The 53479-nt window shown below is 58.3% G+C and carries 48 protein-coding genes and 1 pseudogene (2 of these 49 cut by a window edge); 27 read left to right on the top strand and 22 right to left on the bottom strand.

Annotated features, from left to right (window positions below; all coding sequences use genetic code 11):
* Window positions 1-890 carry the 5' portion of a formimidoylglutamate deiminase gene (locus AT6N2_RS19325; protein WP_209090825.1) on the bottom strand. The gene continues 457 nt to the left of window position 1, outside the view, so 890 of the gene's 1347 nt are visible here — the first part of the coding sequence; the start codon lies at window positions 888-890; its stop codon lies beyond the left edge, outside the window.
* A gap of 114 nt (window positions 891-1004) precedes the next feature.
* Here AT6N2_RS19325 and hutI point away from each other — a divergent pair, with 114 nt between their 5' ends.
* The 6 genes from hutI to AT6N2_RS19295 all read left to right on the top strand — a co-directional run bounded on the left by hutI (window position 1005) and on the right by AT6N2_RS19295 (window position 8093).
* Window positions 1005-2264 carry an imidazolonepropionase gene (gene hutI / locus AT6N2_RS19320; protein WP_209090823.1) on the top strand — a complete coding sequence of 420 codons (1260 nt, stop codon included), beginning with the start codon at window positions 1005-1007 and terminating at the stop codon, window positions 2262-2264.
* A complete protein-coding gene (gene hutH / locus AT6N2_RS19315; RefSeq protein ID WP_209090822.1) occupies window positions 2261-3805 on the top strand; it encodes a histidine ammonia-lyase in 1545 nt (514 codons plus the stop codon). Before hutI ends, hutH begins: the two co-directional genes overlap by 4 nt.
* A 1-nt stretch (window position 3806) precedes the next feature.
* On the top strand, window positions 3807-4607 hold the full coding sequence (gene hutG / locus AT6N2_RS19310) for an N-formylglutamate deformylase (protein WP_209090821.1): 801 nt from the start codon (window positions 3807-3809) through the stop codon (window positions 4605-4607).
* 11 nt (window positions 4608-4618) lie between these two features.
* On the top strand, window positions 4619-6292 hold the full coding sequence (gene hutU / locus AT6N2_RS19305; RefSeq protein WP_209090820.1) for a urocanate hydratase: 1674 nt from the start codon (window positions 4619-4621) through the stop codon (window positions 6290-6292).
* A gap of 185 nt (window positions 6293-6477) precedes the next feature.
* On the top strand, window positions 6478-7482 hold the full coding sequence (locus tag AT6N2_RS19300; RefSeq protein ID WP_209090819.1) for an alpha/beta fold hydrolase: 1005 nt from the start codon (window positions 6478-6480) through the stop codon (window positions 7480-7482).
* A gap of 38 nt (window positions 7483-7520) precedes the next feature.
* Complete coding sequence (locus AT6N2_RS19295; RefSeq protein ID WP_209090818.1) at window positions 7521-8093, top strand: HutD/Ves family protein; 573 nt, start codon at window positions 7521-7523, stop codon at window positions 8091-8093.
* 28 nt (window positions 8094-8121) lie between these two features.
* On the opposite strand, the gene AT6N2_RS19290 is transcribed toward AT6N2_RS19295, so the two are convergent.
* The 4 genes from AT6N2_RS19290 to AT6N2_RS19275 all read right to left on the bottom strand — a co-directional run bounded on the left by AT6N2_RS19290 (window position 8122) and on the right by AT6N2_RS19275 (window position 12884).
* Window positions 8122-9600, bottom strand: a complete 1479-nt coding sequence (locus AT6N2_RS19290) for a M81 family metallopeptidase (RefSeq protein ID WP_209090817.1) — start codon at window positions 9598-9600, stop codon at window positions 8122-8124.
* A gap of 71 nt (window positions 9601-9671) precedes the next feature.
* Window positions 9672-10757 (bottom strand): D-TA family PLP-dependent enzyme, encoded by a 1086-nt coding sequence (locus AT6N2_RS19285; protein ID WP_209090816.1) that lies wholly within the window; start codon window positions 10755-10757, stop codon window positions 9672-9674.
* A gap of 31 nt (window positions 10758-10788) precedes the next feature.
* Window positions 10789-11178 (bottom strand): RidA family protein, encoded by a 390-nt coding sequence (locus tag AT6N2_RS19280; RefSeq protein ID WP_144579014.1) that lies wholly within the window; start codon window positions 11176-11178, stop codon window positions 10789-10791.
* A gap of 320 nt (window positions 11179-11498) precedes the next feature.
* Window positions 11499-12884 carry an FAD/NAD(P)-binding protein gene (locus AT6N2_RS19275; RefSeq protein WP_209090814.1) on the bottom strand — a complete coding sequence of 462 codons (1386 nt, stop codon included), beginning with the start codon at window positions 12882-12884 and terminating at the stop codon, window positions 11499-11501.
* A gap of 427 nt (window positions 12885-13311) precedes the next feature.
* Here AT6N2_RS19275 and repA point away from each other — a divergent pair, with 427 nt between their 5' ends.
* The 5 genes from repA (at window position 13312) to AT6N2_RS19250 (ending at window position 19245) form a co-directional block, all read left to right on the top strand.
* Window positions 13312-14526 (top strand): plasmid partitioning protein RepA, encoded by a 1215-nt coding sequence (gene repA, locus AT6N2_RS19270; protein ID WP_077224618.1) that lies wholly within the window; start codon window positions 13312-13314, stop codon window positions 14524-14526.
* Window positions 14523-15536, top strand: a complete 1014-nt coding sequence (repB, locus tag AT6N2_RS19265) for a plasmid partitioning protein RepB (protein ID WP_209090812.1) — start codon at window positions 14523-14525, stop codon at window positions 15534-15536. The genes repA and repB overlap by 4 nt, the downstream gene beginning before the upstream one ends.
* A 185-nt stretch (window positions 15537-15721) precedes the next feature.
* Window positions 15722-16999: a plasmid replication protein RepC gene (gene repC, locus AT6N2_RS19260; protein WP_209090810.1), complete on the top strand. Its 1278-nt coding sequence runs from the start codon at window positions 15722-15724 to the stop codon at window positions 16997-16999.
* Between the two features lie 429 nt (window positions 17000-17428).
* Window positions 17429-17641, top strand: coding sequence for a hypothetical protein (locus tag AT6N2_RS19255; protein ID WP_209090808.1), 213 nt, complete (start codon window positions 17429-17431; stop codon window positions 17639-17641).
* A gap of 401 nt (window positions 17642-18042) precedes the next feature.
* Complete coding sequence (locus AT6N2_RS19250) at window positions 18043-19245, top strand: low temperature requirement protein A (RefSeq protein ID WP_209090806.1); 1203 nt, start codon at window positions 18043-18045, stop codon at window positions 19243-19245.
* Between the two features lie 53 nt (window positions 19246-19298).
* On the opposite strand, the pseudogene AT6N2_RS19245 reads toward AT6N2_RS19250, so the two are convergent.
* Both AT6N2_RS19245 and AT6N2_RS19240 read right to left on the bottom strand, forming a co-directional pair.
* A pseudogene (locus AT6N2_RS19245) lies at window positions 19299-19685 on the bottom strand (ABC transporter permease); the annotation flags it as partial.
* 1 nt (window position 19686) lies between these two features.
* Window positions 19687-22836, bottom strand: a complete 3150-nt coding sequence (locus tag AT6N2_RS19240; protein WP_209091918.1) for a hybrid sensor histidine kinase/response regulator — start codon at window positions 22834-22836, stop codon at window positions 19687-19689.
* A gap of 156 nt (window positions 22837-22992) precedes the next feature.
* On the opposite strand from AT6N2_RS19240, the gene AT6N2_RS19235 reads away from it, so the two are divergent.
* Together AT6N2_RS19235 and AT6N2_RS19230 are read left to right on the top strand one after the other, a co-directional pair.
* The gene (locus AT6N2_RS19235; protein WP_209090805.1) at window positions 22993-24000 is read left to right on the top strand and encodes a sensor histidine kinase; all 1008 of its coding nucleotides are present in this window, start codon (window positions 22993-22995) and stop codon (window positions 23998-24000) included.
* Window positions 24001-24173: 173 nt separating this feature from the next.
* Window positions 24174-24470, top strand: a complete 297-nt coding sequence (locus AT6N2_RS19230; RefSeq protein WP_209090804.1) for a cupin domain-containing protein — start codon at window positions 24174-24176, stop codon at window positions 24468-24470.
* Window positions 24471-24667: 197 nt separating this feature from the next.
* Here the strand turns inward: AT6N2_RS19230 and AT6N2_RS19225 are convergent, their stop codons facing one another.
* Window positions 24668-25921 (bottom strand): arsenic transporter, encoded by a 1254-nt coding sequence (locus AT6N2_RS19225; RefSeq protein ID WP_209090803.1) that lies wholly within the window; start codon window positions 25919-25921, stop codon window positions 24668-24670.
* Window positions 25922-26339: 418 nt separating this feature from the next.
* Window positions 26340-27236, bottom strand: a complete 897-nt coding sequence (locus tag AT6N2_RS19220; protein ID WP_063947634.1) for a LysR family transcriptional regulator — start codon at window positions 27234-27236, stop codon at window positions 26340-26342.
* A 130-nt stretch (window positions 27237-27366) separates the two neighbouring features.
* Here AT6N2_RS19220 and AT6N2_RS19215 point away from each other — a divergent pair, with 130 nt between their 5' ends.
* Together AT6N2_RS19215 and AT6N2_RS19210 are read left to right on the top strand one after the other, a co-directional pair.
* The gene (locus tag AT6N2_RS19215; RefSeq protein ID WP_209090802.1) at window positions 27367-27696 is read left to right on the top strand and encodes a nuclear transport factor 2 family protein; all 330 of its coding nucleotides are present in this window, start codon (window positions 27367-27369) and stop codon (window positions 27694-27696) included.
* Complete coding sequence (locus AT6N2_RS19210; RefSeq protein ID WP_144579003.1) at window positions 27693-28472, top strand: SDR family oxidoreductase; 780 nt, start codon at window positions 27693-27695, stop codon at window positions 28470-28472. Before AT6N2_RS19215 ends, AT6N2_RS19210 begins: the two co-directional genes overlap by 4 nt.
* Window positions 28473-28492: 20 nt before the next feature.
* Here the strand turns inward: AT6N2_RS19210 and AT6N2_RS19205 are convergent, their stop codons facing one another.
* Window positions 28493-28960 (bottom strand): MarR family winged helix-turn-helix transcriptional regulator, encoded by a 468-nt coding sequence (locus tag AT6N2_RS19205; protein WP_144579002.1) that lies wholly within the window; start codon window positions 28958-28960, stop codon window positions 28493-28495.
* Between the two features lie 142 nt (window positions 28961-29102).
* On the opposite strand from AT6N2_RS19205, the gene AT6N2_RS19200 reads away from it, so the two are divergent.
* Window positions 29103-29897: an alpha/beta fold hydrolase gene (locus tag AT6N2_RS19200; protein WP_209090801.1), complete on the top strand. Its 795-nt coding sequence runs from the start codon at window positions 29103-29105 to the stop codon at window positions 29895-29897.
* 137 nt (window positions 29898-30034) lie between these two features.
* Here AT6N2_RS19200 and AT6N2_RS19195 read toward each other — a convergent pair whose 3' ends face one another.
* The 3 genes from AT6N2_RS19195 to AT6N2_RS19185 form a co-directional block, all read right to left on the bottom strand.
* Complete coding sequence (locus AT6N2_RS19195; protein ID WP_209090800.1) at window positions 30035-30790, bottom strand: amino acid ABC transporter ATP-binding protein; 756 nt, start codon at window positions 30788-30790, stop codon at window positions 30035-30037.
* The gene (locus AT6N2_RS19190) at window positions 30787-31467 is read right to left on the bottom strand and encodes an amino acid ABC transporter permease (protein ID WP_209090798.1); all 681 of its coding nucleotides are present in this window, start codon (window positions 31465-31467) and stop codon (window positions 30787-30789) included. The genes AT6N2_RS19195 and AT6N2_RS19190 overlap by 4 nt, the downstream gene beginning before the upstream one ends.
* A gap of 86 nt (window positions 31468-31553) precedes the next feature.
* Window positions 31554-32327: an amino acid ABC transporter substrate-binding protein gene (locus tag AT6N2_RS19185; protein WP_209090797.1), complete on the bottom strand. Its 774-nt coding sequence runs from the start codon at window positions 32325-32327 to the stop codon at window positions 31554-31556.
* Window positions 32328-32544: 217 nt separating this feature from the next.
* On the opposite strand from AT6N2_RS19185, the gene AT6N2_RS19180 reads away from it, so the two are divergent.
* Window positions 32545-34386 carry a PAS domain-containing sensor histidine kinase gene (locus AT6N2_RS19180; protein ID WP_209090796.1) on the top strand — a complete coding sequence of 614 codons (1842 nt, stop codon included), beginning with the start codon at window positions 32545-32547 and terminating at the stop codon, window positions 34384-34386.
* A 112-nt stretch (window positions 34387-34498) separates the two neighbouring features.
* Here the strand turns inward: AT6N2_RS19180 and AT6N2_RS19175 are convergent, their stop codons facing one another.
* From AT6N2_RS19175 to AT6N2_RS19155, 5 genes are all read right to left on the bottom strand, one after another.
* Window positions 34499-35284 (bottom strand): SDR family oxidoreductase, encoded by a 786-nt coding sequence (locus tag AT6N2_RS19175; protein WP_209090795.1) that lies wholly within the window; start codon window positions 35282-35284, stop codon window positions 34499-34501.
* A 24-nt stretch (window positions 35285-35308) separates the two neighbouring features.
* Window positions 35309-36268, bottom strand: a complete 960-nt coding sequence (locus AT6N2_RS19170; RefSeq protein ID WP_063947625.1) for a sugar-binding transcriptional regulator — start codon at window positions 36266-36268, stop codon at window positions 35309-35311.
* 20 nt (window positions 36269-36288) lie between these two features.
* The gene (locus AT6N2_RS19165) at window positions 36289-37758 is read right to left on the bottom strand and encodes an FGGY family carbohydrate kinase (protein ID WP_209090794.1); all 1470 of its coding nucleotides are present in this window, start codon (window positions 37756-37758) and stop codon (window positions 36289-36291) included.
* A 121-nt stretch (window positions 37759-37879) separates the two neighbouring features.
* Window positions 37880-38836, bottom strand: coding sequence for a transketolase family protein (locus tag AT6N2_RS19160; protein ID WP_209090793.1), 957 nt, complete (start codon window positions 38834-38836; stop codon window positions 37880-37882).
* Window positions 38836-39645: a transketolase gene (locus tag AT6N2_RS19155; protein WP_209090792.1), complete on the bottom strand. Its 810-nt coding sequence runs from the start codon at window positions 39643-39645 to the stop codon at window positions 38836-38838. Before AT6N2_RS19155 ends, AT6N2_RS19160 begins: the two co-directional genes overlap by 1 nt.
* 441 nt (window positions 39646-40086) lie before the next feature.
* Between AT6N2_RS19155 and AT6N2_RS19150 the strand changes: the two genes are divergently transcribed.
* From AT6N2_RS19150 to AT6N2_RS19135, 4 genes are all read left to right on the top strand, one after another.
* Complete coding sequence (locus tag AT6N2_RS19150) at window positions 40087-41067, top strand: ABC transporter permease (protein ID WP_065655910.1); 981 nt, start codon at window positions 40087-40089, stop codon at window positions 41065-41067.
* A gap of 132 nt (window positions 41068-41199) precedes the next feature.
* Window positions 41200-42129 (top strand): sugar ABC transporter substrate-binding protein, encoded by a 930-nt coding sequence (locus AT6N2_RS19145; protein WP_209090791.1) that lies wholly within the window; start codon window positions 41200-41202, stop codon window positions 42127-42129.
* 118 nt (window positions 42130-42247) lie between these two features.
* Window positions 42248-43726: a sugar ABC transporter ATP-binding protein gene (locus AT6N2_RS19140; RefSeq protein WP_209090789.1), complete on the top strand. Its 1479-nt coding sequence runs from the start codon at window positions 42248-42250 to the stop codon at window positions 43724-43726.
* A 14-nt stretch (window positions 43727-43740) separates the two neighbouring features.
* Complete coding sequence (locus AT6N2_RS19135) at window positions 43741-44529, top strand: SDR family oxidoreductase (protein ID WP_060726654.1); 789 nt, start codon at window positions 43741-43743, stop codon at window positions 44527-44529.
* A gap of 239 nt (window positions 44530-44768) precedes the next feature.
* On the opposite strand, the gene AT6N2_RS19130 is transcribed toward AT6N2_RS19135, so the two are convergent.
* The gene (locus AT6N2_RS19130; protein WP_063947617.1) at window positions 44769-45026 is read right to left on the bottom strand and encodes a hypothetical protein; all 258 of its coding nucleotides are present in this window, start codon (window positions 45024-45026) and stop codon (window positions 44769-44771) included.
* A 167-nt stretch (window positions 45027-45193) separates the two neighbouring features.
* On the opposite strand from AT6N2_RS19130, the gene AT6N2_RS19125 reads away from it, so the two are divergent.
* Entirely contained in the window at window positions 45194-45943 is a 750-nt protein-coding gene (locus AT6N2_RS19125) for a cytochrome c oxidase assembly protein (protein WP_063947616.1), read from the top strand.
* On the top strand, window positions 45940-46440 hold the full coding sequence (locus tag AT6N2_RS19120; protein WP_209090788.1) for a CopD family protein: 501 nt from the start codon (window positions 45940-45942) through the stop codon (window positions 46438-46440). The genes AT6N2_RS19125 and AT6N2_RS19120 overlap by 4 nt, the downstream gene beginning before the upstream one ends.
* Here AT6N2_RS19120 and AT6N2_RS19115 read toward each other — a convergent pair.
* On the bottom strand, window positions 46418-46915 hold the full coding sequence (locus AT6N2_RS19115) for a DUF2231 domain-containing protein (protein WP_063947614.1): 498 nt from the start codon (window positions 46913-46915) through the stop codon (window positions 46418-46420). The two genes, AT6N2_RS19120 and AT6N2_RS19115, sit on opposite strands and share 23 nt — an antisense overlap.
* On the opposite strand from AT6N2_RS19115, the gene coxB reads away from it, so the two are divergent.
* The 3 genes from coxB (at window position 46823) to AT6N2_RS19100 (ending at window position 50458) form a co-directional block, all read left to right on the top strand.
* Complete coding sequence (gene coxB / locus AT6N2_RS19110) at window positions 46823-47638, top strand: cytochrome c oxidase subunit II (protein ID WP_233282553.1); 816 nt, start codon at window positions 46823-46825, stop codon at window positions 47636-47638. The two genes, AT6N2_RS19115 and coxB, sit on opposite strands and share 93 nt — an antisense overlap.
* Window positions 47635-50133 (top strand): cytochrome c oxidase subunit I, encoded by a 2499-nt coding sequence (gene ctaD, locus AT6N2_RS19105; RefSeq protein WP_209090786.1) that lies wholly within the window; start codon window positions 47635-47637, stop codon window positions 50131-50133. Before coxB ends, ctaD begins: the two co-directional genes overlap by 4 nt.
* 109 nt (window positions 50134-50242) lie before the next feature.
* Window positions 50243-50458 (top strand): hypothetical protein, encoded by a 216-nt coding sequence (locus AT6N2_RS19100; RefSeq protein WP_209090783.1) that lies wholly within the window; start codon window positions 50243-50245, stop codon window positions 50456-50458.
* Between the two features lie 184 nt (window positions 50459-50642).
* On the opposite strand, the gene AT6N2_RS19095 is transcribed toward AT6N2_RS19100, so the two are convergent.
* Window positions 50643-51560, bottom strand: coding sequence for a GNAT family N-acetyltransferase (locus AT6N2_RS19095; RefSeq protein ID WP_209090781.1), 918 nt, complete (start codon window positions 51558-51560; stop codon window positions 50643-50645).
* Window positions 51561-52002: 442 nt separating this feature from the next.
* Here AT6N2_RS19095 and AT6N2_RS19090 point away from each other — a divergent pair, with 442 nt between their 5' ends.
* The gene (locus tag AT6N2_RS19090; protein ID WP_209090780.1) at window positions 52003-52665 is read left to right on the top strand and encodes a nucleotidyltransferase family protein; all 663 of its coding nucleotides are present in this window, start codon (window positions 52003-52005) and stop codon (window positions 52663-52665) included.
* A gap of 260 nt (window positions 52666-52925) precedes the next feature.
* Here AT6N2_RS19090 and AT6N2_RS19085 read toward each other — a convergent pair whose 3' ends face one another.
* Window positions 52926-53479, bottom strand: the end of a protein-coding gene (locus AT6N2_RS19085) for a xanthine dehydrogenase family protein molybdopterin-binding subunit (protein WP_209090778.1). It continues 1750 nt past the right edge of the window; only the last 554 of its 2304 coding nucleotides appear in the window; its start codon lies off the right edge, out of view — the gene reads right to left on this strand; its stop codon occupies window positions 52926-52928.

Genomic DNA, 53479 nt, shown 5'->3' with positions numbered 1-53479 from the left:
AGATTGGCCTCCGTGATCGGGCAGAGACCGGCAACTGCGCCGCTTTTCGCCATGGCGCGCGTCTCACTCTCCGTCATGTGCGTTGCATGGATCAGGCACCAGCGGCTATCGACGGGCGCGTTTTCAAGCAGCCATTCCACCGGCCTTGCACCGGAAAAGGCCAGGGAGTCTTCCACTTCCTTCGTCTGTTCCGCGACGTGAATATGGATCGGCCCCCCTTTTGCCAGAGGCTCTATGGCGGCCAGCTCGTCGGCGGTGACAGCGCGCAGGCTGTGGGGCGCTATGCCAAGGACGGCGCCCGGCAGCCTGCCTACCACAGCCTCTGCGCTCTGCATCAGCTTTGCGTAACTGTCGAGCGAATGAATGAAGCGTTTCTGTCCGTCTATCGGAGCCTGACCACCGAAACCGGAATGGGCATAAAAGACAGGCAGCAGGGTCAGACCGATACCCGTCTGCGACGCGGCCGCGCCGATGCGTTCGGCCATTTCGGCAATATTGCCGTAATGTGAACCGTCGCGGTCATTGTGCAGGTAGTGGAATTCACCAACCCTGCCAAATCCGGCCTCCAGCATTTCCATATAGAGCTGGGCAGCAACCGCCTCCACGTGGTCAGGCGTCATGGAGAGCGCGAACTTATACATCACGGTGCGCCAGCTCCAGAAACTGTCGTCACCCGGTCCACGGATTTCAGCAAGCCCGGCCATGGCGCGCTGAAACGCGTGGCTGTGGAGATTGGGCATGGCCGGGACGATGACGGCGTGCCGCTCGTCCAGGGGCTGCGCGGAAGCGCCCGTTTCGACGGAGGCAACAAGACCGTCCCGGCATATGATGCGAACGTCCTTCGCCCACCCTTCCGCCAGAAGCGCTGCGCCCGCGTAAATTGCCGTCATGCCACCCTCTCCTTTGGTTCTGTCCGGCAAGGCCATTTCAAACCCGAAATTGCAGCTTGCCAAGCCGATTATTATGTATATACATTTAACTCACAAAGGAAAGGCGAAAAGCAAATGCCAGGGAACAAATCTGCAAACGCAACGGCGACGGGAAACGCCACGGCTTTGTGGCGCAACGCCCGGCTGGCAACCTTCGATCCCGCCATGGAAGGCATCGGTGCCGTCGAAAACGCCGTCATTGCCGTGCGTAACGGCCGCATCGCCTTTGCCGGCCCTGAAAGCGATCTGCCCGCCGATCTGTCGAAAGCCGACGAGACCAACGATTGCGGTGGCCGCTGGATCACCCCTGCCCTCATCGACTGCCACACCCACCTCGTCTTCGGCGGCAATCGCGCCATGGAATTCGAGATGCGGTTGAATGGCGCGACCTATGAAGAGATCGCCAAGGCAGGTGGTGGCATCGTTTCCTCGGTGCGCGACACGCGCGCGCTCTCGGAGGCGGTTTTGGTGGCGCAGGCTCTGCCGCGTCTCGACACGCTTCTTTCCGAAGGTGTTTCCACCGTTGAAATCAAATCCGGTTACGGTCTGGACATCGAAACCGAGCTGAAAATGCTGCGCGTCGCCCGCAGGCTTGAGACATTGCGCCCGGTGCGCATTATCACCAGCTACCTCGCCGCACACGCGACACCTGCGGACTATAAGGGCCGCAACGCCGACTATATTACCGACGTGGTTCTGCCCGGGCTGGAAAAGGCCCATGCGGAAGGACTGGCAGATGCGGTTGACGGTTTTTGCGAAGGCATCGCCTTTTCCGTCGCTGATATCGACCGGGTTTTCGCGGCAGCAAAGCAGCGCGGACTTCCCGTCAAGCTGCACGCCGAGCAGCTTTCCAATCTCGGCGGCGCCGCGCTTGCGGCATCTTACAACGCGCTTTCGGCCGATCATCTGGAATATCTCGACGAGGCCGGTGCGAAGGCGCTGGCAAAAGCGGGAACCGTGGCCGTGCTTCTGCCCGGCGCCTTTTATGCGCTCAGGGAAAAGCAGCTGCCGCCTGTTCAGGCACTGCGCGATGCCGGAGCCGAAATCGCGCTTGCAACGGATTGCAATCCCGGCACATCGCCGCTCACCTCGTTACTGCTGACTATGAACATGGGAGCGACACTTTTCCGCATGACCGTGGAAGAGTGTCTGACGGCAACGACACGCAATGCGGCAAAGGCACTCGGCCTCGGTGCTCAAACCGGCACGCTGGAAGCCGGTAAATCCGCCGATTTCGCCATCTGGGATATCGAGCGCCCGGCCGAACTTGTCTACCGCATCGGTTTTAACCCGCTCCATGCCCGTATTTTCAAGGGACAGAAGGTTTCCTCATGACCATGAAGACCATCACGCTTCACCCAGGCGCCGTGACGCTTGCCGATCTCGCGACGATTTACTGGGAAAACGGCACCGCCAAGCTCGATCGCTCCTTCGATGCCGGCATAGAAAAAGCGGCAGCCCGCATTGCTGAAATTGCCGCTGGCAATGCCCCGGTCTACGGCATCAATACCGGTTTCGGAAAGCTGGCTTCCATCAAGATCGACGCCGCCGATGTGGCGACTCTGCAGCGCAATCTCATCCTGTCGCATTGCTGCGGCGTTGGCGCGCCGCTGCCTGAAAATGTCGTGCGGCTGATCATGGCGCTGAAGCTCGTTTCGCTCGGCCGCGGCGCGTCCGGCGTGCGGCTGGAACTGGTGCGCCTGATCGAAGGCATGCTTGAAAAGGGCGTCATCCCGGTCATTCCCGAGAAGGGATCGGTCGGCGCTTCCGGCGATCTCGCACCGCTCGCCCATATGGCTGCAGTCATGATGGGCGAAGGCGAGGCCTTTTACGAAGGCGCGCTTCTTGCCGCCGGCGATGCGTTGGCGAAAGCCGGGCTGACCCCGGTGGTCCTTGCGGCAAAAGAAGGGCTGGCGCTGATCAACGGCACGCAGACATCGACGGCGCTGGCGCTGGCCGGCCTTTTCCGCGCCCATCGCGCGGCGCAGGCGGCACTGATCACCGGCGCTCTTTCCACTGACGCCGCCATGGGTTCGTCTGCTCCTTTCCATCCGGATATTCACACGCTGCGGGGCCATAAGGGTCAGATTGACGCTGGTGCTGCGCTGCGCAACCTGCTGGAGGGTTCGGAAATCCGCGTCAGCCATATCGAGGGCGACGAGCGCGTCCAGGATCCCTATTGCATCCGCTGCCAGCCGCAGGTGGACGGCGCCTGCCTCGATCTTCTACGCCAGGTTGCCCGCACGCTGGAAATCGAAGCCAATGCGGTGACCGACAATCCGCTGGTGCTTTCGGATAATTCGGTGGTCTCGGGCGGTAACTTCCACGCCGAACCGGTGGCGTTTGCCGCCGACCAGACGGCGCTTGCCATTTGCGAGATCGGCGCGATCGCCCAGCGCCGCGTGGCGCTGCTGGTCGATCCGGCGCTTTCTTATGGCCTGCCGGCGTTCCTATCCAAAAAGCCTGGCCTGAATTCCGGTCTGATGATCGCCGAGGTAACCTCCGCCGCGTTGATGAGCGAGAACAAGCAGATGGCGCATCCGGCCTCGGTCGATTCGACGCCGACCTCGGCCAATCAGGAAGACCATGTCTCCATGGCCTGCCACGGCGCGCGGCGACTGCTGCCCATGACCGACAATCTCTTCGCCATTCTCGGCATCGAGGCGCTGTCGGCCGTTCAGGGCGTGGAACTGCGCGGACCGCTGAAAACCGGTCCCGAATTGCAGAAGGCGATGGCCGTGCTGCGGGCGGCGATCCCTTCGCTCGAAGAGGATCGCTACATGGCACCTGACCTGAAGAAGGCGTCGGAACTGATTGCTTCGGGCGCGCTGGTCTCGGCAATTTCGAACGGCATTCTGCCGCAGCTGGAGGTTTGAGATGCGCGCCTTCGAGGTCAGACAAGGCTCTTCGCCCATTATTCTCGGCCTGCCGCACACCGGCACCGATGTGCCGGCGGAAATTTGGGACCGCCTAAACGACAATGGCAAAACCCTCGCCGATACGGATTGGCATATCCATGAGCTTTATGCCGGGCTTCTCGAAAACGCGACAACCGTGCGGGCAGCGTTCCACCGCTACGTGATCGACGCCAATCGCGATCCGGCCGGCACCAGCCTTTATCCCGGCCAGAACACGACCGGTCTTGTCCCGGAAACGGATTTCGACGGAAAGCCCATCTGGAAAGAGGGAGCCGAACCCACAGAATCCGACCTCGCCTATCGCCTTGAAAACTTCCACGCGCCTTATCACGCAGCCCTTGCGGCGGAAATCGAACGGGTGAAATCGATCCATGGTATCGCCATTCTCTACGATTGCCATTCGATCCGGTCGCACATTCCGTTCCTGTTCGAAGGAAAGCTGCCGGACTTCAACATCGGCACGGACATGGGCAAGACCTGCGATCCGGCAATCGAGAAAATCGCCGTCGAAGTAACCGCTTCCGCCGAAGGTTATGACAGCATCCTGAACGGCCGTTTCAAAGGCGGCTGGACGACTCGCCATTACGGCAAGCCGCAAACCGGCGTACACGCCATTCAGATGGAGCTGGCGCAGTCCACCCATCTTCAAAGCGAGACGCCGCCTTTTGCCTACGATGCTGCCAAAGCTGAACAACTTCGCACCTATCTCAAAACCATTCTGACGCGCATGGAAAGATTTGCGCTCGACACGAAACGATAAGGGGAAAGCACATGAACAACCCACGTCACAATGTTCGCGACGTCCGTGCACCGCAGGGCACTGAACTCAATGCCAAAAGCTGGATGACGGAAGCCCCGCTGCGCATGCTGATGAACAATCTGGATCCTGACGTCGCCGAGCGCCCGCATGAGCTTGTCGTTTATGGCGGCATAGGCCGCGCCGCCCGCACCTGGGACGATTTCGACCGCATCGTCGCGACGCTGAAGGATCTGAACGAGGACGAAACCCTCATCGTGCAATCCGGCAAGCCGGTCGGCGTGTTCCGCACCCATAAGGACGCGCCGCGCGTGCTGATCGCCAATTCCAACCTCGTGCCGCACTGGGCGAACTGGGATCATTTTAACGAGCTGGATAAGAAGGGCCTTGCCATGTACGGCCAGATGACGGCCGGTTCGTGGATCTATATCGGTACGCAGGGCATCGTGCAGGGCACCTATGAAACATTCGTCGAGGCTGGCCGTCAGCATTACGGCGGTAACCTGAAGGGCAAATGGATCCTGACCGGTGGTCTCGGCGGCATGGGAGGTGCGCAGCCGCTGGCCGCTGTCATGGCTGGAGCTTGCTGCCTTGCGGTCGAATGCGACGAGACCCGCGTCGATTTCCGCTTGCGCACCCGTTACGTCGACGCAAAGGCGCACACGCTCGACGAGGCGCTGGCGCTGATCGACCAGTGGACAAAGGCGGGCGAGGCCAAATCCGTCGGCCTGATCGGCAATGCGGCGGAAATCTTTCCAGAGCTTTTCCGTCGCGGCGTCCGCCCCGATATCGTCACCGACCAGACCTCGGCGCATGACCCGGTCCACGGTTATCTTCCAGCCGGATGGACCGTTGCCGAATGGCGTGCAAAGCAGGAAAGCGATCCGAAGGCCGTTGCCGCTGCGGCGCGTGCGTCCATGAAGGTGCATGTTCAGGCCATGGTCGATTTCTGGAATGCTGGCGTTCCGACGCTCGATTATGGCAACAATATCCGCCAGGTCGCCAAGGACGAGGGGCTGGAAAACGCCTTCGCCTTCCCGGGCTTCGTGCCGGCCTATATCCGCCCGCTGTTTTGCCGCGGCATTGGTCCGTTCCGCTGGGCGGCCCTTTCGGGCGATCCGGAAGACATTTACAAGACCGACGCCAAGGTGAAGGAACTACTGCCTGACAACAAGCACCTGCACAACTGGCTGGACATGGCGCGCGAGCGCATCGCGTTCCAGGGCCTGCCGGCGCGCATCTGCTGGGTCGGCCTTGGCGATCGCCATCGCCTCGGGCTTGCCTTCAACGAAATGGTCAGGAACGGGGAACTCAAGGCACCAGTTGTCATCGGCCGTGACCATCTGGACAGCGGCTCCGTCGCCTCGCCCAACCGCGAGACGGAAGCCATGAAGGACGGATCGGACGCCGTGTCCGACTGGCCGCTCCTCAACGCCCTGCTCAACACCGCATCCGGTGCCACCTGGGTATCGCTGCATCATGGCGGCGGCGTCGGCATGGGCTTCTCGCAGCATTCCGGTATGGTCATCTGCGCCGATGGTACGGATGATGCCGCACGCCGGCTGGAGCGTGTTCTCTGGAACGACCCGGCGACCGGCGTCATGCGCCATGCCGACGCGGGCTATGAGATCGCCGTTGAATGCGCCAGGGAACAGGGCCTGCGTTTGCCCGGCATCCTCGGCAACTGATCGTGTCGCCGCGCGGCCCATCGCTGCGCGGCCCTTGCCTTTCAAGGATGGAGATGGACATCATCGTTCAGCCTGTTTCCTCGTCTGAAACTTTCGAATCGATTTCTTCGTTACTTGCTTCTGCTCAGGTGTGATGTCTCGCCTCTGCGATAAACCGATGACTTTGATGGAGCGCGGACGACAGCATGGCACCACGACATATCTCCCTTGCGCTTGGTCTTCTGATTGGTACAGTTTTTCCCCTGTTGTCACCGAGCGTCGCCTCCGAAAGCCGCGGGGCCGTTCCGGTGAGAATCGATGTGGGCGGATACAAGCTCAACAGCCTGTTGATCGAGCCTCAAAAACAGGCGGACCTGCCGCCGATCGTCTTTCTTCATGGCGCAAGCGCAAGCCTCTACGATCCGCTGTTTTCCTTTGCCGACAGGCTCAACGGCCGCGCGAAGCTATTATTTATCGACAGACCTGGCCACGGGGCCTCCGATATTGGTGGCAATGACAATATCCTGCCAGACGCGCAGGCCGATGCGATTGCCGAACTGATGAAAAAGCGCGGAATCCACAAGGCTATCATCGTCGGACACTCATTCGGTGGCGCGATCACAGCGGCCTTTGCTTTGCGTCATCCGGAGATGGTGACGGGTCTCGTGTTCCTTTCGCCGGCGGTCTATCCCTGGCCGGGCGGTATCGCATGGTATTATACGGCAGCGAGCGCTCCAGTGACGGGACCGCTCTTTTCCACTTTTATCGCGCCTCCAGTAGGCTTCTTCGCGCTCGATCAGGCGACGCGCGGGGTTTTTGCTCCCAATAGTCGTCCCGCGGGCTACATCGAGGCCACGCGCGCATGGGCCGCGTTAAGGCCGAAGGCGTTTCGCCATAACGCGCAGGAGGTCGCAGCGCTGAACGCCTGGGCCCGGAATGCCGCGCGAAATTATGCAAAAATAACAGCGCCGACGGTCATCATCACCGGTGACACTGACAATGTCGTTTCGCCGGAAATCCATTCTCGCCAGCTTTCGCGCGCGATAACAGGATCGACACTCGTCGTTGTCAGAAATCTCGGACATAAATCCGATTACGTCGCACGGGATCTCGTTGTGACGGCAATCGAAAAACTCGCCGGTAAAAAAGCCAACCTTTATGCGGCGCAGAAGATGCTTGAAAGGCGTATTGCCAGCGACGGCGGTATGTAGAAACACGACGTCCAGGAGCATATCGGGAAATGCAGACGATGAGACATCTGAAAAGCAACGCTTACACGTCGATGCCCTGGAAAAATGGCGGCGGTGTCACGACTGAGATCATCGTTCATCCGGCCGGCGCCACCATGACCGACTTCGATTGGCGGATCAGCATGGCCGATGTCGCACAGGACGGGCCGTTTTCGATATTTCCCGAAATTGACCGGACACTTAGCATTCTGGAAGGCAATGGTATGAGCCTCAGCATTGACGGAAAAGACCCCGTGGCGCTGACGGTTGAAAGCGCTCCCCTGCCCTTTGCCGCCGATGTTCCGGTTGACGCCACGTTGAACGACGGTCCGATTGTCGATCTGAATGTCATGTCCCGTCGCGGACACTTTCGGCATCGTGTCGAAAAACATCGCGGGGAACTGCGCCTTCAGCCAGCGTTTTCGACGACCACCTTCATCTTCGCCGTTGATCCGGCCGCTGTTTCATCCGGCAGCGAGACAATCGATCTGCAGCGCCGTGATGGTCTCCTGATCGAGCCCGGTGCCGAGATTGCGGTTCGCAGTGCAGACCAGAGCGGCCAATTCTTTATCGTGACCTTCGATCGGGGTTAAAACACTCCAGACACGGCGATCCGACGCCTCAATCGAGGCCAAGCGGATCGGCGACCCTTGGCCACAGCCCCAGACTGGCCTTGCGGTACGGCGTTTTTGCCGGATCGGTGGGATATGAGGTCGGGGCTGCGATATAAACGATGTCAGATGCTATCGGCGCAAACCCGGCGTGAAAGTGGTTTGTCGACTTGACGAGCAGCAGATCCTTGCTGGCGAAATCGATACCCAGATTGGAGAAGATATCCGGCTCATAAGTTTGCGTCCGGCTTGTGATGAGGATAATGTCGATCTCTGTACCCAGCGGGCGAACAACGGCGGCACGGCCGAGCGTGACGCGGCTGTTGCGGAAGCTTTGCCATCCAGCCTCCGCCGTCCGCATCACCTTGATGCGGAAATCGAGCGGCTCGCCGCCTTGCGGGCTGGATTTGCCGCCAATACGTAGATCGAGTTCGGCTCCCTCACCCGCCGCATGACAGAAGGACACCGCTATCGGGTCCCAGATCGTCGCGACAGCAAAATTATCGATGCCTCGCTCGACCATGCGCCGTAGAATATGGGTCGCATCACCCGCGACGCCGCCGCCCGGATTATCCCAGATATCAGAGACGACCACCGGTTTCCCCGGATTGTTCGTGCGGATGGAAAGCGCCAGATCGAGGCCCGATTCTGTATCCAGCATCGGCATCGCGGTAAGCTTGCGCATGGCGTAGAGCTCGTGGCCGAGCTTTTCCGCCAGCGCATCGCCCTTCGACTTATCGTTATCGGTGACCACGACAATGCGCGTTCCCATATCCGGTACGTCGCCCGCCATGAAACCGTGAATGACGGAAGCGGACAGAATGCCGTCCTTGCCTTCCATGGCCTTTAACCGATCGACATAAGATCGCATCGGCTCGCGGCTGGTGGGGTAAATCGTAATCATCCGGCAGTCGAATGTCGAGATGACGGGCTTGATCTCGCCTCGAAGGGTACGAAGCGCCAGTTCCACCACATGCTCGCCACGTTCTTCGAAGTCCGTGTGCGGAAACTCCAGGAAAGTCGCCATGATGTCGAGGTTTTTGACCCGCAAGGCGGTAAGATGGCTGTGTGGATCGAATTCTGCGGCAATCAACACGCCCGGCCCGACCATGTCGCGTATCCGTGAGAGGAAATCACCTTCCGGATCGTCATAACCCTGCGCCGCCATCGCCCCATGCAGACCAAGGACAACAGCGTCGACAGGCATGGCGGCGGCGAGTTCCCCGAGGATCGTGTCCCGCAGGGTCTCATAGGTCTCACGCTGGATTAGTCCGGCGGGCTCCGCCCAACAGGAGGTCCCCTCGATGACTGTGAAGCCCTCTGCCTTGCCGCGGCGTCGCAGGATGGGCACCGGCGACGAGCACAGTGTTGGCGTTTCCGGATGCTCGCCGGGGCCGGCGTAAAATGCCGCACGGAAGGCGTCCATATCCGTTGGCACGGGCGAAAATGTGTTGGTTTCAGTGGCAAGCGATGCCGTGAAAATGCGCATATTTCCGATTCTCGTTATCAGCGTCTGCATTCGCGCAGCTTCACAAATTGTCTTTATTTAGCCGGCTAATCTTACCACACGGTGCCGCGCGCCGCGATCTTCTCGACACGCGTTACAATGCCGTTGCGATGGAAGACCATTCTGTCGAAGAGATTGCTCACGACGCATGTGTGGTTCGGCACCACCTTGACGACGTCGCCAATCTCGGGCCGCGAGGAGCAGCCGGACAGATCGACGACCGCATGCTCTTCCGAAAGCGACACGATTTTTGCGCCCTCATAACCTTCTATGAGGCCATAATCGCTGAAACCCAACAGGTCTGACGTCAGCGCCTTGGAGCCACTGTCCAGCACCGCCCGGTCGGCGGTTGGCTTCGAGACCACGGTTGCGAGGACGTGCATCGCCAGGTCATCGATATTGCAATGGCCCGCGCGCACCATTGAGCGGTCGTTATAGACATAGGTGCCAGCCCGATGCTCGGTGGCCGAGGGAACAAGGTGCGCAGCGTAAAAATCAGGGGAACCGCCACTGGAACGGATCGGGCAGTCAATACCCTTCCCGGCAAGCAGTTCCATTGTCTCGGATAGAAATTTCTCCACCGTCTCCGCCCCCGCAGGCGCGGGATAGGTCAGTATACCCTTGAAGACCAGCCCTGGGGCCGCCGCAATTTTCTCCGCAAGGGCTAGAGCGGTTTCCGGGCTTTGTACCCCGCAGCGCTTGCCACCGGTATCGCATTCGACCAAAACCGCCAGCGGCCTGCTCACATCGAACGTAGCGGCAAGACCGGCAATTGTCGTCTCACTGTCTGCGACGACGCTGAGCCGAGCAACACGCTCGTTCAATGCCTTCAGCCTGGCAAGTTTCGCCGCACCGAGAATATTGTAGGTAATGAGAATATCGTCGAAGCCAGCATCGGCGAAAACTTCCGCTTCGCTGACTTTCTGGCAGTTGATACCGATTGCACCGGCCTCAAGCTGCTGTCTTGCGACAGCCGGTATCTTGTGGGTTTTGATGTGTGGGCGGAAGGCTTTACCATGGTCGTCCAGATAAGACTGCGCTCTCATGATATTGGCGCTGAGACGGTCCTCGTCAATGACGGGCATGGGCGTCGAAATTGCATCAATGGGTGTGCCCACGTCAGGCCAGGGATAGGTCATCATCTACTCTTAACAACAGGCAAATCGGGCTTCAGGCCAGCGGCTTGTAGGCGATAACGTCCATTTCGACCTTTGCATCGACCATTAGTGGTGATTGCACGGTCGAGCGCGCGGGCGGATGATCAATGAAATATTTCTGGAATACAGCGTTGAAGCTCGAAAAATCACGCGCATCATCCAGCCAGACATTCACCTTGACGACATCAGCCAGCGTGCAGTCGGCCAGCGCCAGGACGTCCTTGATATTGGCGATCACCTGCTCTGTCTGCGCCACGATACCGCCGACGACGACCTCACCGTCGACGGTGGGCACTTGACCGGAAACATAAACGAAATCTCCCGCCCTCACAGCTTTCGCAAAGGGGCGACGCTGTCCGCCTGCCTGATTGTCAGCAGCCTCGTATCTTACCAATTCTCCCATGGGTCCCCGCAAATTATTTTCATAAAGTCGCTCATTTCCGAGATCATTAGCCCGTTTTGACAGGCATTTCTACACGTCATGTAAATTATTTAGTAATTTGTCTTTCTTGGACCTCTGTCATAATGATTTTACGCGGCGTGCCATTACTCGGAACGCTTCGTTTCCCCACCGTATCAGACAGTCAAATAGTCGAAATCGGCAGGTTCCAGCCCCCCGTTACACAGAGTGATTTCAGACAAGTTGTTGAGCCAAGTGTTCGGAGTTAGCCGCGGCTAACACCGCCCGACGGTGTCGGCGGATACGGCACGGCCATCATGTCCTCAGCGTTGGATGGCTGGCATTCCGCTGCCGACAACTCGTTTCGTGATAGCATCCGCGATCTTTTGCGCCTGAACACGAATATCCGGAACCGCAGTGATCTCCCAGAACCTGCCGGCGGTTAGCGCACCCGCCGCAAAGAGCCCAGGCCAACTTTCGCCATTCCCCCGCAAAAGCCGCGACTCTTCATCCACTTCAACACCGAGCCCTAAAGGATCCAACAAAACAATGCCGCCGTCACGCATGGACTCGAGCAGCCGAGAATGCCCGATCCCTGCCCTTTCCATGCCCGTACAATTAATCACCCAATCAACCTGCAGGGACTGAACGACCTGAGAATGTCGGCGCCGATAATTGAGGGCAATGCCTTCCACTGCCGGTTCAATAGACCGAAGAAATCCAGCGTGGATCCCCACCACCCCTTCAACCATCAGCTTCTCAAAAGCGGCGAAAACTTCAGGTGCAATCCGGTGCCGATGGATGTTCCACCACGGCAAGCCATGGCGAAGAAACCGGCTACGTTGCGCCACCGTCAGGCTCTGCCACAGCGCTTGGGTTTTCGGGCGCAAGCCATCCATCACGCTGCGCCACGACACACCATCGCGGACCTGTTTGCGCAAGGACCTTAGCAAATGGCTTATCTCTGTTGAGCCAATGCCGAGATCAGGTTCGACTGGCGGCAATGGCGGGGTAACATGCGCATGCGGAACGAGGCCGCGACGAGAGAGAACATGGATCGGGCCGCGGTGGCCTTTTCCCCGCAGCGTCATGACTTGGTCAATCATCGTCAGGCCCGAACCAAGAATACAGATGCGGTCGCCTGATTTCACTTTGGAAAGCCAACCCGGCTGCCAGCAGTGACCAATAATATGCTGCGATTCATGCCCCGCATTATAGACAGTTTGCACCGGCAAACTCGCGGCTCCGACACCAAGACACAAAACGACATTGCGCGCGTGCAATTCGTCGCCCCTCTCAAGAGTGAAGGAAAATCCTCCCGCGCCATCGTCCCGGCAAGCGGAAGCCTTGGCCCGAGTAAAATCGACCCTCGCACGCTGCTCCCGGCTTCGAAGCAAGGACGCCAGTCTATCGCGGAGATAAAGGCCGTAGTCTCCGCGCGATGCAAATGATAGCGGATTGTCATCGAGTCCGTTCTGCCCTAACCACTCAACAAAATCGCTAGGGCGATCGGGGAAGACGCTCATTCGACCGGCCGGCACGTTCAGGCGGTGATAGGGAAGCTCCGTTCGATAGGCGGTTCCGCGCCCAAAATCGGAGTCATCACCGACAATCGCAATTGACGCTTCCTGCGGCAGGCTTGTCAAAAGATGAGCAGCGGTGCAGATCGCCGAGAAACCGGATCCAACGAGTGCGACATCATAAGGCATTCAACCTCCAATCTGCGTGCGCAAGAACGCGAAAGCGACGGTGTCGCCGTCATTACTCTAGTAAGGAAGTAGAGATTAAACTCACCCAGATGTCTACCCCACAATTTCTGGTTCCGCTCTTTGGAAGAGGCGATGAAGTCAGGACTAGAAGTTAGCCGCGGCTAACCAGCGGCGCCCAAGGTCCATCGACAAAAAACTCGAAGCGAGCACACTCCATAACCGCCTTCGCCCAGAAGTTTGCCGCGGCTAACCGAAAAACTGATGCGAAGTGCAAATGTGATTCTTCCACAATGCTTTAGCGCCGCTTTTGTATCTCGTAAAAAAGCCTATTGCGCCCAAAAGAGAATCGGCGCTTATATCTCAGTTGCGGAAAAAACCGCCTTTTTCGAAAAAAACCGCTACTGCAATTTCGAGCGAAAGAAGACCGATGACACAGAGTGCCGATTTAAGACGTGCCGCAGGAGCACCCGACCTGACGAGTCTTATACAACAGCATTCGGCTGCGTTGTCAGCCCAATTGCAGGCTCATAATGCAAATACATTTTCACCGCACACCGAAAAGAGCATGCGTCATTTCTCCCCGGCGGAAACCGCGCGGTTGATCGGAATTGGCGAAGCCTATCTTCGCCAGATCGCCGCCGAGCGGCCGGAGCTCGACGCCGCACAGGCGACCGGCCGTCGTTCCTACTCGGTGGAAGATATGGACGAGATCAGAAAGTTTCTCGATCAGGGTGCCCGTGGCACCCGCCGGTACCTGCCGCACCGCCGCGAAGGCGAAGAGTTGCAGGTCATCGCCGTCATGAACTTCAAGGGCGGTTCCGGCAAAACCACGACATCAGCGCATCTCGCTCAATATCTGGCGCTGCGCGGCTATCGTGTGCTTGCCATTGACCTTGACCCGCAGGCCAGTCTTTCGGCGCTCTTCGGTCATCAGCCGGAAATCGACGTCGGTCCGAATGAGACGCTGTACGGCGCTATCCGCTATGACGACGAACGTCGTCCGATCGCTGAAATCGTGCGCGGTACCTACATTCCCAATCTTCATATCGTTCCGGGCAATCTTGAACTGATGGAGTTTGAACATGATACACCGCGCGCCTTGATGCGCCGCGCTCCAGGCGACACGCTGTTCTTCGCACGCATCGGCCAGGCGATTGCCCAGGCTCAGAATTTCTACGATGTCGTTGTGATCGACTGCCCGCCGCAGCTCGGTTATCTGACGCTCTCTGCGCTGACTGCCGCAACATCCGTTCTCGTCACCGTTCACCCGCAGATGCTCGACGTCATGTCCATGAACCAGTTTCTTGCGATGACCGGCGATCTTCTTGCTGAAATCGGCAGGGCAGGTGCCCGTTCCGACTACAACTGGATGCGGTATCTGATCACCCGCTTTGAACCGAGCGACGGGCCGCAGAACCAGATGGTCGCCTTCCTGCGCTCGATTTTTGGTGAAAACGTTCTCATCCACCCGATGCTGAAAAGTACGGCGGTTTCCGATGCGGGATTGACCAATCAGACACTTTTCGAAGTCGAACGAACCCAGTTTACCCGGTCTACCTATGACCGAGCGCTGGAAGCCATGAACAATGTGAACGCTGAGATCGAAGGACTGATTAAGAAAGCGTGGGGTAGGGCAGCATGAGCAGAAAACAGATCTTCGCCAATCTCGGCACGCCAGCCGCTGACAGCAATGAAACCGCATCCGAGCGCTCGCGTCCACGCATCAGGCCCATTCTCGGTTCGCCCGAGCTGGTCACGGATGTGCTGAATTCCCCTGTCGGCATGATCGGCCAGTCCCTTAACGAGGTTTCCGAGCGCGCGAAACGGGCCGAAGAGATCGAAAAGCAGCTTGCGGAAGGTCTAACGATCGTTTCGCTCAATCCTGCCGATATCGATCCTTCCTTCATCCCGGACCGCATGCCCGCATCGGAAGAAGCCGATGCCGGTCTCATCGAAGCCATTCGTGAACAGGGCCAGCAGGTTCCGATCCTGGTTCGCCCCCATCCTGATTTCCCCGGGCGTTACCAGGTCGCTTTCGGGCATCGTCGCCTGGGCGCGGTTACCAGCCTTGGTATTCCGGTCAAAGCTGTCGTTCGTGATCTGAGTGATGAGCAGCTCGTCGTTGCCCAGGGGCAGGAAAACAATGAGCGCCGCGACCTCACCTACATCGAAAAGGCGCGCTTCGCTCAAAAACTGCAGATGCGGTTTCCGCGTGACACGATCATGGCTGCCATGTCGCTTCACAAAGGCGACCTCTCCAACATGCTGTCGGTTGTCGGCCGCATTCCGGAGGATCTCGTTGACCTCATTGGTCCGGCTCCGACCGTTGGGCGGCGCAACTGGATGGACCTCGCCGACCAGCTATCGTCGTCGCAGGTGAAAGAGGCGGCACGCGCCTATGTTAAGGATCCATCCGTCGCAGCCCTGCCGTCCGAAGAACGGTTCAAATCGCTCCTGGAGTTTTTGAAACCCAAGGCGCAGCCCAAAAAGACCGGCGTGTGGTCATCCGAGACCGGTGGCAGGTTGGCAAAGGTCGTCGAAAGCGACCGCAAGCTGGATATCTCTATAGACAAGAACGAAGCGCCGGAATTTGCCGAGTTCGTTCTCGAACACCTTCAGACGCTGTTTGCCGAATATCGGTCCAAGCAGTGAGTTTTAACTCGAACGACTAACAGGAGACGCATCACAAAAGAAAAAAGCCCCCGAACGTTGCCGCGCGGAAGCCTTTCTTTGATTTAAGCACCCGAAGAATCTCATTTCCGCGAATCATAGTCAAGAGTCTTGGCATCGAATTTTTCGGTGAGCGATTTTCTTTTGCCTTGTGAAAGGTGAAAGACATGGACAGCACATGTGTAACGACGCCCTTTGGGCGGCGAGCGATGTCGTTTGGCGTTCTCGCAACCCAGTTTGCCGCGCAAAAGAACAGGAAAATCGAAGCGGTCGATAAGTGGAAACTCTATCGATCCGTCTGCGAGGCCAGGCCTTTGCTCGGCGTTACGGACCGCTCGCTCGCCGTTTTGAACGCGCTTTTGAGCTTTTATCCAAAAAACGAGCTTTCCAATGAAGCGAGCTTGGTCGTGTTCCCATCCAACACGCAATTGTCGCTCAGAGCCCATGGAATGGCTGAGCAGACATTGCGCCGCCATCTCTCCGCACTCGTCGAGGCCGGCCTCATCATTCGTAAGGATAGTCCGAACGGAAAACGATATGCGCGCAAGCATCGCGGAGGAGAGATCAGCGAAGCCTATGGTTTTTCACTGGCACCGCTTCTTGCCCGCAAAGCCGAAATCGAAGAGTTGGCCGAACGTATCATCAGCGAACGGCTCAATCTTCAGCGTCTCCGTGAGACCATTAGCCTTTGCCGCCGTGATATTCAGAAGCTCTGCGAGATGATCGCGGCGAGCGGTAAAACGGATATCGTCGAGGGGTTCCAGGCACGCTATACAGCCATTGCTCTCTCGCTCGGTCGTAACTCCAAATCCGCAGAACTTAAAGAAATCGCCAATTTCCTGGCTTCTCTGCGTGCCGAAGTCACCAACTATCTGGAAAATATCGAAAAATCTGAAAAAATGGGCGGCAATGACTGCCAAAATGAGCGGCTCAAAAAGAATTCAGAATCCGAATCCATATCTAAACGGCAAAACTCGGAAGAGCCGGCTATCGCTGTACCAGCCAGTCAAATCAGAACGCCACAGGCCAGCGTGGCGCCCGTTAGCGAAACACCACGCCCCTCATTGGCAAAGCCTGTTTCTCAAAAGCAGTTTTTTGTTCCTGATATTGTTTTGGTTTTGAAGGCCTGCCCTGACATTTGCCACTATGCTCCGGGTGGTGCGGTCACCAGCTGGCGCGATCTGGAAGTGGCAACAGCCGTCATCAAGACCATGTTCAACATCAGTCACTCGGCTTACCAGGAAGCACTGCTCACATTTGGTCGCCAGGGAACGGCAGCCATTCTCGCTTGCCTTCTGCAAAAGGCCGACCAGATCAGTTCTCTTGGCGGATATCTTCGTAACCTGACCCGTAAGGCGGGGGAAGGGGGCTTTGAGCTGCAAACAATGCTCCTCGCACAGTTGCGCGGCCGTAAGGAAAACAGCGGGGCCACCATGCCCGGTTAAGCACCCGCGAGTCAAAGCTGCTCGTCTTGCAGAAAAGTCGTAGCAACGCTACATTAGCACCGGCTCAGCACAAAAGATTCGTTCGATGATTTCAGCACCGACAAGTGCTGAAAAAAGCAAGCTGATGGTTAATCCGAGGTAGCGAAAGCTAATTGCAATTTAGCTTTCGTTTTAGAATTTCCATTTTTGGTTTCAATCGCTTGAGTCAACGCTGATTTCGGAAACTTGTCGACATTTTTCCCGTCGTCCTGGCATATCGTGACGTATATTTCTGACACGTTAGGAGTTGAAACAACCGCGTCGGTTCTCGCGAATAGCTAGCGGCGGGCACCATGCCATATCTTCCTTAAGGCAGCGAAAGGGACATCCGGCTGAACCTTCTGCGCCGTGCCGCGTTGTCCAGCTATCACTTACTGGGTGGCTATGATCATGATGTTTCCAGATGACATTGAATTGGCTGTTGCCGTCTATATGGCCGACCACGCGCTGCCACAGGACAAGGCGATCGAGACTCTTTTGAGAGCCGAATTACAACGCAGTGGCCATCTGCCCGGTGGGGCGGGTCGCCCGCGTGAAATCGTTGATGGGCAACCGAGTGCCGACTACGTTCAGTATAGTTCGTACCTCGAGGAAGACAGCTGAAGACCTACGGAACAAAAGCGATCTGAGGCTGTTTAAGGCGCAAACAATATTGCCAGGATACGCCCGATGCCTCAAAGAATAGTTCTCGTTACAGCCGCCTTTTCCATAATGATGATTCTGCCCGCGCTGGCGCAATCCTTTGATGTGAGCGCTCTTGAAGTTCGAAAGCCAGAGCGCCCGCTATCGGCACCACAGATCACATCCCCGAACTACATTACCGACGTCACGGGAAAGAAAGTTAGACTTGTCGGCCCACGATTTTACCCAGATAACGCTCGCGCCCTCGATTTTCCCGGTCGAAAGGCGGACCCTGTTGTAGCGAGCGGTGAAGGCGTATTATCGCAGCGTTAAACCATCGCAAGAACGAAGGCTATTTGTTCAACGTCTGAGGCGGGAACGGAATGAAGGGCAGGGGCGGAGATGATCGCGTGCGCAAAGCGCATCCAGAAAGCTGGGTCAGACAGGAAGGGCAGGATGCGGAAAAGGCCAGTTTTCCCGAACTGTTCTTTGATCTCGTTTTCGTCTTTGCGCTGATCCAGCTTTCTCACGCGCTCGCAGAGGATTTCGGACCAACGGCAGCACTTGAAGCTGTCATCCTGATATTGTCCCTATGGTGGCTTTGGATCCATACAACGTGGATCACGAACCTTCTGAACACAGAAAAGGAGCCTGTCAGGCTGCTGCTGTTCTTCCTGATGTTCGGCGGCGTGATGCTTGCCATTGCGCTGCCAGAGGCCTTTGCCGAACAGGGGCTCATATTCGCGCTGATTTACAGCGTGATGCAGGTCGGGAGAAGCCTTTTTACGCTTTTCGCTTTCAAGGCTGAGGATCGGCAGTCCTTGCTGATATTCGTGCGGGTCACGATCTGGCTCGTCATATCCAGCCTGTTCTGGCTTGCTGGCGGTTTGGTCGATCTCTCCGATCGTATCCTCTTGTGGAGCATCGCGCTCGCGATCGAATATGCGGGGCCCGCCTGCCGTTACGTCGTGCCAGGCATGGCGAAGAGTGATGAAGACAGGCTGCACCTTTCAGGCGAACATCTAGCCGAGCGATGCGCACTCTTCGTCATCATATGCCTTGGCGAAACGATCCTCACCACTGGGCGCACAGCCACGGAATACATGAATTCCGGCCTGACGTTCTTGGTTTTTTGCTCGGCCTTCGTCAGCACCGTGGCCATGTGGTGGATATATTTCCATCACGGGCAGGAGGAGGCTTCCAAGAAGGCCGAAAGTGCCGACGAAAAGGCAAAGATCGCCCATAACCTCTTCAATTATGGGCACCTGCCTATCGTTGCCGGCATCATCCTGACGGCGGTGGGAGAGGATTTCAGCCTCTCGCATGCCCATGACGGCGCGACGTTTCGTGAAGCGATTGCCATTCTCGGCGGCCCTATCCTTTTTCTGGCCGGCAACATCGGCGTCAAGACCGCGGCCGCCTATCAAAGGCCGGTTTCGCATTTTGTCGGGGTTGCGGCGCTGTGTCTCTTATTGCCGGTGCCGGGTATCCCTCTCTTTGCGCTTCAGGTCGCGAGCACGGCAATTCTACTGCTTGTGGCGCTTTGGGAATATCTTGCGCTGCAACGGGCAGTCACCAATGCCTGATGGCGGGAGAGGCATGGCCAGCTTGCGCCCCGGTTTGCGCAATCATCGTGTCGAGATGTGGCCCCGAGAAACCGCCGAAGATCGCCGAAGCGTGCGATCAGTCCGAAGGCGATGGCGGCGGTTGCAACGAAGAGCACCGTTACGGACGCCATGGCTGGGGGTATATCCGTAGCGCGAGGCGTTGCATATCTTGATTGGCAGCATTTCCATCGCAAGGCCGACGGTCATGGAAGCGCCGATATTTTCGTTGAGCGACAGCACGAAGGCAAAGGCGTATCCGGAGATGATGTCGGGCGTGATGAACGGCACGACGTTGGTGCGAAAAACCATCCGGTCATCCGCATCCATCGTGGCGGCTGCCTCCGTCAATGAGCGACCGTTGGAAAGCCGAGCGAAAGTGTCACGAGCAGCAGGGTGACAGAGATGATCGCATGGCTAACATTACACCGTCGCGTCGCTCTCACCCAGCACCTTACGCAATCCTTCAATGGTGAAGGGCTTGGATAACTGATGTGCATCTGCAATGCCCGACGCTGTCTTGGCGCTGTCGTCGCCGCTTGCAAACACGATCCGCACGTCTGGCCAGCGTTCCCGCACCTGTCTTGCGAGTTCTATTCCAGACATGCCGGGCAGGCCGACATCTGTAAGCAACGTGTCGATCCTGTTTGTCTCGAGTACGCCAAGGGCATGTTCCGCCGAGTTTGCCTCATGCGCCGTGTGGCCCAGTTCCTCTACCATGTCGACCGTCGACATCAGGATGAGCGGCTCATCCTCCACGATAAGAACATGCGACACCGTTGGGCCGCTTTCAAGCTGTTTCCTTTCCTGTTCCTGATCCGCCACCGGCTCGGATGCAGTCGCCAGCCCCTGACGCTCCATCCGTTGCAGGGCAATCCTTTGTTGCTGCGCGTTGTTTAGAACGTGGCGGACTTTACGGGCCAGTGCCTCTCGGGTGTAGGGTTTGGACAGCAAATCAACACCAGCGTCGAGGCGACCGCCGTGAACGATCGAGTTTTCAGTGTAACCCGAGGTAAACAACACAGCGATCCCGGGAAACTGAGCCTTGGCCTTCCTCGCAAGCTCCGTGCTGCGCATCGGGCCCGGCATGACGACGTCAGTAAACAGCAGGTCGATCTGGACACCACTGCTGACGATGGCGAACGCGGACTGTGCATCGTGCGCCTTGAGGACGCGGTAACCGAGGTCAGTCAGCAGTGCGACCGATGTTTCCCTCACGCCGTCATCGTCCTCGACCACAAGAACAGTTTCCGTGCCGCCCGTCACGGGAATGGCCTTTTGATCGCTCAGGCTGTCTGCGGCCTGCATCGTGCGCGGCATATAAAGCTTCATGGTGGTCCCATGCCCCACTTCGCTATAAATTTTGAGGTTGCCTCCGGACTGCTTGAGGAAACCGTAAACCATCGACAGACCGAGGCCGCTTCCCTTGCCATCTGTTTTGGTGCTGAAGAACGGTTCAAGGACATGCTCGATGATATCGGGCGATATTCCTGAGCCCGTGTCGGTCACCGCGACGAGCACATATTGCCCTGGGCGGACATCGTCGTGGGAAAGGGCGTAATCGTCGTCGAGGACCGCATTTCCGGTCTCGATGGTCAATCGCCCGCGACCTTCCATCGCGTCCCTCGAATTGATTGCGAGGTTCAGGATGGCGTTTTCCAACTGACTTGGATCGATCAGCGTATTCCAAAGGCCGCCGGAAACAACGGTTTCGAGTTCGACCTCTTCGCCCAGCGCCCGGCGCAGCATGTCGTCCATATTCTGGATGAGCTTCCGGACATTGACGACTTTCGGCTCTAGCGGCTGACGTCGGCCGAAGGCCAAAAGCTGCGATGCCAGCTTTGCGCCGCGGGCGACACCGGCGAGCGCGTTTTGAAGGCGTTGTTCTGCCCGACTGTTGCCGTCGATGTCCTTGGCGAGAAGCTGCAGGTTGCCGCTCACAACCTGAAGAAGATTGTTAAAGTCGTGAGCCACGCCGCCAGTCAGGTTGCCCAGCGCTTCCATTTTTTGCGCCTGCCTCAAAGCGATCTGTGCGGTTTCGCGCTCGATCGTTTCTTTCTCAAGCTCCAGAAGTGCGGTTCTCAGCTCGAGAGTGCGCTGCTCGACTTTTTCTTCAAGGGTGTGGTTGAGGCTCTGAAGCTGATCCTCAGCCCGCTTCTGGTCCGTGACATCAAAACCATCCACGAAAATCCCGGTCAGCGATCCGTTGAGGTCAAAGATTGGCTGATAGATCAGATGCACGAAGCGCTGGTCGGGTTGCTTTTTGCCATTCCGCTCCAGAAATACCGGTACATAGCGGCCTATATAGGGTTTGCCCGATTGGAAAACGTCGTCTAGCAATTCGAAGAAACCCTGTCCGGCGATCTCGGGAAGGGCTTCTCTGACGCTGAGGCCGACGAGCTTGCGGTGACCGACAAGTTGCATGTAGGCATCGTTAACCAGCTCGAAAGTGTGTTCAGGCCCGCTGAGGATGCACATGAAACTTGGGGCCTGCTGGAACAGGGCCCGCATCCGGTCCCGCTCGGCGGTCCGAAGTTCCACTTCTGATGAGAGTTGACGGTTGAGATGCTCAAGCGCGAGCGCTGCTTTTTCCCGGATTGCGGCAGCCTCTGCCAGTGCCGCTGCCCGTCGACGCTCTGTTTCGAACGCTTCCGCGCTCGCCAATCGCGACGTGATCTGGCCGGCAATCAATTTAAGGAAATCGAGGTAATCGTCGCTGACCGCCCGATGTGCATTCAGCCCGCTGATCAAAACGCCCTTGGGTTGGTCGCTTGCTTGCCCGACCAGAGGAATGACCGCAGCCTGAGACGGGGCTTTCGGCCAGGGGCCTGAGGGCACGACTTCAGAAGCGGCCAAACTTACCAGTTCCACATCCTGCTTTTGCCAGGCGCGCTCAAGGTTCCAGATTCCCGCACCGCGGGTTATAGTTACTGGCAACAAGACGTCGTCTTCGGCTGCACCACACACCCACCGGCGCTTCGCATTGCCTTTGTCGTCAAAAACGTAAAGTGCGCAGAAGGGAAGATCCTGCGGGTTTTCTTTAAGTGCTTCACGTGACGCGTTGAAGACGTCGACCTCGGTGTCTGCCACGGCAAGGCCAGACGCCAGAGTGCGCATGGTTGCCAGTCGGCGCTCGCTGATGACGCGCTCGGTTTCTTCCGTGACCGCGCAGAAAACGCCCTCGACCTTGCCGCTATCTCCGATCAGCGGACTGTACGAGAAGGTGTGATACGTCTCCTCCGGGTACCCGTCGCGTTCGAGCAACAGGAGTAACGCCCGGTCCCATGTCGCCTCTCCGCTTGAGTAAACGGTTTCCAGGCGGCCTTTGATATCACTCCAGATTTCAGACCATAATACCTTCGTCGGCACAGCAAGCGCGTTGGGGTGCTTGTTGCCCAATGTCGGACGATAGGCGTCGTTATAAAAAAATGCGATGTCTGGACCCCAGCCGAGCCACATTTCGAATTTCGAGGTGAGCAGCAGCCGGATCGCGACCTTCAGCGCTTGCGGCCATTCGTCCGGGCAACCGAGCGAACTATTCGTCCAATCATGGCGCCGCATCATCTGCGCCATTTCCCCTTCACCGACAAATATGTCCCGATATCGGTCCGAAACCAACGCCATTCCACTTCCATCCCAATAAAGCAGATCCTACCTAGATCATTGATAACGCTTCGCTGGCCAGCTAGTTCTAGATCGACTGCAGTTTTTGTATAGGGCGGGAGACATTTGAAATTGAGCAAACGAACGTCGCAACCCGAATGGAGTACAGAGGAACTCAGGCGCGCCATCCGGTCGGCCGGAGTGGCACTCTGGACCTGGATTGTCGATGACGACACGTTTGTAATGGATGCCAAGGCTTACGAACTCTGGGACATTCCCAGCGAGACGAACCTCACCTTCGAGCATCTTTCCGCAAAAGTCCATCCCGCCGACCGGGACCGCGTCAGAGCGGCGTTCGTCGCAACCCGCGCGATTGATGGGCCGTTTGAAATCGATTTCCGTATTCTGACGAACGCTTCCGACGTTCGTTGGATTTCTGCCCGAGGTCAGGGCAACGAGGGAGATGCCGCAACCGAAAAAATGACAGGGATCTTCCTCGACGTCACGGGCCGCAAGCAGGCGGAGGAAGGCCATGAGCTCCTGGCAGGCGAGATGAGCCATCGCGTCAAAAATATTCTGGCTCTGGCGTCCGGATTGACAAACATCACCTCGCGGACCACCGAGACGAAAGAGGAAATGGCGAAGCAGTTGACTCAGCGGCTCACGGCCCTCGGCCGTGCACACGAACTGGTCCGCCCGCTGCCGGATGGTCAAGGGAGGGCGGCGCTGCTCGGAGACCTCTTTGCGGTGCTCCTCGCCCCTTACGACGATGTCGGCGCTTTTGCCGGTCGCATCCGCGTCGCTGTTCCGCGCATGGGTCTGGGAGAGAAGGCCGCAACCAGTCTGGCCCTCGTGATCCACGAACTGGCGACGAATTCGCTGAAATACGGTGCCTTGTCCAATGATGCGGGGCTGCTCGATATCTCCGGCTCCATCATTGAAGACGAGGTTGAAATTGTCTGGAGCGAAAACGGAGGCGAGGCCGCCCCGTCGCCGAGATCGGCAGACGGTTACGGGAGCAAGTTGTTGCACCGGACAATCTCCGGACAACTCGGTGGCTCCATCGACTATAACTGGGTCGAAGGCGGCGTCGTCGTGACACTGAGGATGAAAGAAAGCCATCTTTCCGGCTGAAGAGCGAGCTTTCAGATTGCTACAGCGACAACGCGGGGGCTGCCGGATCGATCCTGATCGGATCGCAGGCTATGCGTCGCTCAGAACGCCCTCAAAACCGGTCGTCTTCCTTCAGGCTGTTTGAAAACAGGGACCTTCGCCCTATATCCGCCTCTTCAGACAGGAGGTCATCGATGAAGGTACAAAAGTTCAGTGTTTCGGATGCCAAGCTGGCCAAGTCACCTGGGCAGGATGCCGAAATTTACGTCGGAAACCTCGTGGATGAAAATCATGGCGGCCCGGTCACCATAGGCTACGGTCGATACGCGCCCGGCCAGTCTCTGACCGAGACGATGGCAGTGCACGACACGATGATCGTTCTTGAGGGAAGCCTTTCCGTGTCAACGAGCGATGGCACGGTGACCGCGGGACCTGGAGACATCGTGTACATGCCGAAGGGCCAGTCCGTCACGATCACCACCCAGGGTTAGGGCGCTCTCACAGCCTATGTCACCTATCCGCATTGGGCGCAATTCCACAAGGGCTGAACGGGAGCCAGACGCCCTGTCGCCGGGCACGGCCGTTCCACCCGTCTCTGGAGCAGTCGGAAACGAAACTCGAAACGTGTTTCGTCATTCGACAAACGTGCCGCTTTCTCAAACACAGCAAACACATTCGAGAACGACGATCACAAGCACAATACCAGGAGCGAGGCGAGCAAGGCCGGTGTCATGACGACGACGCCGATCTTTAAGAAGTCGAGCGCGCTGACGTAAATCCCCTCGCGTCTGAGTGCTGTCAGCCACAGGATCGTTGCAAGCGACCCGGTGACCGATAGGTTTGGGCCGAGATCCACCCCGATCAGAACGGCAGCCGTGACGCGGTCGGACACCTGTGCGGCCTGGACCGCGCTTGCGGCGAAAAGACCAGCAGGCAGGTTGTTGACCAGGTTGGAGAACAGGGCGACGGAGATTCCGCCGATGCCGATGGCCTGGGTCTCGGAGTGCTCGCTGATTGCCTTGAGATGCTCGGCGATGAGGCTGGTCACGCCCGTGTGATTGACGGCTTCGACGATGACGAACAGGCCAGCCACGAGCGGCAGAACCGCCCAGCTGACATCCTTGATGATCTCGATCGGGCTCTGTCGCATGATTGCCAGGACCGCGATGCTGGTGAGGGCGCCGGCGAGGAAGGTCGGCAGGCCAAGGTCAATGTGCATTGCCGAGGCGGAGATGAGAACGGCAGCCGTTGCCAGCAGGCCAACGCCGGCGAGTTTGGCCGGTAAGCTCAGCACGGGCCGTTCGACCTTATCAGCGACAGTATCGCTGGCCAGCACGCGCCGCTGGCTCCAATACAGGGCGATGAACGTAACGACGATTGCGGCGATCGATGGGCCAAGAAAAGTGCCCAGCCATCTCGAAAGAGGCGGCATCTCGCCTCCGGCGAAGATAACGAGGTTGGCAGGATTGGAGATCGGCAGCACGAAACTCGCGGCATTGGCGATGAAGGCGCAGATGTAGAGATAGGGAAGCGGGTCCTTCACCTTCGCGGCGCGGCAGCCGGCGTAAACGGCGGGGGTCAGGACGACCGCGGTGGCATCATTCGACAGAAGGGCGGTCACCACCACGCCGACGAGATAGATCATGACGAACAGACGTCGTGGCGATCCTTTTGCGTAGGAGACGGCGATAGCCGCGACCCAATCGAACAGGCCTTCGCGACGGGCGAGTTCGGAAAGCAACATCATGCCGATGAGGAACAGATAGACATCAAAACCCTTGGCAATACCGGACCAGACCTCTGCCGGCGTCAGGATGCCGAGCGCGAGGATCAGCACCGCACCGGCGACCGCCCAAATGGCCTCTGGCCAACGGAAGGGCCGGAGAACGACGCCTGCCGCGGTCGCTATCGCAATCGCAGACGTGTAATATACTGGATTCATGGCTGACCTTGTTGTCGGTTGAAAGGTTAAGCAGGCGTCAGGCTAGGCTCTATTTGGTTCGTGGCCCTTAAGACTGCGCAATTTGTCGAAAAGCAGATAGGTTACTGGAACCCTATAATAGGTCAGCGGTTGACTGACCAGTAGTCTGCCGACGATTGTGTCGGCAAGCGGTCACAGCAACCAGACGTCCGATCCGCGACCGGTCGTGCCTTCGGCGCACAAGCGGGAATAGGGCGGCCTACAGTGGTTGATCCCGAACAGCATCACCGCTTCGCGTCGCCCAATCGCCTCCCGTTTCGCGGCGCAAGACCAGAGGATCGCCCTTTCAAAACCTGAACGCAGTCAGGTTTTTTCTCGTCTGGATCGGGTGGCGGCGTCTTCAAGATCTAGGGCAGAAACAAGATTGCTGATCCAGCCGCTAGCCGTTGGAAAAATTGCGGGCGGCCTTGATGAACGCCGTGAAGGCCGCGGGGGGATTCTTCCTGCCAGGATAATACAAGGCAAGCGGAGCCAAAGGGGGCGTCCAGTCCTCAAGAACACGCACCAGCCTGCCGGCTGCAATGTCATCACGAACATCCGGCTCCATCACATAGCCGATACCGACACCGTTCTGCGCGGCTATTCTGACCAAGCTCGGTTCATCGAGCGTTATCGAACCCTTCACATCGATCTGGACCTGGTTTCCATCTTTCTCAAACTTCCACCGAAACAGGGCCTGGTTTGGGAGCCGGGCGCGGATGCACCTGAAGCGATAAAGGTCGTTCGGCACCGTCGGTCGGCCATGCGTGCTTAGAAATGCCGGTGAAGCCACCACGGCATTGCTGCGCTTGAGGCCAAGCGGGATGGCGATCATGTCGCTCGGAACCAAATCCGCCGGCCTTAGACCGAGATCGAAGCCGCCCGCTACGATGTCGACCAGCCGGCCTTCTGTTACCAGATCGATATGCACCTGGGGATAACGCTGCAAAAACGAGATGATGAGCGGGGCCATGACCTCCCGTGCTGCCGAGGCGAATGCGTTGATCCGCAACGTGCCCGTCGGGATTTCCTGAAGCGATTGAGCCGCAGTCATCGCATCGTGAATATCGATCATGGCCGGACCAACACGCTCGACAAAAGCTCGCCCTGCATCGGTGAGGGATACGCTTCGCGTCGTACGGTTGAAAAGGCGAATGCCAAGCCGTTGCTCCAGCTTTGCGATGGCATTGCTGAGCGCTGTCGTCGACATTCCGAGCTCCAGCGCTGCGCCCCGAAACGAACCAAGGCGCGCTATGGCAAGAACGGCATCGATGTCCACGAGAACGGACCGGGTCATTATCCCTCTTTTCGCAACGCCTCATCCTAATTAGTCCCGCTTATCGCGTCAATTGTCCTGATCTACCTTAGCGACATGCGACGGTTATGGTCGCTCCACGCCACAGCGGCTCAAACAAGATGAGGATAAAATGACGGTCAAATTACCAAAGGGCATCGAAGCCTATTTCGAAGCGGACCGAACTGGCAGTGCGGAAGCCATCGCAGCCACTTTCACAGAAGACGGTGTGGTGAAGGATAAGGGTAAGACCCACAAGGGAAAGAAGGCAATCCACGACTGGATGGCTAATGAGGCCCAGCAGTATAGCTACACGGTTGAGCCGTTTTTGATCACCACTGAAAACGGCAAAACCCTGGTAACGGCGCACACGGCCGGCGACTTTCCCGGCAGTCCCATCGACCTGCGTTTCATCTTCGTGCTCTCGGGCGACAAGGTTGCTGAACTGGAGATCACCATATGACCGGCTTTCTTACTCTTGAGGGTCGTCGTGCTCTCATCACCGGTGGTACTTCGGGTGCCGGTGCGGCAACGGTCTCGTTGTTCAAGGCGCTCGGCGCCCGGGTGCTAACAACGGCGCGCAAAAAACCGGTGGATTTTTCCGGCGCGGCGTTCGTTGAAGCAGACCTCACCACCGTGGATGGCGTCCGGACAGTGGTAAACGCTGTCCATGAGGAGCTTGGCGGGCTGGATATCCTCGTAAACGTGCTGGGTGGGTCTTCTGCCCCTTCTGGCGGCTTTGCCACGCTGACCGACGAAGAGTGGGAAAAGGAGTTCAACCTCAACTTCTTTCCGGCTGTTCGGCTTGATCGCGCTCTCCTTCCCGGCCTGATCGCGCAGGGAAGCGGGGTCGTCATTCACGTGACGTCGATCCAGCGGATCCTCCCGCTGCACCAGGCGACAACGGGCTACGCCTCGGCGAAGGGTGCGCTCAATACATACAGCAAGAGCCTCTCCAAGGAGGTCTCTCCCAAGGGTGTGCGGGTCGTGCGGGTTTCTCCCGGCTGGATCGCCGATCCGGGCACAAACGGTCTTGCCCTCCGTATAGCCGAGGAGGCCGGCATCAGTTACGACGAAGCGGTGCAGGCTATCATGGACTCACTGGGCGGCATACCGCTGGGCCGGCCAGCCAAGCCGGAAGAAGTCGCCGACCTGATCGCCTTCCTTGCGTCAGACCGAGCGTCGTCGATTACCGGGACGGAGCACGTCATCGACGGCGGTACCGTTCCGACCGCCTGATGGGTTAGATCCGTTGCAGATCAGGCGGGTGGCGCCCATCCGCCGATCTGTGAATAGATCGCATCCCGCAGATGTCGCACGTCCTTGTTCAGGGCCGCGAGTTCGGGAGGCGTTTGGGTTGACGCTGCAAGCAGAGCGTCGCTGAGGCAACCCGCTTTGTGCTGCATGGCGCGTCCCTGATCCGTCAATGTTACCAAAACTTGACGTTCGTTGCTCAGGTTGCGTTCCCGACGCACATGTCCAGCAGCTTCGAGACGCTTTAACAGTGGCGTGAGCGTACTGGATTCAAGAGCAAGCTGGTCCGCGATGGACACAACGCTTTGCTTGTCTTCTGCCCAGAGAACGTTGAGGACGAGATATTGCGGATAGGTTAGCCCAAGTTCATCAAGGAGGGGCTTGTAAGCCCGCTGGATGGCGATGCCGGCGGTATAAATCGCGTAGCAAAGTTGGTCTTGCAGCGGCGGCGGATCGTTGCGTGGTTCGGTCATCTTCAACTCCTGAAGACTCTCATATAATCCATGTTACCGCAAAAACCAATATCGCGATAAGAATCTTGTTGACGAATGATCTTTCCTCTGTCAGTAAACAATTATCGCAATAACATTTATCGCAAAATATGAGGAAAGAGCCATGACCAGAAAAACAGTCTCCGCCATCTCGGCAATCGCAGCTGCTTTCACATTAACCGCAACAATGTCTGCGAACGCCGCCGACAACACCGTTTCGAAAGATCAGTCAGTGCGAAACGTCGTGCTTGTCCATGGCGCCTTTGCAGATGGTTCGGGCTGGAAGGGGGTCTATGACAATCTCACGAAACGCGGTTACCGCGTTACGATCGTGCAAAATCCGCTGACGTCGCTTGCCGATGATGTTGCCGCCACAAAGCGCGCGCTCGAAAGGCAGGATGGTCCGGTCATTCTGGTTGGGCATTCGTGGGGCGGCACCGTGATCACGGAAGCGGGCATCGATGACAAGGTCAAAGGCCTCGTTTATGTCTCTGCCCTGTCTCCGGACGCCGGCGAGACGACGGCCCAGCAATATGATGGATTTGCCCCTGCATCGGAGTTTGTCATCGAAACCACGAAAGACGGGTTCGGCTATGTCAGTCCTGATAAATTCAAGGCAGGCTTCGCACACGATGTCAGTGACGAAGATGTCGCTTTCATGCGGGATGCGCAGGTCCCGATCAATATGTCCGCATTTGGCACAAAACTGGAAAATGCCGCCTGGCGTACCCGCCCAAGCTGGGCCGTTATTGCCACCGAAGACAAGGCTTTCGACCAGGCGATGTTGATCCATATGGCAGAGCGCATCAAGGCCAAGATCACCAAAGTGTCGGCAAGCCACGCCTTGTTCATGACGCAGCCAGCAGTCATCGCCGATACAATCGATCTCGCCGCCCGCACCGTATCAGCGAATAAGTAATGATCGGGAAGACGATGTCTTCCAGTGATCCGACGTCGCGCTATCTCATTAGAGGCGCGACGTCTTCTCAGCGGTTCGGTGCTTGCCCATTGGCGTTGGCGTCATTAATTCCAGGGGCTGATTGGGTGGCCTAAAGATCAAAGCGCTTGAGCAGCACTGATTGACGAAACGAACTGTCGTGTGCGCTCATTGCGGGGTGAACGGAAGATCGTTTCAGGCTCGCCCGTTTCGACGACCTTGCCGGCCTCAAGGAACACGACCTGGTTCGAAACCTGCGAAGCCAGCCTGAGATCGTGTGTCGCCATTACCATCGTCGTGCCTTCCCTTGCCAGTTGACCGAGGACATCGACCACCTCCGCAGCGAGCTCCGGATCGAGTGCGGATGTCGGCTCGTCGCAGAGCAGCACCTGAGGCGAAGGGGCGAGCGCCCTTGCAATCGCGATACGCTGTTGTTGACCGCCGGAAAGATTGGCCGGCCAGGCATCCGCCTTGTGCGCCATTCCGACTTTTTGCAGCAACTCCATCGCCCGTGCTGCAGCTTTCTCTTTCGTCCATCTTTGGACGACAAGAAGACCTTCCATGACGTTCTCAATCGCCGTTCTGTGAGGAAACAGCTGAAAGTTCTGGAAGACCATACCGGTTTGTCTGCGGATTTTCGGAATGTCCTGCCAACGGGCTTTGCGCCCCGGGTGAAACTCCACGGTGTCTGAGCCAACCCTGACAGAACCGGACGTGGGTTGCTCGAGCAGGTTGATGCAGCGCAGCAGCGTGCTCTTGCCACCCCCTGAGGGTCCGACAAGGGCCGTAACGCTTCCCTCGGGGAACGTCAGGGAGACGTCCTTGAGGATAATCGCTTCCCCGAAACGTTTTTCGATATTGCGAAGTTCGATCATCGGCTCGACTCCATCTGCCCACCATAGCGTGAGAACCTCACCTCCAGCCGTGATTGCAGGGCCGATAGCACGGAACTCAGCACCAGATACATCAGCGCGGCCTGAATATAGAGAATGAGCGGCTCGTAGGTGGTCGCGACAATGCGTTGCGCTGCCTGAAACAACTCCGGAACCGTGATCGCCGCTGCAAGCGACGTATCCTTCACGAGTGAAATAAAGGTATTCGACAGCGGCGGTACCGATACCCTCGCGGCTTGCGGCAGGATGGTCCGGCGCATGGCCTGTTGCCAGTTCATTCCGGTGGAATAGGCCGCCTCCCATTGGCCCTTGGGAACGGATGTGATCGCCGCGCGGATGATCTCGGACGTATAGGCGCCGACATTGAGGGTGAACCCGATCAAGGCCGCCGGAAAGGCGTCAAGAAGCACGCCGATGCTCGGGAGTCCGTAAAATATGACGAAAAGTTGCACCAGAAGCGGCGTGCCTCGGATGATCCAGACGTAAAACCGCGCGAGCGCCGAAATCGGGGCAGGACCGAATAATCTTGCAACGGCAGTCAACAAACCCAGGGTCAGGCCAAGCGCAAATGAAAGCAGCGTGAGCGGGATGGTGAATCGGATGCCCGCCCACAACAGGGTGGGAAGCGAATCCAACATCAACTGGAGCCAGTGGGGCAATGCACACCTCTAAAACAAAGCCGCCCGACGTAGACGCCGGACGACCAATTGGACTTGGCTGCGCGGGTTACCGCAGGATGACAGGTTTATTTGGACACGTCCTGTCCAAAATACTTGTCTGAAATCGTCTTGTATGTGCCGTCTGCCTTTATCTCAGTGAGCGCCTTGTTGATGGAGGCGACGAGATCGTCGTCGCCCTTGCGGACGATAATGCCCGAATAATCGGCATCCGGCTTTTCGGCGACGATCTTCACGGGAGCATCAGGCTGATGCTTCTTGAAGTCCAGGAAAGACAGGCTGTCATTCACGGTTGCGTCTGCACGCCGTGTAAGCACCAGCTGGATCGACTGGTCGAACCCGTCGGTCCCAACAAGCTCAGCGCCGGCTGCCTCGGCAAGCTTGCCGAAGTTGCTCGTCAGCGACTGTGCGGACTTCTTCCCCTTCAGATCTTCGAAGCCCTTGATGTCTGTGTTGCCGTCGCGAACGATCAGAACGGCCTTCGAGGCAATATAGGGCTCGGAGAAAGCGTATTTCTGCTTGCGCGCCTCGGTGATTCCGACCTGGTTGATGACCGCGTCGTAACGCTTTGCATCGAGACCTGCGATCAGTCCGTCCCATTTTCCTTCGATGAATTCGGCTTTCACCCCAAGCTTCTTCGCGACGGCCTCGCCGATTTCGACGTCGAAGCCCACAAGCTTGTTGGAACCATCATGAAAGGTAAACGGCGCGTAGGTGCCTTCCGTACCGATCTTGATAACACCGGCCGACTTGATTTGATCGAGGTTCTCTCCTGCCATCGACGGCGAAAAAGCAAGCGCCTGAAGTGCTGCCGCCGTTGCGATAATTTTGGTCCAGCCCATGTCCGAGTTCCTTTAGAGGATTGCGATTGTCGATGCATATAGGGCGGGGTTCGTCCTTTCGCACGATAAACAAAAGCAAAAAATCGATCCTCGTTAGAATACTTTTCTCAAGACTGCCGAACATCAACGCCCCCTCCTGAGACGCTACGCCGCGCAGAGCGGTGTTTCGGCTTGTCCACGGCCCAAACTTCGATAAAAGTTTCATTCTGTCGAATTCATGGTGGAGACTGTTGTCCTGGACAAGGTGAACGATCGCGCAATCGCATCTCCCGTAGCCGACCTCCTGAACATGGTGGACTGGGCGTCGAGTCCGCTTGGGCCAAGATCCGAATGGCCCGCATCTCTACAGTCCGCCGTGAACATCATGCTTCCATCCCAGGCGCAGATCGTTTTGTTCTGGGGAAGCGAGTTTGTGGCGCTCTATAACGACGTGTACGCGCCAACGATAGGTTACAAGCATCCTCACGCCCTGGGCAGACCGGCCCGGGAATACTGGAGCGAGCTTTGGGACGATCTCGAGCCGCTTTTGAAGCGCGTTCTTGAGAATGGTGAAACTGTTGCTGCCAAGGACAGGCCCTTTTATATCGAGAGACATGGTTACCCCGAGACCGTCTATTTCGACATCTCCTACTCTCCGGTGGCGGATGAGAGCGGTGTCGTGCGGGGCGTGTTCTGCATCGTCAACGAAACGACCGAGCGCGTGAAGGCAGATGCCGATTTGCGTGAGAGCGAGGAGCGTCTGAGAGCTATATTCGCGCAGTCGGCCGCGGGCATAGCGCTCGGCGACCTCAGCGGAACGTTGATCAGCGTAAACGACCACTTCTGTCGGATCGTGGGGCGAACCCGGGATGAACTGGTCGGCATGCGAATGCAGGACTTAACATTTGCCGATGACCTGCCCGAGAACCAGCGCCTCTTCCGGCATTTGGTCGAGACCGGCGAAAGTTTCGAGATTGAAAAACGCTACGTGCGTGGCGATGGCAGTCTCGTTTGGGTTTCGAACGCGGTTTCCGCGATCCGGGACGACAAGGGAAACATGTCGCAGGCCGTTGCGATATCCATCGATATCGGCGAGCGACGACGTGCTCAGGACATTGAAAGGCATCTCGCGTCGATGATCGCGTCTTCCAACGACGCAATCCTAGGTATTGACCTCGACATGAAGATCACTAGCTGGAACGCAGCCGCGGAGAAGCTCTACGGATACTCCGAGGAAGAGGCGGTCGGCCAGACGATCCTCATGCTGGTACCGGATGAGCGGCGAGACGAAGAGCCGTCGATCCTCACGCAGATAAAGGCGGGACGGATCGTAGAACCTTACGAAACGCAGCGCCAGCGCAAGGACGGTCAACTTGTGGAGGTTCTTCTCAGCGTGTCGCCTATCTGCGATGCGAACGGAAATGTAATTGGGGCCTCTAAGACCGCACAGGATATCACGGCCCGCAAGGATGCTGAGCGGCTGAGATCAATCCTCGTCAACGAACTCCATCATCGCGTCAAAAACATCCTTGCGACGGTGATTGCGATTGCAAGACAGACGATTGGCCGGGACAAGGCAAACCACGAAGATGTGGAAGGATTTACGAACAGGTTGAGCTCGCTCAGCAGAGCGCAGGACCTTCTGGTTCATGCCGATTGGCAGCAAGCAGATTTAAGAGCGATCGTACAGCAGGCCCTGTCCCCATATCCCGCCGACGCCTTCGCGGTTTCCGGCCCAAGCGTCTTTCTGCCACCAAAGGCAGTTGTATCACTTTCGCTTGCGCTTCACGAGCTGGCGACGAATGCAGCCAAATATGGTGCGCTGTCCGTCCTGGGAGGTCAGGTATCGATCTCGTGGAAGTTCGAGCGGGTTGGAGACGATCGACTGACGATAATATGGGAAGAGCGCGGAGGACCGGAGGTGATGCCCCCCGCGCGCAAAGGTTTCGGATCAACGCTGGTTGAAAGGTTGCTGGCAGCTGAACTGAAAGGACAAACCAAATTCTCTTATGAAAAAAGCGGTGTGATCTGCGTGATTGAAACCGAGATGTCCAAGCTTGCTGATGATGCGACGGAGTGAAGCTGAGCGATAGGGGTCTCGAAAAGGCCCGCTGTACGCAGCGACGTTAAAGCCCGCTCCCGCTCAAAACACTGCTATTTGCGGGATCCGGGCTTTTGGGTCTCACCGGGCCCTAAGACATGATCAAGCCGCCATCAACGTTGATTGTCTGGCCGGTGATATAGGCGGCGTCGTTGGAGGCCAGAAACGCCACAAGGGCGGCCACCTCGGCAGGCGTCCCCGCACGGCGCATAGGGATGTTGCGAACCCATTCAGCCATGAGTTCGCCTGGCTTGTAATCGCCGAGCATTTGACCCCAGACGCGATCGTTATAGTCCCACATTTCGGTGTGAATGATGCCGGGGCAAATAGCGTTGACGGTGATACCTTCCGGCGCCAACTCCTTGGCAAGGCTTTGCGTCAGGCCGACGACGCCAAACTTCGAGGCGGCGTAATGCGGGGTATAGATGAAGCCCTGACGTGCTTGACCGGACGCGGTGTTGACGAGGCGGCCTTTTGTGCCGCTTGCGCGGAAGCGGCGGATCGCCTCCTGGCAGCAGAGGAACGCGCCTTTGGTGTTCACATCAAGATTAAAATCCCACTGTTCCTGCGTCAGGTCTTCGATCTTTGAAATCGTGATGACGCCGGCATTCTGGACCGAGACGGAAAGGGGGCCGATCGCCTCTTCTGCGGCACCATAGGCGTCACGCACGGCTGCGGCGTCACGCACGTCGAGGATGACGCCATGGGTCAAGGCGCCGGTTTCGTCCGCGAGTTTTTTCGCGGCATCCTGCGTGTCCCTGTCGACAGAGGCGATGGCGACCTTCGCGCCTTCCTCGGCAAAACGGCGGGCTATGCCGTAACCGATGCCCTTGTTGCCGCCGGTCACGAATACGGATTGACCTTCAAAGCGCCTCATGTCTCCTCCTTTATGGGATTTTGGCTATGTTTCCTGGCCGACCAATCGTTCGGCGGTGAATTTGTCGGTGACGAGGACGTCGATCACACCGGTTCTGAGCGCACCGGCAATCGCCTCGGTCTTTTTTGAACCGCCGGCCAGCGCAATGACGCGGTCGACATTGGAGAGGTTCTCCAGCGGCAGGCCGATGACCCGGTCGTCGAGCGGCGTTTTGACCGGCTTGCCGTCCTTGTCAAAGAACCGAAGCGATATGTCGCCCACCGCACCTGCCTGCGCGAGATCGGCGAGTTCCTTGGCGGAAAAGATGTTCCCCGAACGGGCGAGAAGCTCCGACGGCTCGACCGCACCGATGCCGACGACGGCGAGGGTGATCGACCCGAAGAGATCGATGGTTTCGCGCACGAAGGGATCGGCGAGCATCAGGAGCTTTGCTTCCCGCGAGGTGGCGACGCCGGGTACTGGCAACAGTTTTGGTTCCGCCTCAGTCAGCCGCGCGAGACGCGTGGTGATCTGGGTCGCGTGCGTCTGCACGGAGGGATCGCCCATGCCGCCCAGTGTCTGGACGATGTAGCGCGCCTTGGCGCCTTTCAGCGGATGGATGTTTTCCACCATCTTGAAGATCGTCTGGCTCCAGCTGGAAACACCGATGATCTCGTTCTGCGACAGCGTCACCTCGAGGAAATGCGCCGCTGCCTCGCCGATCCGGGCCATGATCGCGCCGTCTCGATCCTCGCTGCAGTCAACGACAATGGCTTCCGGCAGGTCGAAACGTTCGCGCAGCTGCGCTTCCAGATCGCTATAGGTGCCGGGGGGCGGAATGATGCTCGTGCGGACGATGCCTTCCGCCTCTGCACGCTTCAGCATACGCGAGACGGTGGCCTGCGACAGGTTGAGATGCTGCGCGATTTCAGCCTGCCTCTTGTGCTCGCTGAAATACATCTGCGCCACACGGGAAATCATTCGAAGTTCGTTTAGCCTGCCCATGAGCCCTCCAGGGTGAATTTTTATTCACCATTACTCGAGGTTACAGGCAAGGTCGAGCGGGCAATCGCGTCGCGCCAGACGCTGAGCCGCTGGCTGTTTTCGCTGGCGGACGGCGCGATGGTGTTGCCGTTGCTGTTCAACGCCGCAACGGAATCGAGATCGCTCCAGACACCCAGGGCGAGGCCGGCGAGATAGGCGGCACCCAGCGCCGAGGCTTCCGGCGCGTCGCGTTGGATGACGGGGTGTTCCAGCATGTCGGCGACGCATTGCATCAGGAAACGGTTCTGGCTCGGTCCACCATCCACAAACAGCCGTCCGAAGCCGGAAGGCGATTGCGCGCGCATGGCCGCAAAGACATCATGGACCTGAAAGGCAATGGAGTCGGTGACGGCGCGGGCCATCTGGGCGCGGGTGGTGCTGAAATTGATCTGCGAGAACAGCGCGCGGGCGTTTGTATCCCAATAGGGCGCGCCAAGGCCGACGAAGGCGGGCACGAAGCCGGGACCATTTGCCTCTGCTGTTGCGGCAAGTTCCACCAGCGCGGCGACATCCGGCAATCCGAGAATGTCCGTCATCCACGGCAGGGAAGCTGCCGAAACGAGAATATTGCCCTCGAAGGCGAAGGTCGGTTTGCCGCTGAGCCGCCATGCAACGGTGGTCGTGATGCCACGTTCAGGTGCAATGAAATGCGGCAGGGTGGTCATCACAGATGAGCCGGTGCCGAAAGTGACCTTACCATCGCCGGGGTTGAAGGCGCCGTGGCCGAAGAGGGCTGCGTGGCTGTCACCGATGGCGGCGAGGATCGGTGTGCCGTCCTTGATGCCGGGAACGCCTGATGTAGTGCCAAAATCGCCGCTGCTGTCGCGCAGGTCCGGTAGGGTGTTGATATCGATGCCGAAGAGGTCGCAAAGCTCCTCGCTCCAGACTTGCTGGTTTAGATCGAGTACCTGGCTTCGGGCGGCATTGGAGGCGTCACAGGCATGGACCTTGCCGCCCGTCAGGCAATGGATGAGCCAACTATCGATGGTGCCGAGGCGAAGCTTGCGTCCCTTTGGCGCACGCTCAAGAAGCCAGCGCATTTTCGCACCGGGAAACATCGGATCGATCGGTAGGCCAGTCAGCGCCATGACGCGCTCTGAATGGCCCTTTTCGATGAGTTCGGCGCAGTCCTGCGACGTTCGGCGGCATTGCCAGCTCAAGACTGGACCAAGCGGTTGGCCGGTCTCGCCATCCCAGATGGTCACGGATTCGCGCTGGTTGGAAATTGAGATAGCCGCCACGTCGGTAGTAGAGGGTGCAGCACCAAGGCAGGCAGAGATCGCTTCGCGGACAGATGCCCAGATGCGGTTCGGATCCTGCTCTACCCAGCCGGGCTGCGGATAGGTGATGCCGACCGGCGACGATCCCCGCGCAAGAAGCTCGCCGGTTTCCGAAACAAGAATGGCCTTGGAATTGGTCGTGCCCTGATCAATGGACAGAATAGCGCGCATCACTGTGTTCTCTCGTCTGCGGCTGATATTTTCACACGGTGTTCTTTGTTTAAGAAGCTGCGTGTGTACTAAAAGAAGTCGCCGCGTATCCGAAGACACGCGACGACCCTGGGAGGAGACCTTATTTTCTCTTGATCAGCGCTACGGCAGCATCCGCAATGGCCGCAGGCGCCATCCCAAACTCATCGAGCAGCCATTCGGCCGAACCCGTGTGGGCGAAGACGCCGGGAACGCCCAGACGCTTCATCGGCACCGGCGCCTGATCGACCACGACTTCGGCAACCGCTGAGCCGAGACCACCGAAGATCGAATGTTCCTCGGCCGTCAAAATCGCACCGGTATCCTTCGCGGCGGAGACGATCGCTGCCTCATCGATAGGACGCACGGTTGCCATGTTCAGCACGCGTGCCTTGATGCCCCGGCCAGCGAGAATATCAGCGGCCTTGACGATGCGGTGCGTCAGCGTGCCGTTGGCAATCAGCGTCAGGTCGGAACCTTCGCGCAGCAGGTTGGCGCGGCCGAGTTCGAAGACATGGCCTTCCGGCAGCAGATCAGGCACGCCGACGCGCGACAGGCGCAGGAAGCAGGGGCCGGCATAGTCTGCCGCCCATTTGACGGCGGCGGCCGTTTCGATGCGGTCGCAGGGGGCGATGACCGGAAGGTTGGGCAGAACGCGGGTCCAGGCGAAATCCTCGATGGAGTGATGCGTCGGGCCGAGTTCGCCATAGGCCATGCCCGACGAAATGCCGATCAGCTTCACATTGGCGTTGGAATAGGCAAGATCTGCCTTGATCTGTTCCAGCGCGCGGCCGGTCAAGAAGCAGGATGCTCCACAGACGAAAGGCAGCTGACCGCCATTGGCAAGACCCGCGCCGACGCCAACCATGTTCTGTTCGGCGATGCCAACATTGACGAGGCGCTCGGGGAATTTCGACTTGAAGCCGCCGAGCTTCGAGGAACCGACGGAATCGTTGCAGACGGCGACGACCCTGTCATTGCCGGCGGCCAGCGCTTCCAGTGTCTCGGCGAAAGCGTCGCGGCAGTCATAAAGCTTGGCGGCGGTTACGGGCGCGTTCATTACAATGTCTCCGAAAGTTCTTTGACGGCGATTTCATATTGGTCCCTGCTCGGAACCTTGTGGTGCCAGTCGACGCGGTCCTGCATGAAGGAAATGCCGTGACCCTTGTTGGTGTGGGCGACGATGCAATGCGGGCGGTCGCCGCGATGTTCCAGCGCCGGCACGACTTCCGCCATGGCGTTGCCATTGATTTCGCTGACTTCCCAGCCGAAAGCCTCGAGCTTCGGGCGAAGCGGCGCGATATCGTTGGTTTCCGAAAGAGCCGCACCCTGCTGGAAGCGGTTGTGATCGACGATCAGCGTCAGATTGTTGAGGCCGAATTGCGCAGCCGACATGATGGCCTCCCAGTTGGAGCCTTCCTGCATCTCGCCGTCGCCCGTCATGACATAGGTATGGTAATCCGCGCCGGAAAGCTTGGCCGCCTTGGCCATGCCGACGGCAACAGGCAGTCCGTGACCGAGCGGGCCGGTATTTGTTTCCACACCCGGCACCTTGTTACAGTTCGGATGGCCGTTAAGGCGCGAATTCGGCTGCAGGAAAGTCGAGATTTCCTCTTCCGGGATGAAGCCGCGCTTGGCGAGCGTCACATAAAGCGCGCAGGCCGTATGGCCCTTGGAAAGCACGAAACGGTCGCGGGCAGGGTTCTTCGGATCATCCGGCCAGATGCGCAGGACTCGGAAATAAAGGGCCGTCATGATGTCGATAGCGGACATTTCACCGCCGACATGGCCCGCACCCGCTTCGAAAACAGCCTGTACGTCGCGAAGGCGAATCTGGCGCGCAATGCGCTCTAGCTCCTGGGACTGCATGGAATCCTCTTCAAAACATGCGTGTGAATATTTATACAGCTATTTATATAATTGCAGAGATAGCGTTTCTGTCAAGCCGGAATTGTGGATTCTCTTGTTTCAAAACGTGCTGGTTATTTCTGCCGCTACATTCGCTTTCACGGTGAAGAGCATCTCCGTAGCCCTCATTCCTGTGCTTGTCGCAGGAATCCGGTCAGCCCAAGTCCTTGGGCTGAAGGGGCTCTTCGCGCCGTGCAGACGCGCGTCGACGCGATTCCTGTGACGAGCACAGGAATGAGGAGAGAGGCGGCAGATTGAAAGTCTCCTGTCCTTGTTCACGGTAGGCCTCGTCATTAACGCCCTATTGACAAGCTTCTCGAAACTGGCTTATGCATGTTTCACCGATGATGAATAATTATTCTAATCGGTTTAAAAAATGCAAGACAGTCACCGGGAGGAGCCATGTCCGCGATTGAACGCAATGAGGGGGTCACGCACACTAGGAGCCCGCTTGCCTGGTTGAGCGGAGCGACGGGCCCTCTTTTGGGCCTGCTGCTGCTTTGCGTGTTTCTGACCTTTGCCAGCGAAAACTTTCTTTCGCTTCGAAACGGTCTCAACATTCTCGACCAGATCACCGTTCTCGGCATCATGGCCGTCGGCATGACCTTCGTGATCCTGCTTGGCGGCATCGATCTGTCTGTCGGCTCGGTTTTGGCGCTGTCGATGATGATTATGGGCTGGACGGCCAATGTCGCGGGCATGCCGATGGGCATGGCCATCGTCCTGGCGTTGATTGCCTCTGCCGCCTGCGGCCTTGTTGTGGGAATTCTCGTCACCGCCTTCCGTGTCCCCGCCTTCATCGCCACGCTGGCAATGATGTCGGTGGCGCGCGGTCTCGCTAACATGATCACCGATGGTCAACAGATCGTCGGCTTCCCCGACTGGTTTATGATGCTGGCAATCGACCGCCATTTCGGCGTGCTGACAGCGACCGTGCTGTTGATGCTGGTGGTCGTTCTCGTCTCCTGGCTGTTCCTGCGTTTCCGCTCCGAAGGCCGGACCGTCTATGCGGTTGGCGGTAATCCGGAAGTGGCCCGTCTTGCCGGTATCAACGTGCCGCTGGTGACGATCTGTGTTTATGTCGCCTGCGCGGTTCTTGCCGGTCTCGCCGGCATCGTTCTTGCGGCGCGCCTCGACTCGGTTCAGCCCTCGAGCGGCTTCGGTTACGAGCTGGATACGATTGCTGCCGTGGTCATCGGTGGAACCTCACTCTCGGGCGGTGCAGGCGGCATCGGCGGAACGCTGATCGGCGTGCTGATCATCGGCGTGCTGCGCAACGGCCTCAACCTGCTCAACGTCTCTCCCTTTTTGCAGCAGGTCATCATCGGCGTGGTCATCGTGCTGGCCGTGGGCGCTGAAACATTGCGCCGCCGCAGAAGCTGAATTTGCCTGCGGATGGCGCTGGGCCGTCCGCGCAATAAACGACCCTCCCGGCAAGGGAGGCGTGAAAAACGGCCCGAGGGGAGGAGGTTCGATCTGCCCGAAGGTCAACAATCAACAAATGGAGGAATAATCATGAAATTTTCACGCATTCTGCTCACATCCGCCGCCCTTCTCGCCATGTCGCTCGGCCAGGCCAACGCCGCTGAAGTCAAGAAGATCGGTCTTGCCGTCGCCAATCTGCAGGCGAACTTCTTCAACCAGATCAAGCAGGCCGTCGAAGCCGAAGCCAAGACGCGCGGCATTGCAGTCGTGACCGTCGACGCCAAGGGTGACGGCCCGACGCAGGTCAACCAGATCCAGGATCTGTTGACACAGAACATCGATGCACTGATCTACATCCCTGCGGGTGCCGCCGCCGCGACTGTTCCGGTGAAGCTTGCCAAGGCCGCCGGCGTGCCGGTCATCAACATCGACCGCAATGCCGATGGCGCGCCGGGCGATACGTTCCTTGCCACCGATTCCGTCGCTTCCGCCAAGGCGGTTTGCGATTACATCATCAAGCAGGCAGGCGGCTCGGGCAAGATGGTCATCATCCACGGCCAGAAGGGCACGACGCCGGAAGTCGATCGTACCAAGGGCTGCATGGAATCGGTGAAGGCCAATTCCGGCGTGAAGATCGTTGCCGAACAGTGGTCCAACATGTGGAGCCAGGATGAAGGCTTCCAGATCATGCAGAACATGCTGCAGGCCAATCCGGATGTTTCCATCGTCTTTGCACAGGCCGACGGTCTGGCGCTTGGCGCGGCGCAGGCGATCAAGGTCGCCAATCCCTCGCAGCAGATCGTCGTTGGCGGCTTCGATGGCGATACGGCGGCGCTTGAGGCGCTGAAGAACGGCGTCTTCGACGTGACTGCGACGCAGCAGACCCAAAAGATGGGCCGCACCGCTGTGGAGATGGCTGTCAAGATCGTCGGCGGCGAAAAGGTTCCGGCTGTGCAGCTTTCCGATGCGACGCTGACCACCAAGGAAAATGTCGAAGGCTTCATCGCCAACCATCCCTGACGCATCCGCCCCGCGCGTCCGATGGGAGGCGCGGGGCTCTCATTGGTTTGTCTTTATGCAATTTGGACACAAGGTTGCGGTGTATCTTCGCCGCGATCGTCTCCTGGGAGGTCCCGTCATGCGCGAGCCGGTTCTTTCGCTCCGTGGCATCAGCAAACGTTACGGTCCGCTCGAGGTCCTGAAAAACGTCGATCTCGACGTTTATTCCGGCGAAGTGGTCGCCCTGCTGGGTGAAAACGGTGCCGGTAAGTCGACGCTTTCGGGCATTATCGCCGGTTCGCGCGAACCGTCCGAGGGCACGATGACATGGCTCGGTGAACCCTATGCGCCGTCGTCGCCGCGTGCGGCGATCGACAAGGGCGTCGTTCTGATCCACCAGGAGCTGAAGCTTCTTCCCGAGCTTTCCATAGCCGAGAATGTGTTCATCGGCCGCTGGCCGATGAAGAACGGCATCGTTGACCGGGCTGAAATGGTGCGCAGAGCCCAACAGCAACTGGCGCGCCTCAACCTCCACATTCCCGCAACCCGCAAGGTGGCGGGTCTTTCGACCGCCAATCAGCAGCTGATCGAGATCGCCAAGGCGCTGGCGCTGGACGCCAAACTTCTGATCCTCGACGAGCCGACGGCGGCACTTGGCGGCGCCGAAACGCAGGCGCTGTTCGAGCAGGTGCGCAAGCTGCGCGCCGAGGGTGTGGGCATCATCTATATTTCCCATCGCATGGAAGAGATCAAACAGATCACCGACCGCATCGTCGTTTTACGCGATGGCGAGCGGGTGCATGAGTTTGCCGATAGCGCGACGCCGGTGCGCACCATCGTCGAAAGCATGGTCGGCCGCTCGCTGGAGCGCCTGTTCCCGGCGTTGCCGGAACCGCAGGACAAGGTGGTGCTGGAGGTCAAGGGGCTGACCGGCGCGACCAACGCCTTCCGCGACATCAGTTTCGGCGTTCGCGCCGGCGAAATCCTTGGTATCGCCGGTCTGATCGGTGCCGGTCGCACCGAGCTGGTGCGCGCCATTTCCGGCGCCGATCCGACCAGTGCGGGCGAGATTCTCTTGGACGGCAGGGTGCTGGCGCTGAAAAGCCCGGCAGACGCCATTGCCAAGGGTATCGTCATGGTGCCGGAAGACCGCAAATTGCAGGGTCTGGTGGTGGAGCACGAGATCGGTGAAAACCTCATCTATGCCAATCTCGACCGTGTCGGCACCGGCTGGATCACGCCGCGCGTCAAGCGGGCCTTCACAAAGGAGGCCATCGCCAAGTTCGGCGTGAAGGGGCGCAGCGAACAGCCGGCCTCGGATCTTTCGGGCGGCAATCAGCAGAAAGTGGTTATTGCCAAATGGCTTGCCCGCAATCCCCGCGTTGTTGTGCTGGACGAACCGACGCGCGGAATTGATGTCGGCGCACGCGCGGGCATTTACGATATCATCGTCGGTCTGGCGAAAAGCGGCGTCGCCGTCATCGTCGTCAGTTCCGATCTCGAGGAAGTGCTGGGCGTATCGAACCGCATCCTCGTGCTCGCGCAGGGAAACCAGGCCGGTATCCTCGACCGCGACGAGGCAAACGACGTCTCGGTCATGGAACTGGCGACCATCTGAAGAAGGAAATAAAGATGTCCACCATCACCCTTAATGCACCGAAGCTGTTCGATCTTTCCGGCCAGGTGGCCCTCGTCACCGGCGCCGGCTCCGGCATCGGCCAGCGGATCGCCATGGGTCTTGCGCAGTCGGGCGCCAATGTCGCGCTGCTCGACCGCCGCACCGATGACGGTCTGGCGCAGACGGCCGATTTCATCGCCAAAGCCGGTCGCAAGTCGATTCAGATCGCTGCCGACGTTACCAGCAAGCAGGCGCTGACGGATGCGGTTGCCCGCACGGAGGCTGAGCTCGGGGCGCTGTCGCTTGCCGTCAACGCGGCTGGCATCGCCAATGCCAACCCGGCCGAGGAGATGGAAGAAAGTCAGTTCCAGACGATGATGGACATCAACCTAAAAGGAGTCTTCCTCTCCTGCCAGGCCGAAGCCAACGCCATGCTGAAGAACGGCCGTGGTGCGATCGTCAACATCGCGTCTATGTCCGGCGTCATCGTCAATAGGGGCCTGATGCAGTGCCACTACAACGCCTCCAAGGCTGGCGTCATCCACATGTCGAAGTCCATGGCGATGGAATGGGTAGGGCGGGGCATCCGCGTCAACACCATCTCGCCGGGTTACACGGCGACGCCGATGAACACGCGGCCCGAAATGGTACACCAGACCAAGCTTTTCGAAGAGCAGACGCCGATGCAGCGCATGGCAGGGGTAGATGAGATGGTCGGCCCGGCAATCTTTCTCCTGTCAGATGCGGCGAGCTTCGTTACCGGCGTGGATTTGCTGGTGGATGGCGGATTCTGCTGCTGGTAAGGATTTCGCTATCGCGTGACGGTTAATAAAGCGATGGATATGCGGACCAATATCCATCGTTAACGCCAACGATCAACGCGATCTTTGCGTCCAAATGGCGGTCGGAGGAAGCGCCCACAGTATCGTTGCGGGGCGTGCCACGCAACGCTTGCGATGTTCGATCTGACGTTCCCTCCATCTCTTACAACGGTCTTGGGATTCATTTCTGCGATCGAATCCTCAAACCCGCGCAGCGAGCGTCATCTTCTTCGAGCCAGATTGATAAAAGCTTCTGATGCTTTTGCCAGATGCTTTTCGGAAACGTCGGCGCGAACGATCTTGCCGTGGTCGATGCCGCCTTTCTCGCCCTTTTCGGGCGTGTGGCCAGCATTTTTTGCGGCCCTGTGATCGTATGTTTCGACCTTGATGATGCGGCGATCTACGCCGATTGCCTCCAGATATTGAATTGCGCGTCTTGCGCCTTCTTCGTGTTCAAAAAGTCCAGTAACGACGGGCATGACTTATCCTCCTTCGGGTCCCGGCTGGAGGTGAACCGCGGGCGTGCCCTATCGTTCCTTCACATTGGCGATCACGCATTGTTGTCCCGAGGGGGATTATCCGCCGGAACGCATGGTCGCAAACAGAGTTAGCTGCCTGAGGGTATTGCAACAGGGGGCCCAGCGCATTGACCGAGACGTCGGATCCGTATTGCGGACCAGCACCTGATTTTTCCAGTCTGATCTATGCGTGGAATCTTGATCCGGTTCTGATCGCAACGATAACCCTGGGTGCCTTTTGGCTGTTTGCGCCACGGGCTCGACAAACACCGTTCTTTTCTCGCGCGGCTGTCATCTTTCTGGTTGTAATCGCATTTGTGTCCCCGCTCTGCGCCCTCACGACCGCTCTCTTCTCAGCGCGGGTCTTCCACCATTTTCTGTTGATCGCGGTCGTTGCACCGCTGCTGGCTATGAGTCTCGAAGGGCGTCTAACCCTTGTTCCGAGCTGGTTTTCGCGTTTTCCTGAGCTGGCGTTTCTTGCCCACACGATCGCGTACTGGGCGTGGCACCTCCCGCCGGGATATACCTTCGCGCTTTCGGGCACGCTTGCCTATTGGAGCATGCAGCTTACCCTGCTGTTAGCCGCCATATGGCTGTGGTGGACGATGCTATTTGGTGCCGGTCCCGTAATGCGCATTTCGCTTGCACTTGCGACAATGGCGCAGATGGGTTTCCTCGCCGCGATCCTTACCTTTGCGCCTTATCCACTATTTTCAGAGCATTTCCTGACCACACAATCCTACGGAATGACACCGCTCGAGGATCAGCAATTATCTGGCCTCATCATGTGGACATTGGGACTGCTTCCATATCTCATCCTCGCTCTCTCCTCCATTCACCACATGCTGCGGGTGAAAGCGTGGTCGGAGGCGGAATGATTGCGCTCGTAAAATTTCTCCACTTTTTAGCGATTTCGATCTGGGTTGCGGGGCTCGTCAGCCTCCCCAGCCTTTATGTGCAGCGGGCCCATGTCCAAACAGCTGAAGATCGTTTTCGCTTGCAAAAGATCGTGCGGTTTTCCTACGTCAAGGTTCTGTCACCAGCAGCTTTTATCGCCGTTGCGTCCGGAACGACGCTGATCTTTCTCCAATCGACATATCTTTCCTGGTTCAGCGCAAAGCTGGTGCTTGTTGCGCTCCTCGTCCTTCTCCACGTTCTCACGGGTCTCGTGATCATCCGCCTCTTCAATGAGGGTGAGGTTTATCCGGCGTGGCGGTTCGTTGTCGTTACGGCAGTCAGCAGCATCCTGGCCATCGGCATCGTTTATCTGGCGCTTGCAAAACCGGAAATACCCGCGCTGTTGCCCGAGTGGTTCCATGAGCCAGGTGCGCTCAAACGCATCCTCGATCCTCTCATTCCTTGGGAGACACCATGAGGCCGATGCCGTGATCGAAAATCAGTTTTCCCCCGTGCCAGCCGGCAAGCGCCGTGAGGCCCGACGCAAGAAGGGACAAGCCAAGCCCGTGCGGCAGAATGTCGATCATACCGAATGTCCTTCCGCCCCAATTGGCTCCTGCAACGGAAATGAGCGCTATTGCGGCGACGCCGTGTGCCCAGCTTGCGACCCTCGCGCGAATTCCGGACACCAGAAGCAGTTCGGCCGTGCCGATGACGCCGGCAACCACGCCGCTGAAAAAGGCGCCGCCCGATGCCCAGATACCGGCGCGAACCCAGAATGTATCCGCCGACCACCAGAAGAGGAGATCGCAGGCGAGCGTGGTGATCACGAGGGCTATCGGAAAGTGGACGGTCATCGCATGCAGCGGATGGCCTGCAACGGCGATCGCAGAATCAGTGGTTTTCTCCTCAACCTTGGAGATAACCGGATTGGGCGCTTTGTTTTTTTCCATTCGACGGATCCTCTTTCAGCGCTAACCGCTTCGCGAAGGCCGAAGTTCCCTGCTGTCGTTTCGCTGCCCGCACTTTTGCTCGCCTCGGGTTGCGCGGGCGATCTCTCGGTTCTGGATCCGGCTGGGCCGGCCAGTCAAAAGATCTCGGTGCTGTGGTGGGTCATGTTCGGCGGCGCATGCGCTATTTCGCTGCTGGTTGCCGCCCTTCTCGCACTGGTCTTTTTGAGCCCCCGGACCATGGCGCGGATCAAACCGCGACACTGGCTCATCGGCGGCGGTATAGCGTTTCCAATCCCGGTGCTGGCGGCGCTGGTGTTTTTCTCGTTCCTGCAAGGTGAAACACTGCTTCCACAGTCTGCCCGCGATCCGGTCCGGATCAGCGCAGTTGCGAGCATGTGGAAATGGGAGTTCGCTTACGAGACGCCAACTGGGACGTCAGAAAGCGCCGACATCATGCATATGCCGGCGGGGCGGGATGTCGTAATCGAGGTGACCAGCCGCGATGTCATTCACAGCTTCTGGGTTCCCAGACTGGGAGGAAAGATCGACGCCGTTCCCGGATTGACCAATAAAATCGCCCTTCGGGCCGAACAAACCGGCGCGTTCGGCGGGATCTGTGCGGAATATTGCGGCGTCGGCCATACGGGCATGGGTTTTCGCGTCATTGCTTATGACGAGAGCGAGTTTTTACGCGTAATCGGGAATTTGGGGCAAACACAATGAAGGATGTGCGCACGCCAGAGAGACATTCAGCCTTGGCGCTTCACCGTGAACTCAGCGAGGTCTGGGGCTCGGGATCCGGGTTTCAGCGCCTCGCGGCGGTTAATCACACCGTCATTGGAAAGCGGTTCATGACCACCGCACTCGTGTTCTTTGCGATCGGCGGGTTTCTGGGGATGCTCATTCGCACGCAGCTCGCCACCGCATCGAACGCCTTCATGGATGCCGGGCAATATGCACAGGTTTTCACGATGCATGGCACCATCATGATGTTCCTGTTTGCTATTCCCTTTTTCGAGGGGCTGTCCATCTACATCCTGCCCAAACTGATCGGCGCCAGGGATCTCGCCTTCCCCCGGCTCTCTGCCTACGGCTACTGGTGTTATCTTTTCGGTGGCGGAATGCTCATTTTCGCCCTTCTCGGGGGAATTGCGCCCGCGGGCGGCTGGTTCATGTACACGCCGCTGTCGTCATCGCAATATAGCCCCGGCATCAATGCGGACATCTGGCTACTCGGCATTACCTTCGTGGAAATCTCCGCCATCAGCGCCGCGATCGAAATCATCGTCACGATCCTGCGGCTGCGTGCACCCGGCATGTCTCTCGACAGGATGCCGATCTTTGCCTGGTATATGCTCGTTGTCGCCGCGATGATGCTGATCGGTTTTCCGCCGCTGATCCTGGGTTCGATATTGCTCGAGGCCGAGAGGGCTTTCGACATTCCTTTTTTTGATCCGCAACGCGGCGGCAGCCCGCTTTTATGGCAGCACCTGTTCTGGCTGTTCGGTCATCCCGAGGTCTATATCATCTTTCTGCCGGCAGCGGGCGCACTGTCGACGATCATCCCTGTTTTAGCGGGAACGCGGCTGATCGGTTACAACATCATCGTTGCCGCATTGATCGCCATGGCTTTCCTGTCGTTCGGTCTGTGGGTGCACCATATGTATACGGTGGGTATTCCCCACGTGGCGCTGTCTTTTTTCTCGGCGGCAAGCGCGCTTGTCACGATCCCGACTGCGATCCAGATATTTGCCTGGCTTGGGACCATGGCAGGTGGCAAGCCGACAATGAGTGTGCCGATGCTGCATATTATCGGGTTTTTCTGCGTGTTCGTGGTCGGGGGACTGACCGGTGTGATGCTGGCCATGGTTCCCTTCGACCAGCAGGCCCACGACACGCACTTTGTCGTCGCGCATCTCCATTATGTGCTGGTGGGCGGTTTTCTCTTTCCGATGCTTGCCGGGCTTTATTATTGGGTGCCGCATATCAGCGGCCGCCAGCCCGTTCAGCACCTTTCCAAGGCCGCGTTCTGGATGATTTTCATCGGCTTTAATCTGACGTTTTTCATGATGCACCTGACCGGCCTGCTCGGCATGCCTAGGCGCGTTTTTTCCTACCCGGCGGCTTCCCCCTGGGAGTGGCTGAACCTGCTCTCGTCCATCGGCAGCTTCATCATGGCCGCCGGATTCATGCTGGTGGTGCTCGATTTTATGCTGCTTTTTCTTTACGGTCGCGCCTTCCGGCGCAATCCCTGGGACGCCGGCACGCTGGAATGGGCCATGCCAACCCCACCTCCGGCTTATGCTTTCGCCTCGCAACCCGAAGTGACGGCAAGGGCAGACGACCTGCCGATCAACACCATCGCTGCGGAGCTTGCCGCCGGCAAAGGTTATCTCGGTTTTGTACGATCGGGGAAAATGGAAACGATGGGGACGGATGCCGTGACTGGTGCGCCGCTGCAGATCGTCGTCCTGCCGGGCCCCACATTTCTTCCCTTGCTGAGTGCGATGGTGACTGCCGGCTTCTTCATCGCCCTTCTTTTGAAAGCCTATCTCATCGCAATCTCAATCTTTTTGGTCGCGACGCTGCTCTTTGCGGTGTGGACTCCGAACGCCGACGCCAGACAGGAGCGGGGACCTGTTACGGCGCGTGGTACGGAGCGCTTCCCGCTTCACTACGAAAGTGCCGATGCGCCCTCGGTGATGGCAATGAAACTTGCCTTGATCGCGGACACGACCCTTTTTGCGTCACTGCTGTTTGGCGGCCTTTTTCTCTGGATTTCCGCAGCCGGTCAAAGGATCGTCTGGACGCAATTGACCTGGTTACAGATCACTTTTCTATCAAGTGCCTTTCTCGCGGCGCTGTGCGGCGCAGCGGCCGGCAACCTCAGAGTAAGCGCAGTGATGTCAAGCGCAAGCGCGTTCGCCTACGCAACGGCAATCGCTGTAGGTCTCTTCTTGCTTGCGCATGATTATGCAGCGGTAAGCCATGCGATCCATGGCGTGTCGGTCGCCGTCAACGTTTATCTAATTCTGCACACTTTGGTCGGCTTCATCCTTGCGGCATTCGGCATGTGGCGGTTGGCAAATGGCTACGTCTCGAGCCGCCGAAGAAACGATCTGCGTATAGGCACTCTCTGGCACTGTCACTTCCTCGCCGCGACGGCCCTATCGTTTCTCTTCCTGCATACCCTGCGCTTAATGACGGAGGCTGGGTGATATGAGGTACCGCACGGCTCTTGGCCTTGCCGGGCCATTCGTCACCTGGGCCCTTTGCTTTCTGGGTCTCTATGCGCTGCAATTTGCCGGGTGCACCTGGGGATGGGAGATGCGCTCCTATGCCGGCGTTTCCCTGCTTCGCTTTCTCCTGATTGGCCTGTTTGCCCTCTCTCTGTTGCTGCTTTTTGCGTGGTGGCGAAAACTGGTCCAACAACAAACAGCAAAAAGCAGTGTCATCGCGGCCATATCTCAAGCCGCCGGGCTCGCCGCCCTGGCGGCGTCCGTTTTTGTGTTTCCAGGGGTTTTCTGGCTCAGTCTGTGTTGAACGGCGACAATACAGGTTAGCTCTCAGGTGGCAGAAGCTTGATCGGGCGTTTCTCGTCCGATCAATTTTCTTGGCTGAACCTCGGTCTCTGGATTATTCATGGGAGTGTAATCGCTACCCTCCCACACCGTGCCAAGTCGACATTCCGACCAGTCAGGGGGGTCCACAGGTTGCCTCTGCCCAATCAGCCGAGCGTTTGGCTGGCCAGTGAGTAGGTTAGCGGACTGCGCGTCCCGCCCGTCGCAAAATCCGCAAGCCGCTTGCCGCGCGACATGGTCAGCACGGTATCGAAGACGGTGAGGCCGTTGCGCAGCACGAAGAGGGCGAAGTCGCCGGTGTCGAAGTGCGTATCGAGACGCAGGAACCGGCCCTGATGATCGCGTATATGCGGGGCGAGGACAGCGATGGCCTCCTCGTCGTCCGATGCAACAATCGGACCCACAACATGGCCGCGGCCGAACCGGCGACAGAGCGCAAAGGCCTTCAGCACGCCATCGCGGAAAAGGCCGTAGCCTCGCGAATTCGACACGAGCTTTTCGATGACGCCTGAGCGCAGAACGCCGAAGGCCGCGGTGTCGAGCGTCGTCACCGCGGTAAGATCATCAGGGCCGAGGACCCGCACGTCGCCTGACAATTCCTGCTCGCGTAGCGCATCGGTGACGATGCCCTGACACTGATAGACCTTCTTTTCCGGCCGGAAGTCGAGGGAGAGGTAAAGCCTCTTTGCAGCCCGCGTCGCATTGAGGCGAAGGTCGATGCCCTCCAGATCCTGAAGGGCGTATTCCATCAGCCAGAGGCCGGCGCCTTGCGTCTGAAGGCGCGGCGAAGTGATGACCATGCCGATCGTTGCAAGCTCCGGTGACTGGCGGAACCACATGGCGGAGCTCATGATGCGGCCGATGTCATCGGTTGCAACGACGCCTTTGCCGACATCCCGCAAGAATTGCCAGTCCTGCGGGCGGTGCGGCCAGCCGACCGAAATCGACAGCGCGTGGAGCTGCTCAAGCTCCGCGCTCGCCACATCCCCGATCTGCATCTCGAAGGCATCAATCTGATTTCTTTCTCCGGGCTTCAGGATCTCACCCACACGATTGTCCTTCATCAATTGTCAGCAAGCTGCGCTGCCAGTGAAAATAGCCTCTCGATGATAATTCCTCCATGCCGTAGAACTTGCTCAAAATCTGGGACGCGACGCAACTTTTCGCTGAAACTGCCTCGGGTTCGGCATCCCATCCTTCACGACCAGCCATGGTTTCAGCCAGAACCTGCTCTTTTCCGGCTCCCGTAGTCCAAGATTTAGGCACCCGTGACGCCGATACGTCTTCCGACGATAAAGAGGAAATTCGATCCTCAGCTCCCTACGAACGATGGTAGGTACCGTCACCGGATGTATTCCTCGCGTGTGCGGCATGGCAATCGCTGAAACGTTACGACTGGCGCAACGATGTTCGGCAGAAACCAAAAGGCACTGAGCAGATGCCGGATCCCGTCTTGACTGAGATGCCGCAGGCGAGATTTGATAGGTGGCCATAAGAGGAGTGCCAATGGAAGTTGCGACCACGACGCCTCTGCAAGACGACTCAAAGCACGAACGCCCGCCCGCAACCGTCGCGGCGGTGATCCTGGCTGCCGGGAAAGCCAGCCGCATGGGCGAGGGCGGGGGCCATAAGCTTCTGGCGGAATTCGATGGAGAGCCGCTGGTGCGCCGTGCGGCCAAAACAGCGCTTTCCTCGGATGTGATATTCGTCATCGTCGTGACCGGTCACCGTCGGAATGAGATAGAGGCAGCACTTCTGGGGCTAGAGGTGACCGCCATCTACAATCCGGAATTTGCATCCGGCATGGCAAGCTCTCTGATCGCGGGATATTCGGCGGCAGCAGCGCGTGGTGTCGATGGCGTTCTCGTCATGCTTGCGGATATGCCCGGTGTGACGGTCGGCGACCTGAACGCCCTGATCTCGTCTTTCCGCCAATCTTTCGGACAAGTGATCATACGCGCGGTTTCGCGCGGCAAACGTGGCAATCCAGTCATCCTCCCGAAATCACTCAAGGATTCCATCATGCAGCTCGAAGGTGATGTCGGGGCGCGACACCTCCTAGAGACGTCGGGGACCCTGGTCATCGATTTGGATATCGGCGAGGCGGCCCGTCTGGATGTCGATACGCCAGAGGAGGTTCTTGCGGCCGGGGGCATTTTGAAAGGATAAGGTCCGTGCCCGGGATGGAGCAAGAAGCCAGAAGACGTCGATGCGTCGGGTGGGAGCTTTGCTGGGAAGACCATATCGCTTCATTGCGCCCGGAACGCGTTGCAAACCGTCATCTTCCGTCGCATTTTGCTAACACCGAGCCACCGGCATCATTTTGAGGTCGAGGCCCTATACCGGGCCTCGACATTTCGGCACTCGTGCGCGGGGCAACTGGTTTTTCCTCGGGTGAAACACCAAGGACGATTACCCCGCCAATCGCGTCAGTCGGGATCAACCATCAGCTTGTCCAGGGTGATCGGCAGGTCGCGAACCCGAACTCCAGTCGCATTGTAAACGGCATTGGCAACGGCCGCACCAACCCCGGTTATGCCGATTTCGCCAATACCGCGTGCGCCCATCGGCGCCTGCGGGTCGGGCTTGTTGGTATAGAGGACTTCAATTGACGGTACATCCATCTGCACCGGCACGTGGTAATCGGCCAGCGAGGCGTTGACGACGCGGCCTGTCCGCTCATCGAAATTGGTTTCTTCGGTGAGAGCAAGACCGATGCCCATGATGATACCGCCCTTGAACTGGCTGGTCGCCATTTTGTGGTTCAGTATCTGGCCAGCGTCGAACGAGCCCAAAAAGCGCGAAACACGCGTCTCACCCGTGAGGGCACTAACCCGTACCTCGCAGAACTGGGCGCCCGTGGAATGCATGGAGAAGGCTTCCATTTCAGCGGGTGCAGGTGCTTCCGCCTCACAGATAAGGTCGTCTCGGCCAGCCCTTCGGAGTATCGATTGATAGCTCTCGAACCTGCTGGTGTCGCTGA

This window comes from Agrobacterium tumefaciens (genome assembly GCF_017726655.1).
GTDB classification, from domain to species: domain Bacteria; phylum Pseudomonadota; class Alphaproteobacteria; order Rhizobiales; family Rhizobiaceae; genus Agrobacterium; species Agrobacterium tumefaciens_B.
Note: the sequence above shows the minus strand (reverse complement) of the source record. Positions and strands in the feature narration are given on the sequence as shown.

Excerpts from the sequence above, each read along its gene's own strand:
- AT6N2_RS19275 (WP_209090814.1), bottom strand. The coding sequence starts at position 12,884 with ATGCCTTATGATGTCGCACTCGTTGGATCCGGTTTCTCGGCGATCTGC.
- AT6N2_RS19220 (WP_063947634.1), bottom strand. The coding sequence starts at position 27,236 with ATGACCCGGTCCGTTCTCGTGGACATCGATGCCGTTCTTGCCATAGCG.
- AT6N2_RS19285 (WP_209090816.1), bottom strand. The coding sequence starts at position 10,757 with ATGACCTATCCCTGGCCTGACGTGGGCACACCCATTGATGCAATTTCG.
- AT6N2_RS19240 (WP_209091918.1), bottom strand. The coding sequence starts at position 22,836 with ATGGCGCAGATGATGCGGCGCCATGATTGGACGAATAGTTCGCTCGGT.
- AT6N2_RS19095 (WP_209090781.1), bottom strand. The coding sequence starts at position 51,560 with ATGAAGGACAATCGTGTGGGTGAGATCCTGAAGCCCGGAGAAAGAAAT.
- AT6N2_RS19300 (WP_209090819.1), top strand. The coding sequence starts at position 6,478 with ATGGCACCACGACATATCTCCCTTGCGCTTGGTCTTCTGATTGGTACA.
- AT6N2_RS19295 (WP_209090818.1), top strand. The coding sequence starts at position 7,521 with ATGAGACATCTGAAAAGCAACGCTTACACGTCGATGCCCTGGAAAAAT.
- AT6N2_RS19170 (WP_063947625.1), bottom strand. The coding sequence starts at position 36,268 with ATGGGCAGGCTAAACGAACTTCGAATGATTTCCCGTGTGGCGCAGATG.
- AT6N2_RS19290 (WP_209090817.1), bottom strand. The coding sequence starts at position 9,600 with ATGCGCATTTTCACGGCATCGCTTGCCACTGAAACCAACACATTTTCG.
- AT6N2_RS19145 (WP_209090791.1), top strand. The coding sequence starts at position 41,200 with ATGAAATTTTCACGCATTCTGCTCACATCCGCCGCCCTTCTCGCCATG.
- AT6N2_RS19140 (WP_209090789.1), top strand. The coding sequence starts at position 42,248 with ATGCGCGAGCCGGTTCTTTCGCTCCGTGGCATCAGCAAACGTTACGGT.
- AT6N2_RS19210 (WP_144579003.1), top strand. The coding sequence starts at position 27,693 with ATGACCGGCTTTCTTACTCTTGAGGGTCGTCGTGCTCTCATCACCGGT.
- repC (WP_209090810.1), top strand. The coding sequence starts at position 15,722 with ATGGACAGCACATGTGTAACGACGCCCTTTGGGCGGCGAGCGATGTCG.
- AT6N2_RS19115 (WP_063947614.1), bottom strand. The coding sequence starts at position 46,915 with ATGGAAAAAAACAAAGCGCCCAATCCGGTTATCTCCAAGGTTGAGGAG.
- hutG (WP_209090821.1), top strand. The coding sequence starts at position 3,807 with ATGCGCGCCTTCGAGGTCAGACAAGGCTCTTCGCCCATTATTCTCGGC.
- AT6N2_RS19225 (WP_209090803.1), bottom strand. The coding sequence starts at position 25,921 with ATGAATCCAGTATATTACACGTCTGCGATTGCGATAGCGACCGCGGCA.
- AT6N2_RS19155 (WP_209090792.1), bottom strand. The coding sequence starts at position 39,645 with ATGCAGTCCCAGGAGCTAGAGCGCATTGCGCGCCAGATTCGCCTTCGC.
- AT6N2_RS19185 (WP_209090797.1), bottom strand. The coding sequence starts at position 32,327 with ATGGGCTGGACCAAAATTATCGCAACGGCGGCAGCACTTCAGGCGCTT.
- hutI (WP_209090823.1), top strand. The coding sequence starts at position 1,005 with ATGCCAGGGAACAAATCTGCAAACGCAACGGCGACGGGAAACGCCACG.
- coxB (WP_233282553.1), top strand. The coding sequence starts at position 46,823 with ATGCAGCGGATGGCCTGCAACGGCGATCGCAGAATCAGTGGTTTTCTC.
- repB (WP_209090812.1), top strand. The coding sequence starts at position 14,523 with ATGAGCAGAAAACAGATCTTCGCCAATCTCGGCACGCCAGCCGCTGAC.
- AT6N2_RS19230 (WP_209090804.1), top strand. The coding sequence starts at position 24,174 with ATGAAGGTACAAAAGTTCAGTGTTTCGGATGCCAAGCTGGCCAAGTCA.
- AT6N2_RS19120 (WP_209090788.1), top strand. The coding sequence starts at position 45,940 with ATGATTGCGCTCGTAAAATTTCTCCACTTTTTAGCGATTTCGATCTGG.
- AT6N2_RS19100 (WP_209090783.1), top strand. The coding sequence starts at position 50,243 with ATGCGCTCCTATGCCGGCGTTTCCCTGCTTCGCTTTCTCCTGATTGGC.
- AT6N2_RS19280 (WP_144579014.1), bottom strand. The coding sequence starts at position 11,178 with ATGGGAGAATTGGTAAGATACGAGGCTGCTGACAATCAGGCAGGCGGA.
- AT6N2_RS19165 (WP_209090794.1), bottom strand. The coding sequence starts at position 37,758 with ATGCGCGCTATTCTGTCCATTGATCAGGGCACGACCAATTCCAAGGCC.
- AT6N2_RS19205 (WP_144579002.1), bottom strand. The coding sequence starts at position 28,960 with ATGACCGAACCACGCAACGATCCGCCGCCGCTGCAAGACCAACTTTGC.
- AT6N2_RS19215 (WP_209090802.1), top strand. The coding sequence starts at position 27,367 with ATGACGGTCAAATTACCAAAGGGCATCGAAGCCTATTTCGAAGCGGAC.
- AT6N2_RS19200 (WP_209090801.1), top strand. The coding sequence starts at position 29,103 with ATGACCAGAAAAACAGTCTCCGCCATCTCGGCAATCGCAGCTGCTTTC.
- repA (WP_077224618.1), top strand. The coding sequence starts at position 13,312 with ATGACACAGAGTGCCGATTTAAGACGTGCCGCAGGAGCACCCGACCTG.
- AT6N2_RS19250 (WP_209090806.1), top strand. The coding sequence starts at position 18,043 with ATGAAGGGCAGGGGCGGAGATGATCGCGTGCGCAAAGCGCATCCAGAA.
- AT6N2_RS19135 (WP_060726654.1), top strand. The coding sequence starts at position 43,741 with ATGTCCACCATCACCCTTAATGCACCGAAGCTGTTCGATCTTTCCGGC.
- AT6N2_RS19175 (WP_209090795.1), bottom strand. The coding sequence starts at position 35,284 with ATGAGGCGCTTTGAAGGTCAATCCGTATTCGTGACCGGCGGCAACAAG.
- AT6N2_RS19195 (WP_209090800.1), bottom strand. The coding sequence starts at position 30,790 with ATGATCGAACTTCGCAATATCGAAAAACGTTTCGGGGAAGCGATTATC.
- AT6N2_RS19180 (WP_209090796.1), top strand. The coding sequence starts at position 32,545 with ATGGTGGAGACTGTTGTCCTGGACAAGGTGAACGATCGCGCAATCGCA.
- ctaD (WP_209090786.1), top strand. The coding sequence starts at position 47,635 with ATGAAGGATGTGCGCACGCCAGAGAGACATTCAGCCTTGGCGCTTCAC.
- hutH (WP_209090822.1), top strand. The coding sequence starts at position 2,261 with ATGACCATGAAGACCATCACGCTTCACCCAGGCGCCGTGACGCTTGCC.
- AT6N2_RS19130 (WP_063947617.1), bottom strand. The coding sequence starts at position 45,026 with ATGCCCGTCGTTACTGGACTTTTTGAACACGAAGAAGGCGCAAGACGC.
- AT6N2_RS19090 (WP_209090780.1), top strand. The coding sequence starts at position 52,003 with ATGGAAGTTGCGACCACGACGCCTCTGCAAGACGACTCAAAGCACGAA.
- hutU (WP_209090820.1), top strand. The coding sequence starts at position 4,619 with ATGAACAACCCACGTCACAATGTTCGCGACGTCCGTGCACCGCAGGGC.
- AT6N2_RS19255 (WP_209090808.1), top strand. The coding sequence starts at position 17,429 with ATGATGTTTCCAGATGACATTGAATTGGCTGTTGCCGTCTATATGGCC.
- AT6N2_RS19150 (WP_065655910.1), top strand. The coding sequence starts at position 40,087 with ATGTCCGCGATTGAACGCAATGAGGGGGTCACGCACACTAGGAGCCCG.
- AT6N2_RS19160 (WP_209090793.1), bottom strand. The coding sequence starts at position 38,836 with ATGAACGCGCCCGTAACCGCCGCCAAGCTTTATGACTGCCGCGACGCT.